Consider the following 56,001-nt stretch of genomic DNA (forward strand, 5'->3'; position numbering starts at 1 on the left):
TGTAACATGACAGACTAAAGGCTCGCCCGTTTTTAACCGGGCGAGTCTTGGTTATATTTAAGCTTTATTAACGGAAAAATATAATTTGCTAACATTAAAGCGGCCGCAGAACCACGATGCCGGGGGTGGCAATTACATAGTCGATAAAGGGTGAATCCACCACCCGGCGGTTATGTTCGCGCGAGGAGGCATTGCGCAGTACCGGACCGCTGGGGGTCATGACGTAGATACCGACGTGGCTGACGTCCAGCCCGGGCAGATTGCTGTAAATGCCGATATAGTCGCCGGTACGCAACTGACTCAGCAGATGGTCGTCAACGTAACCGCTGGGGATATAGCTGATGGCACGTGTGACGTTTGGCAAGCCGGGCAGGTATTGGCCGCCGTCGGCTTTGTGGTTCAGCGTCTTGTGCAGCGTGACCGCCTGCGGGCTGAGTTGGGTGCTAATGTCTTTGGCGCTGGCGTGCGGCGGCTGTGACCAGTCGCTGAAGAAATGTTTGCGGGTCAGGAAACCGATCTCGCCGTTGACGTAACGCGCAGTGGTCAGCTGGTGGATAAACTGCGGGTAATCCTCGGCGTTGCGCAGCGCTTCAACGTAATCCAGCAAGGTGAAGCAATCCAGCGCGCGAAAATCAATCGTCAGCCGTTCTGCGTTGCTGGCGGAGCCGATCAGCCTATCCGCCAGGTAAGGCGTGTCGAGAAACTGTTGTGAAATCAGGGCAATGCGTTGCCCATCGTTCAGCGAGGGCTGCGAATTGCGCAGGGCGAGTATGGCGTCGATCTTGGCACGCGTTAAAGGGTCAATATTCACCTGGCTGTCCGTGGATTGTGTGGGTTGCGGGGCGTGGGGGGCAAGCGGTGGCTGCCCGGCGCATCCGCCCAATAATAGCATTAACATCCATTGTGCTGCCTTGCCCATGTATCCCCCGCCGGTGGCCTGTGGTGTCGAATGATGGTAATTATCACTCCACCGTGACGGATAAAGTCTACACCATGACCAAACCACCGTGCGTTGATACCACCTGAGGCTAATATCCGACCTGATTGTTGAAGGGCAAATACCAAAATAGCGCGATTTCATGGTCGGCGATATCTGGCTGGCCGCGGTACAGCAAGCGATCGATTCCCCCCAGGGTAAAACCGTAACGCTGATAGCAGCGGCAGGCGGTCAGGTTGTTATTTTGCGTTTCCAGCATCAGGCCGGCGGTGTCGCGCTCGCGCGCCCATTGCTGCGCCGCATTCAGCAGCGCGGTACCGATGCCGCGCCGCCGTGCCTGGCGGCTGACCGCCACCTCTTCAATCAGCGTGTAATCGTTCCAGTTTTTGCTCAGCGTAATATGGCCGACTGCTACGCCGCGCTGACGGGCAAGAAAGGTATCGCCTTCGTCATTGACGAACGGCGCCAGCGGGTAGTTTTTGCGAAACGGTACCACCGGCAGCATTGGCCACTGTTCCAGCGGTGTGTCAAAGCAGGGCTGGGCGTACTGTTCGACGTAAAAGGTAAAATCGTTATCTTCCAGATAACCCATAGGCAAGTCGGTGATGCGTTCAATCACGATCTCGCTCATTACGGCAACTCCCGCAGCAGTTTGGCCGGATTGCCGGCATAGATACCCTTGCGCGTGATATTTTTTGTTACCACCGCGCCTGCGCCGATCACCGTGCCGTCGCAGATATCTACCGCTAAAATGGTCGCACCGGAACCGATAGATACCCGATTGCCAATCTGCGAGCGTCGCCAGTTCTCGGCATTGGCGTCCGGCGCGCCCTGCTTGAACAGATCGTTGGCAAACATCACGCCATGACCAACAAAACAGTCCTCGCCAAGCGTGACGTATTCGCAAATAAAACTGTGCGATTGAATTTTGCTGCGTGCGCCGACGGAGACGTTTTTTTGTATTTCGACAAACGGCCCGACAAATACGTCGTCCCCCAGATAGCAGCCGTACAAATTGCTGGGTTCAACCACCATTACGTTTTGCCCGACCTCAACGTCGGCAATACCGCTTTGGCGGGTACGAAGTTTTGGCGTCATGGTATTTCCTCCCAAAGTGCTAACAGTTTGATTATAGAGTAAACGGCCCGACGAACCCGCGCCCGCGAACGTTTTTTCAACAAAAGACTATAATATTGTCAGGGGGAGAGCCCTGTGGCCGCTGTCCTCAAGCGGATCAATGTCCGTCAGAGGTGTGTTTCTCCTCGCCGAGTGCGGCCTACGGCGAGATGAGGAGGTGTTTCATGGTTAATCATGTTTGGGGGCTGTTGACTCATCCCAACACCGAGTTCAAGGAAATTCAGCGCGAGAACGAAAGCGTCTCGCATCTTTATACCCACCACGTGCTGTTAATGGCAGCCATTCCGGTAATCTGCGCGTTTATCGGCACCACCCAACTGGGCTGGCTATCCGGTGACGGACATGCCATTCAGCTGGATATGTTTACCGCCTTGTATACCGCGGTGGCCTTTTATCTGCTGATGCTGGCGGGTGTGGCGGTGATGGGCAAGGTGATCCACTGGATGGCTCGGCGTTATGAATCCCGCCCGAGCCTGCATCGCTGCATGGTGTTTGCCGGCTATGTTGCCACGCCGATGTTCCTCAGCGGCCTGGTGGCGCTGTATCCGGTGGTATGGCTATGCCTGTTCGTCGGCGTTGTCGGCCTGTGTTATTCTGGCTATCTGCTGTATCTGGGCATTCCGCATTTCCTGGGCATCGACAGTCGGGAAGGGTTTATCTTTTCGAGTTCCACCTTCGCCATCGGCATTCTGTTGCTGGAACTGCTGCTGGGTCTGACGGTGCTGATGTGGGGCTACGGTGTCTGGCTGTTTTGACCGTTACTCCCTGCCGGTGAATCGCCGCGCATGCCGGTTTGGCATGCGCGGCTTGTTGCTTATGCCTTACGGAACACCAGCATCACGCCGCAGACAATCGCCGCCATGCCGGCCAGGCTCAGCGCTGCCAGACGGTGGCCGAGCAGCAGGTAATCCAGCAACGCGGTGACGGCGGGGATCAGATAAAACAGGCTGGTGACCTGCACCAGATTGCCACGCTGGATCAGCCGGTAAAGCAGCAGCGTGGCCAGTACCGAAATCACCACCGCCATCCACAGCAGCGCTACCAGCAACGCCGGTTGCCAGTCGATGTGTTGCGGCGTAAACGGCATTGCCGCCGTGCACACCAGCAGCCCGATGGCATACTGCAACGGCAGCACCGCCAGCGGCGGTTGATCCATCCCTTTTTGTAGCAGCGTACCGGCGGTCATGCAGCCCAGGGCGATAAACGCGCAGGCGATGCCGGCCGGCGAGAAATGCGCCACCATCACGCTCTGATATACCACCAGCGTCAATCCCCCCAGCGCCAGCAGCAGGCCAACTGCGCGCAGCCCGGCGCAGCGCCGTTCGGTAATGACCTGAGTGAGGATCGGCTGGACGCCGAGCAGGGTCGCCAGCACCCCGGGGGTGATGCCCAATTGCAGCGCCAGCAGATAGGCCGTTTGGTAACTGCCGATCATCAGCAGGCCGACAAGCGCGACCCGCCAGCGGCTGCCGGGCGCCGGTAATAACCGCCGTTGCCACAGGCCGAGCGCGATCAGCAGCGCGAGCGCAATCGCGCAGCGCAGGCTTAGAAATGCCAGAGCGGAGGCGTGCTCCAGCCCCATACGCGAGAAGATGGCACCGCTGCTCCACAGCAGCACGAACAGCGTTGCCAGGCCGGCATTGGCCGGCTGAGAGATAATTCGCATTCAATTTCACCTGTCAGGGAATAACAGACTCCGGCGCAGACGACGCGTTAGGTCATACGCAATCAGGTAACCGGAGGGATAAATTCAGTGTGGATTTAACGCACTACCACGCGGCGCGGCGGTGAAACCACGCCAGCCGTGACGGCGACCACGACAGATGAAACGGCAGGAGGGGAGACGCAAACACAGGGCACAACGGCGGCCGGGAAGGTCGCTGATGCTGGATCGGTTGCCGGTGTGAAAGCGTTCATTGAGATGCCCGTCAGGATGGATTTAACCAGGTAAACAACCGACGGTGTCTCAAGGCGAAGCGTGGAATAGCGCTAGACCCGGAACACCACCAGCGGTGATTAAAGTAAATTATGCGTTCTGGCGCTGGTTTGCAACAATAAATTAACAGCACGCTCCGCAAAGAGAGTGCTGTAGAGGGCGGTTAGTGGCGACTGACCACCACCAGTTTCTGGTTAACGAATTCCTTGATGCCCAAATCCGACAGTTCACGGCCAAAGCCGGAGCGTTTCACGCCGCCGAACGGCAATTCTGGTGCGGTATCGGTCAGCGAATTGATATACACCATACCGGTTTCAATGCGCGAGGCCAACCGTTTGGCGCGCTCGATATCGCCGCTGAATATCGCGCCACCGAGGCCGTAGTGCGAGTCGTTGGCCAGTTGCACCGCGTGGTCATCGTCTTGCACCACGTAAACCTGTGCCACCGGGCCGAAGAACTCTTCGAAATAGGCCGGATTTTCCCGGCTGATATTGGTCAGAATGGTGGGTTGAAAGAAATTGCCGTCATGCTGCGGCGCCTCGCCGCCATAATGCAGCGTTGCACCATGATCGACGGCGTTTTTCACCTGTGCGATCAGCCCGTCGAGCGCCGATGTTGACGATAACGGCCCGAGTGTGGTGGCTTCATCCAGGGGATCGCCGAGGGTGACCGCGCGGAAGCGCGCGGTAAGTTTTTGCAAAAATGCCTCGGCGACCTGCTGATGCACGATAAAACGCTTCGCTGCGGTACACACCTGTCCGGCATTGTTCAGCCGCGCCTGGGCGCCCACCGTTGCCGCTCTGTCCAGGTCGCAGTCGTCGAGTACCACAAACACGTCATTACCGCCGAGCTCCAGCGTGGCCTTCTTCAGTTTTTTCGCTGCCTGTGCGGCAACGATGCTGCCGGCCTTTTCCGAGCCGGTGAGTGCCACGCCCTGTACCCGTGGGTCGGCGATGATATTGGCCACCTGATCCGCTGAAATAAACAGATTGGTATAGGCACCCTGAGGGGCTCCGGCATCCAGCAGCAGCTGTTCAAACGCAACGGCACAGTTAGGCACGATGCTGGCATGCTTGACCATCACCGGGTTGCCGGCGGCCAGGTTCGGTGCCAGTACGCGCATCAGTTGATAATAGGGAAAGTTCCACGGCTCCACCGCCATCAGCACGCCAATCGGATGATGTTCCACCCAGGCTTCGCCGAGGCTGGAGTCATAGCGTACCGGTGCCAGGAACTGCTTGGCATGCTCCGCGTAATAACGGGCGATTTGCGCGCACAGGGCGACTTCACCGCGGCTTTGCTTAATCAGCTTGCCCATTTCCACGCTGGCGATCTTCGCCAGTGCTTCCTGCCGGCTGTCGATCAGATCGGCCAGTTTATGCAGTACCGGCAGGCGTTGCTCGATCTCGCCCTTCGCCCAGGTGGAATGGTACAGTGCGCCGGCCTGCGCCAACGCCTGTTCGATTTGTTGGTCGCTGTGCGGCGTATATGCTTTGATCAACTGATTGTTAAACGGATTGATGGTCTGGTATGCCATGAAATAGCTCCTTTCGTCGTGCAGAATGGCGCAAACGCAATGACGCAGGAATAGCTGCCGCGTCCATCATCAAGTTTAGGTCAACGGCGTAGGGGGAAACTGGCGGGCATCGGCAAATTGCTGCCGCTGCCCCGTATCACCGGGTTACAGCGGCAGACGCAGATGTTACCGGGTATTGCTGCCCCAGTTTTTCAGCTTGCTGGTTTTACCCAGACCAGGGTTGAAACTGTTGGTGGGATCGGCCTGCTGATAGAAGGTTTGTAACGCCGGTTTGGCGTAGTACAGGTGGCCGACGTTATGCTCGGCCGGATATTCCGCGCCACGCCGATCGAGGATTGCCAACATCTGCTGTTTCAGTTGGTGCGTGTCGACGCCTTTCTTCACCACGTAGTCCTGATGGAACACGTGACACATAAAATGGCCGTAATACAGTTTGTGCACCAGTTGGCTGTCGATTTCCGGCGGCAGCGTTTCGAACCATTGGTTGTCGTTGCGGCGCAGCGCGATGTCCAGCGCCAGAATATCCTCCACCTTATCGGCATGTACCGCGTGGTAACGCACCGCGGCGCCCGCGGCGGCAAAGCGATGCAGGAAGGCTTTTTTGCCTTCGTCGGCGGTACAGACAAAAAAGTCGCCGTCGGCGCTGGCAAAGTAGTGCTTCAGATAGGCATAGGCCTCTTCGGTGCCGGCGCCGGACATTTTCAACAGCAGGTGGTGTTCAAACCGCTCGCGATATGCCTTCATGCGTTTCGGCAGGTGACTGGGGGCCAGATGGCTCAACCCCTGCATCAGGCGGTCGGTCAGGTTGTGCGGCAGCAGCGGCAGTTTGTTGAACGTGGCATCGACGCGGCCCTTGAGGGTAAAAAAGCGCGGCATCTGGTCGGTGCCGAGCTTGTCGATCATCAGGAACGTGTCTTTGCCGTAGGTTTCGGCGATGTCAAAAATGTCCCGATGCATATACTCACCGGCCACCGGCAGGTTTTCGAACTGGCTCAGCATATGGCGACGCAGTTCGGTCAGTACCGCCGTGTCGTTGGTGCCGATATAAAATACCTGTTCCTGCGTTTCCTTTTCGAAGGTGTCGAGCCGCACCGCGAACACCGCCAGTTTGCCGGCGCAGCCGGAGGCTTCGTATAACCGGCGCTGGTCGGCGTTGAAGCGCGAAGGGGTGTCGGCATCCACGTCGCGCACCCGTTCGGCGTATTCGTTATCCGACGCGCGCAGCTCGCCGTACTCCACGTCCTGCGGACGGTAATCGCCCTGTTCCAGCCGGGTGAGAATTTCTTCCGGCGTATCGCCAAGCCGGATACCCAGATGGTTGACCAGCCGCAACTGGCCATCGGCGCCCAGTTGGGCGTACAGCGCCATTTCGGTGTAGGCCGGGCCGCGTTTGACCAGCGAACCGCCGGAGTTGTTGCACACGCCGCCGATCACCGACGCGCCGATACAGGACGAACCGATCACCGAATGCGGCTCGCGGCCATAGGGCTTTAGCAACTTTTCCAACTGGTTCAGCGTGCTGCCCGGAAAGCCGACCACCTGCTTGCCATTATCCAGCACCTGGACATGATCGAGCCGCAGGGTGCTGACGATCACCACATCGCGATCGTAGTCATTACCGCTCGGCGTAGAGCCTTCGGTCAAACCGGTATTTGCCGCCTGCATGATGACAATCTTGTCGGCAGCGACGCAGGCCTGGAGGATTTGCCACAGTTGCAGTAATCGGGTGGGAAACACCACCGCCAGCGCGTTGCCAACGCCGGAGCGGAACCCCTTACGGTAGCGTTCGGTACTGCGTGCGTCGGTCAGCAGCTGCGGGCCGCCGACGATGTTTTTCAACTGACTGATAAAAGCCTGCTTTTCGCTGCTGGCGGACTGCGTCATGCCGATCTCCCTGTCACGTTATCTTGGCGTTCGGATTAATAGCGTTCTGAAAACCCGTTCTGACGTTCTTCTTCACGCAGCGTCAGAATTTCCACTCCGTCGGCGGTGACCGCCACGGTGTGCTCCCATTGGGCTGACAGTTTTTTGTCGCGGGTGATCACCGTCCAGCCGTCTTTCTTCTGTTTGATACGGCGATCGCCCTGGTTAATCATCGGTTCGATGGTAAATACCATCCCTTCCTGCAACGTCATGCCGGCACCCGGTTGGCCGAAGTGCAGCACCGCCGGCTCTTCGTGCATCTCGCGACCGATGCCGTGGCCGCAATATTCACGCACGATGCTGTAGCCGGCCTGTTCGGCGTGTTGTTGTATGGCATGGCCGATATCGCCCAGCGTCGCGCCCGGCTTCACCGCGCGGATGCCGGCCCACATCGACTGATAGACATTGTTTACCAGCCGTTTGGCAACCGGCGACGGTTGGCCGATGCAATACATTTTGCTGGAGTCGGCGATATAGCCGTCGTTTTCCAGCGTGATGTCGACGTTGACAATCATGCCGCTGCGCAGGATTTTGCTGGCGGACGGGATGCCGTGGCACACTACTTCGTCGATCGAGGTGTTCAGCACATAAGGGAAATCGTACTGGCCTTTGCTGGCCGGGCGCGACTTCAGCTCATTGACGATGAACGCCTCGGCGCGGTCGTTGATCTCCATGGTGGAGATGCCTTCACGGATCGCGCCATCAAGCATAGCAAACACCTTGGCCAACAGTGCGCCAGAGTGCCGCATTTTGGCAATCTGTTCCGGCGTCTTGATCACAATCTGTTTCACCCGACAATCTCCTTCAGCGTCAGCGCGTTATCTTTCATCATTTTCTTGACCAGTTGTGGATAGGTCAGTTCCGGGTTGAATTCGGCCAGCATGCCGATCTTGATCCAGTATTCGGCCTGCGCGTTGATGGAACGCGTCATGGTCAGGCTGGCAAGGCGCAGATCGTCGTGCAGGGCGTCGGTGATTTTCACAATCCCCATCTCGGTGCTCCCTCAGTGGAAAATATACGAATTGTATACGCTTCGTATGGTGGCGGTGTGGCCGTTTGTGGCGTCGGAATTTTCTGCTCGGCGCCGATTGCCGTGGCCTGGCAATGCGTCTATTGTGTTTGTCGAGGTATTGGCATCACTTTTTTAGAAGGATTTCTGGCGTGACTAAACTGCGTGTTGGGGTAATTTTTGGCGGTAAATCGGCGGAGCATGAGGTTTCACTGCAATCGGCCAAAAACATTGTCGATGCTATCGACAAGGAAAAATTCGAGGTCACGCTGTTGGGGATCGACAAGCAGGGGCAGTGGCATATCAACGACGCGTCCAATTATCTGTTGCATGCGGAAAACCCGGCGCTGATCGCGCTTAACCATTCCAATAACAATGTGGCGCTGGTGCCCGGTCAGCAAAGCCGGCAACTGATCGCCGCCGACGGCGCCGGTGCGCTTGGTCAGCTTGACGTGGTGTTCCCGATCGTACACGGTACGCTGGGCGAAGACGGTTCGCTGCAAGGACTGCTGCGCATGGCCAACCTGCCGTTCGTCGGCGCGGGCGTGCTCGGTTCGGCGGTCAGTATGGACAAAGACGTCACCAAGCGCCTGCTGCGCGACGCCGGGCTGGCGGTAGCACCGTTTGTTACGCTGACGCGCGCCAACCGCAACAAATACGATTTTGCGCAGTTGAGCGAACGCTTGGGATTGCCGCTGTTCGTCAAGCCGGCGAATCAGGGCTCGTCGGTTGGCGTCAGCCGGGTACAGGATCGCCAGCAGTATGAGGCGGCAGTCGCGCTGGCGTTCAGCTTCGATCATAAAGTGCTGGTGGAGTCGGCGATCGTCGGGCGTGAAATCGAATGCGCGGTGCTGGGCAACGATCAACCGCAAGCCAGCGTGTGCGGCGAGATTGTGCTGAACGATGAATTCTATTCCTACGACACCAAATACATCAACGAGCAGGGCGCTCAGGTGGTGGTGCCGGCGGCCATTTCCGAGGCGGCCAGCGACAAGATCCGTCAGGTGGCGCTCAAGGCGTTCCGTGCGCTGGACTGCCTCGGTATGGCGCGTGTCGACGTGTTCCTGACGGCGGACGATAACGTTATAATTAACGAAATCAACACATTGCCTGGATTCACCAACATCAGCATGTACCCGAAACTGTGGGCCGCCAGCGGCGTGGACTACCGGCAGTTGATCACCAGGCTTATCGAACTGGCGCTGGAGCGCCATCAGCAGGATCGCGGGTTGCAAAGCTCGGTGTTTGAGCGCGCATAACGCGGCTATGTCGCCCCTCGGTCGCTGGCCGAGGGGCAAAATGCTACTTCACCGTGACGTCGATGTCGCCGAAATACTTCTTCGCCAACGCCTGCACCGTACCCTGTTGCTGCACCTGGGTAATGGCCGCATCCAACCGCTGTTTCAATTCCCGCTCGTCTTTGCGCAAACCGAAGGCGATGCCGGAACCGAAGATTTTCTCGTCCTGTACCGCGTCGCCGACAAAGGCGAAGCCCTTGCCGTCTGGGTGTGCCAGGAAGCCGCTCTGCCCAGCAGGTGCCATGATCAGCGTAGCGTCGAGGCGACCGGCGGTCAGATCCAGATAGACCTGGTTCTGATCCTGATAAGCGACGACCTCCACGCCCTGCGGCGCCCAATGAGCTTTGGCGTAGTTTTCCTGAATCGACCCTTGCAGCACGCCGACGCGTTTGCCGGCCAGTGCGGTGGCGTTTGGCGTCAGGCCGCTATCGGCTTTGGCGATCAGGCGGTTTGGCACCTGATAAATCGCCTTGGTGAAGTCGATAGCCTGCTTGCGCTGTTCAGTCACGTTCATCGCCGAGTTGATGACGTCGAACTTACGCGCCTGCAGCGCCGGGATCAGGCTGTCGAACGAGGTTTCTACCCAGCTGCACTGCAGCTTGGCGGCGGCGCACACCGCATTGCCCAGATCGATATCAAATCCTTCCAGCTGACCGCTGGCGGATTTTGACTCAAACGGCGGGTACAGCGCCTCTACGCCAAAGCGCAGGCCATGCTCGGCGGCCAGGGTAGAACCGGCGGCCAACAGGCAGCCGGCGGCGATCAGCGTTTTCAAAGTCGTTTTCATCAGTGCCCCTTTCCCATGGTGAGATACGGTCGGTTATACGCGGTGCAGGCGACGGGCGCCTTCCAGCAGGGTCTCGTTATCTTTGGAGAAACTCAGTCGAATGATGCCGGTATCGCTGCCGTCGCTATAAAACGCCGACAGCGGCAGGGTGGCGACTTTGGCTTCGCGGATCAGCCGCACCGCAAAATCGTTGTCGCTTTCCTGGCTGAAGCCGCTAAAGCGCGCCAGCATAAAGAAACTGCCGCGGCTTGGCAGCAGCTGCAGACGCGAACCCTGTAACGCGGTCGCCAGCAGATCGCGCTTTTGCTGATAAAACGCCGCCAACCCCAGGTACTGTTGCGGATCTGCCAGGGCGTTTGCAAAGGCGTATTGCATCGGCGTATCGGCGGAGAACACCATAAATTGGTGTACTTTGCGTATTTCCTCCATCAACGCTGCCGGCGCCATGCAGTAGCCGACGCGCCAGCCGGTGACGTGGTAGGTTTTACCGAAGGAGGAGACGATCACGCTGCGTTCGGCCAGCTGTGGATGGCGGGCCATGCCGTGGTGGATTTCGCCGTGGAATACCACATGTTCGTAGACTTCATCCGACAGGATGATGATATCGGTGTCACGCGTCAGCGCCATCAACCGCTCGATGTCATGCTGGTCGAACACGCTACCGGTGGGGTTATGCGGGCTGTTGACGATAATCATACGGGTTTTGCCGTTGATGGCGGCAGCCACCCGCTCCCAGTCAATCTGCAGGTTATGCAGTGACATGGCGATCGGCACCGCGGTGGCGCCCTGCAGGCGCACGATCGGCGCATAGCTGTCGAACGCCGGTTCGAAATAAATCACCTCATCGCCGGCGTGCACCAGTGCGCTGATGGCGGAGTATAAACCTTCGCTGGCGCTGGCCAATACCGTGATTTCATCGTCAGGGTGGTAACGTGCGCCATACAATCGTTCAACTTTGTCGGATAATGCAGCGCGCAATGCCGCCACGCCGCTCATGGGCGCATATTGATTATGACCTGCGCGCATGGCTTGCGTCACATCCGCGATCAACTGTGGGGCACAGGCGAAGTTGGGGGCGCCCTGTGACAGGTTAAGCGCCTGATGTTCGGCGCTCAATTGGCCGATAACGCTGAAAATGGTGGTGCCGACGTCGGGTAATTTCGAACGCGGCGAGCAGGCGCTGAGCATGGCGTCTCCTGGCAACGGTGAGAGATTGAGTGATTAAGCATCAGTCTGCATGGCGCGACAAGAGAAACTTTGTCATGCTTGCCATGCGTTTTGATCATGGCTGGAGAGGCCAATATGCGAACATCACTGCCGTCACTCGACGTTTTAAAAACCTTTGTTGTGGTAGCGCAACGGCTGAACTTCACCCATGCCGCGCAGGAGCTGCATCTGACGCAGGGGGCGGTGAGCCGCCAGGTGCTGGGACTGGAGCAACAGCTGGGCTATGCGCTGTTCAGCCGGCGTGCCCGTGGATTGACGCTGACGCCGCAGGGGGCGCAGCTGTTGGTGCCGGTACAGCAGACGCTGGAGCAACTGGCGCAGGCGCTGGAACGCGTTGCTGCGCAGCCCGGCGTACTGCGTATCAAATGCCCGACCTGCGCGATGCGCTGGGTGTTGCCGCGCATTATTCGCCTGCAGAACGACAGGCCGGAAATGCGTATCGAATTAACCGCCTCGGTGTCGCACGGGCTGGATTTCGCCAGCGAGCCGTTCGATGCCGCAGTGGTGTTCGGCGTGCCGCGCGGCAAACGCCTGAGCGTCCATCCGCTGTTTGACGAGGTGCTGACGCCGGTATGTACGCCGGATTATCTGGCCGCCGCCAGCCAGCCTTTGACTGCCGCCGATCTGGCGGAGCAAACCCTGTTGCATCCGACCCGTGACCGACGCGACTGGCTACGCTGGCTAACGGCGGCTGGGCAGGCACCGTTGCCGGATGCCAAATCACAGCATTTCGATACCCTCGATTTGGCGATGAGTGCGGCGCTGCAAGGTTTTGGTATCGCCATTGGCGATCTGTGCCTGCTGGAAGACGATCTGCAGGCGCGTCGCATCATCACGCCATTCCCGCTTAGCGTCGCCAGTGGTAGCGGCTATTATTTGGTCTATCCTGAACATGCGGTACTGCCGACGACATTAGTACAATTGGTGGATTTCTTGACCGAGGAAGCACAACACAGTCGCAATAGGCTCAATCGCTACCTGTCTACCACCTCTAACAGCTTGTAACCATTAACGTTACGAATTGTTTCTGCTGAGAAAAAGAGTGTGGCACACTGTCAGACAGCGGATAAAGCCGGCGCATGACAAGCGTCTGCGCTGGGGTTACAGCGGCATGCAGCGCCATTGCATTTGCCGGTAGCCATTGTGTGTTCCCGGTGGTTGGCCCAGGGGATGAAACGCGCTTCGTTTGTCTGCCGAGTGCGCCGGAGGCGAGCGGACAGCTCGCTTTGCCATCAACCGCATCCGTTTTCCTGTTTAATTTTCCTGCCGTGTCTGTGGCGGGAACATGCCTGAGATAACAATATGAAATGGCTTTGTGTAGTGAGTCTGTTGTCCGGTCTGGCCATCAGCCCGGCATTTGCGCAGGACACCTCCAGCGCAACGCAAGGAATCCACGCGCAACAGCGCGATGCGTTCGTTAGTAATCTGATGAAGCAAATGACGCTGCAAGAAAAAATTGGCCAGTTGCGGCTGATCAGCGTTGGACCGGACAACCCGAAAGAAGCCATTCGCGAAGGCATTCGCCAGGGGCAAATCGGCGCGATTTTCAATACCGTCACCCGGCCGGATATCCGCGTGATGCAAGATCAGGCGATGCAGCTCAGCCGCCTGAAAATCCCGTTATTCTTCGCCTATGACGTGCTGCACGGTCAGCGTACCGTATTCCCGATCAGCCTGGGGCTGGCGGCCAGTTTCGATTTGGAAGCCATCGCGCTCAGCGGCCGGGTATCGGCGCAGGAAGCCAGCGACGACGGCCTGAACATGACCTTTTCGCCGATGGTCGACATCACCCGAGATCCACGCTGGGGGCGGGTGTCGGAAGGCTATGGCGAGGATACCTGGCTGGTGTCGAAAATCGCCAGGGTGATGGTGGATGCCTACCAGAACGGCGACCCGTCCAAACCAGGCTCGGTGATGGCCAGCGTCAAGCATTTCGCGCTGTATGGCGCCACCGAAGGCGGCCGTGACTACAACTCCGTTGACATGAGTCCGCTGCGCATGCAGCAAGACTACCTGCCGCCATACAAGGCGGCGATTGACGCTGGTAGCGGCGGGGTGATGGTGTCGCTCAATGCGATTAACGGCATTCCAGCCACCGCCAACCCGTGGTTGCTGAAAGATCTGCTGCGCAACCAGTGGGGCTTTAGCGGCATTACCATCAGCGATCACGGTGCGATCAAGGAACTTATCAAGCATGGCGTGGCGCAGGATGCGCGCGATGCGGTGCGGCTGGCGATCACCTCCGGCGTCGATATGAGCATGAGTGACGAGTATTACGACAAATACCTGCCGGGGCTGATCAAGGAAGGGCTGGTGTCGGAAAGCGATATCGACCGTGCCTGCCGCAACGTGCTGAATACCAAGTACGACATGGGGCTGTTTAAAGATCCGTACACCCATCTGGGGCCGGTGGGGTCCGATCCACAGGATACCAATGCCGAAAGCCGGCTGCACCGTGCCGAAGCGCGAGTGGTGGCGCGTAAGACCATGGTACTGCTGAAGAACGAACATCAGACGCTGCCGCTGCACAAGCAGGGCACCATTGCGCTGGTGGGGCCGATGGCCGACAGTCAGCGTGACGTGATGGGCAGTTGGTCGGCGGCGGGCGTCGCCAAACAATCGGTAACGCTGCTGCAAGGCATGAAAAACGCCGTCGGCGACAAGGCGAAAATCATCTACGCCAAAGGCGCCAATATCACCCAGGACAAGAGCATCATCGATTATCTGAATCTGTACGAGCCGGCGGTGGAGTTCGACCCCCGTCCTGCGCAGCAAATGATTGATGAAGCAGTCAATGCCGCCAAACAGGCCGACGTAGTAGTGGCGGTAGTGGGGGAGTCGCAGGGCATGGCGCATGAAGCCTCCAGCCGTGCCGACATCACTATCCCGCAGAGCCAGCGCGATCTGATCGCCGCGTTGAAAGCCACCGGCAAACCGCTGGTGCTGGTGCTGATGAATGGCCGACCTCTGGCGCTGGAATGGGAAAGCCAGCGGGCGGATGCAATGCTGGAAACCTGGTTCAGCGGCACCGAAGGCGGTAACGCGGTGGCCGACGTGCTGTTTGGCGACTATAACCCGTCCGGTAAACTGCCGATGACCTTCCCGCGTTCAGTGGGGCAGATCCCGATGTATTACAACCACCTGAACACCGGTCGTCCGTTCAATAAAGAAAATCCGGGCAAGTACACCTCGCGTTACTTCGACTCGGCGAACGGCCCGCTGTATCCGTTTGGCTATGGCCTGAGTTACAGCAGCTTTGCGCTGTCGGACTTCACGCTTTCCAGCCCCACCATGGCGCGCAACGGCAAAATCACCGCCAGCGTCACGCTGAAAAATACCGGCAAGTACGACGGCGCCACCGTGGTGCAGTTGTATATTCAGGATGAAACGGCAACGGTCAGTCGCCCGGTGAAGGAGCTGCGCAACTTCAAGAAGGTGATGCTGAAAGCCGGCCAGGCGCAGACGGTGGAACTGCCGATCGTTGAAGACGATCTCAAGTTCTACAATGCCAAGCTGCAATGGGGCGCCGAGCCGGGCAAGTTCAACGTATTTGTTGGACTGGATTCCGATAACGTACAACAGCAGAGCTTTACGCTGAAGTAATCCGCCGCACGCGGGGCGCAGTCTGATCCTGCGCCCCGCGTGGCATTCCCACTGGTCGTAGGGATTCTGAAGATAACCTTTTATTTTAATCGGTTATCTTGATTTTATTAACTTATTAACTTATTAACTTGCTGATTTAATAGCTTACTTGCTTAGTAAGCTATTATCTTGATGGCTTGCTCAGTTCTTTTTCAGCAGTGCCAGCAACTGGGCTTCGGTGTTGTCGGCCAGGCCGTCGATCGCCAGCTTGATAATGTCGGAGCGGGTGATACGTACCAGACCGTTGCGCGCCGCCAGTACGATGATGTCGTCGATAGCGTCGACGTGGCTGTCGGTCAGGCTGACAGAAATGGCTTTATAGGTGCGTTTACGGCCCTGGGTTTTGGTTTCGCTGGCGGTGGCGGTAGGGATCAGCGTATGCGATGTGGCGCTGTTGATAAACTCGTCTTCCGACATGCGGTGGGTCGGCGTCCGCTTTTTCATAAGATCACCTCTTTTACCAGGCTTTCGATTTCGTGCTGCGCTTTGGGGTTATGCGCTTCATGAATGGTCTTTGCTTCGCCCCAGGCGTCACGATAAATCTTGCGATCGCACAAGCGGTTGCTCACCAGCGTGAATTGCGGGTATTCGCTTAACACCGCAGCCGCTTCATTGGCTTCGTTAATGAAGATATTGGTCGGACACATGTTCAGCACAATGTAGCCCTTCACTTTTTCATTGTATTCCTGCGCGGTGGAGAACATCTCTGACAGATAGCCGACGGTGTCGAGATCCATCTGCGACGGACGCAGCGGCGACAGGAAGAGGTCGGCGGCCAGTAGGCCGGAGCGCAGTTCGGCGCTGTCGCGGCCGGCGGTATCGACGATAACGTAATCGTAATGGCGGTTCAGCTCCAGCAAGGTCTCCTTGATTTTGCCGGACGCCGCCACCACCGGAATATGTGGCAGCCCATCGCCGTTTTGCCGATCGTTGTACCAGGTCATGATCGATTTTTGGTCGTCGGCGTCAACGATTATCGCTGTTTTGCCTTCCTTGAGGATCAGATACCCGGCGATATTTACCGCCTTGGTTGATTTCCCTACGCCGCCTTTCTGCGAGCCAATCAAAACAATCATGCTGCCATCTCTCAAGTTATTAAGCTGATAACTTATTAAGTTAGTTGCTTATTAGGTTGATAATCAAACAGGTTAACAGGATACAATATGCCCGAAGCCGCCGAGCTTGCCAAGCGGCTATCCTGCTAACTTAACGCATTATTTTGCTGGCAAGCGGCCAGGCAGGTAAGTAGGAATTCTCTGGGAATAAGCATGGGAGAGGTTGGCAGCTTACGGGGCTGGTTGGTTGTTAGGTTATTAGCTTAATAAGTAATTGCGTTATTGGCCTGGCAGCTTATGGCGAGTGTGGCGCAGCCGGCCGGTCGGGCGCCGCTGGCGCAGCGCCCGTTGCGTTACTTTTTCATCAATGCTTTCAGGTTGGCGAACGGATTGTGCGTGGCGATGCCGACGTCCTGCTGCGCATCCTCGCCGGCCACCACCGTCGAACCGTACTGGTCTGCTTCGGTGTATTTTGAATGCTCATGATCGTGGCAGTACAGGCACAGCATTTCCCAATTGCTGCCATCCTCCGGGTTGTTGCTGTGATCGTGATCGATGTGATGCACCGTTAATTCGCGCAGGTTGGAATAAACAAATTCGCGTGAGCAGCGGCCACAGACCCACGGGAACAGTTTCAGTGCCTTTTCGCGATAGCCGACTTCCAGTTTCGCGTAGTTTTTTGGGATATATGCCATGGTATGCCTGCCGATAGGAAACGATATTGGCGCAATAATACCACAAAGTTTCTGCTGACAACGGTTGGCCGTTAACTGAACCGCTCCACTGCCCACTCGATAAACACTCGCAGTTTGGCGCTTAAATGGCGGTTGGACGGATAGACCACATACAGGTGATCGGCCGGTGGCTGCCAGTCGGCCAGAATGCTGACCAGTTCGCCGCTGTCCAGCTGCGGCTGGGCCATAAAACGCAGCGTTTGTACGATGCCCAGATCGGCCAGCGCCGCTGCGATCAACGCGTTGCCTTCGTTGACGCTGATTTGATAACGATGCTGAATATCGATGGCTTTGCCGCCGTCGACAAAATGCAGTGGTTGAATGCGATCGTTCACCGCGTGGCGATAATGCGCCAGCGGAAAGCCTTGTTCCAGATCGCACGGATGGCGAGGTGTGCCGTGGCGGGCAAGATAGCTCGGCGTGGCGCAGGTGACCCACTCCAGCGCCAACAGCCGGCGGGCGATCAGACTGGAATCCGCCAGTGGCCCGCTGCGCAGCACGCAGTCGGCGCTGTCGCTGATTAAATCAATTTGCCGATCGCCAACCCCCAGATCGATCTGAATCTGCGGATAGCGAGCAAAAAAATCCGGCAGGGCAGGCAACAGTAGCTGGCGTGCAGAACCGCCGCCGACGTCGATACGCAGCACCCCCTGCGGCGCGCTTTGTGATTCCGTCATGCTGCCCTCCATCTGTTCCAGCTCTGCCAGCCATTTCACCGTACGTTGGTAATAGCATTCGCCTTCCGGCGTTACCGATACGCTGCGGGTGGTGCGCTGGAACAGCTTGGTTTGCAGGTGGTTTTCCAGATTTTGTACCAGCTTGGTGACGGTGGCTTTCGGCATGCGCAGCGAGTCTGCCGCCCGGGTAAATCCGCCGGTTTCAACCACGCGGGTAAACACGCGGATGGCAAGTAAATGATGATCCATAATGCTCCCAAGGCCCAGAACCCGGCGCTAGCCGGGGAGATTTTCACTCTGCTTCTAGGATTGTTTAGCGTCAACCATGCCGGAGCGCAAGGACAAACCGAACACCAGCGCCGCGGACAGGATCAGCGCACCGCCGAACAGCATGGCGCTGCTGACGCCTTGCCAGTCAACCACTTCACCGCCGAGCAGCGCGCCCGAGGCCAGGGCGATCTGAATGACGCACACCAGTAACGCCTGACCGGCTTCCGGTGCCTGCGGTACGGCGTTGAACATCCAGTTGGTGGCGCAAACCGGCACTGCGCCAAACGCCAGTCCCCAGATCAGTACCATCAGCGTTGCGCCAGGGATACCGCTGAGCAGTGGTGACACAATCAGAATGCCCGCCAGCATAACGGCAATCAGGATAAAGGTGGCGCGCAGGCTGTATTCAGCCAGACGCTCGCCGGCGAAGGTGCCCAGCAGACCGATCGCGCCGTAGGCCAGCAACTGCATCGAAATGGCCGATGGGCTCAGCACAAACACCTGTTGCAGCAGCGGTCGCAGATAGGTGTAGGCGGCAAAGTGACCGATAAACAGCAGTACGATGGCGATCAGGCCAATGCGCGCCAACGGCAGGCGCAGCGGCAACAACAGATCGCGCGGCGTCACCGCGCGGCTCGGCGGCACCGAGGTCAACAGGCGCGCTTGCGCGATCAGCACCGCCAGTGCCAACACGGCGCTGCCAAAGAAGGCGGCGCGCCAGCCGAACATATCGCCAATCAGCGCACCCGCCGGCACGCCGCATACTGCACCGACCGAAATACCGCTCAGGATCAGCGCCGTTGCCCGACCCTGGCTGGCTTCCGGCACCAGATGGCGGCCATAGTTGGCGGCGAATGACCAGAAGCCACCGACGCAAACGCCGAGCAGCACGCGGCCGAGCAGCATCATCGGGAAGTTGACCGCCAGCGCGGAAACCAGATTGGAGACGATCAACAGCAGCGACAGACCGAGCATCAACAGGCGACGATCTAGCCGCCCGGAGGCCAGACTCAGCGCCGGCGCGGCGACCGCAGCGACGATGCCGGGCATGGTCACCATCAGGCCGGCGGTACCGGTACTGACGTTCAGGGAAGGGGCGATATTGGTCAGCAAACCGATCGGCAGGAATTCTGTTGTCACCATAACAAAACAGGCGACCGTCAGTGAAAAAATGGCCAGCCAGGCTGATGATGCAGGTTTATCTTTATTATTCAGCATAATACCGCTCGTCTCAGGAGATATTGTGATTCGCTCGCACCGGCAGCGAGTGACAGAGATCACAATTTACGCAGCGTTGTGCGCCAGATAAATCCGTTTGCGGTAATTACACTGTTTCTGTACAGGAACAATCGTGCCGTACGGCGGCCAGACTAGAGCCCCGGCGCCTTCCACAGCGAGGTGGTCAGGCCGTGATCCACCAGCGTCAGTTGATCGGCATACACTTCCAGCCAGGTCTCCTTCTGCCGTTGATACAAGGTATGTAGGGCCATATCCGGTTGATATTGCCGCTCCCAGCGTACCAGCCGTTCACCGGTTTCCGCCAGCGAGGGATACAGCCCGACGCCAACCCCGGCGGCAATGGCGCAGCCCAGTGCGGTCGCCTCTTTCACTAGCGGCACCTGCACCGGCAAGCCGGTGACGTCGCTGAGGATCTGACTCCACAGCTTGCCTTTGGCACCGCCGCCGGCGAATACCAGCGATTGCGGCTGTACGCCGGAAAAGCGTGCAATTTGCTGCAGATTGCAGGCGGAAACGATCGCCGCATTTTCTTCCAATGCGCGAAACAGCGTCTGCTTGTTGCAACGCTCGGGATCCAGCGACATATTGATAAATGACGGCGCGGCGTGATACCAGTGGTTAAAATGCATGGCGTCGGAAAAAATCGGCATCACGCCGTAGGCGCCGGGCGGCACCCGTGCCGCCATCTCCTCCAGCAGCGCATAGGCATCGACCCCCAGCCGCTGCGCCAGCAGTTTTTCTTCTGCACAGAATGCATCGCGGAACCAGCGCATGGTCAGGCCGGTGAAGAAACTGATGGATTCCGCCTGCGCCATGCCGGGAATAACGTGCGGATTAATGCGAATGTTCATCTCGGGATCGGTCAGCGGCTGGGGCAGATTGACGATTTGCTGCCAAAAGGTTCCGCCCAGCACCGCCGTTTGCCCGGCGCGCACCACCCCCAGCCCCAGACAGCCCAACTGCACATCGCCGCCGCCCATCACCACCGGCGTGCCGGCCAGCAGCCCGCTTTGTTGTGCCGCCAGCGCGGTGACCTGGCCCAGCAGGCTGCCGGTTTCCTTTACCGGCGACAGCATATCGGCGCGCAGACCGGCCATATCCAGCAGTTCGGGACGCCAGTTACGGCTGGTCAGATCCAGCATGCCGGTGGTGCCGGCATTGGACGGATCCACCGCCAGTTCACCGCTGAGACAGTTTGCCAGCCAATCGCCGATCATAGTGACCGTCGCCGCGCGGCGATAGATGTCAGGGCGATTATGCGCCAACCACAGCAGGCGCGGCATGGCGCTCAACGCCAGCGTCTGGCCGGAATAGCGATAAACCTCGCGCTCAAAGCCGTGATTATGCAGCTCCTTGAGCTCGCTGACCTCGCGGCTGGCACGAGCGTCGACGTTGGCGCAGGCCCAGATGGCTGCGCCGTCGCTATCGTACAGCACGATACCTTCACGCATCGAACAGCATGCCAGCGCACGGATCTCCTGCGCCTCGGCGTTGGCCTGCTGCAACGCCTGTCGTATGCACTGACAGGCCAGTTGCCAGTTGTGGCTGAGCTCGAACTCCATCGAACCGGGCACGTTCGGCACCGCCAGATGGCGCCATTCCTCCTGGCCGCTGGCGATTTGCTGGCCTTCCAGATCGAAAATGACCGCTCGAATGCTGCCCGTACCTGCGTCCAATGCCATCAATAAATTGCGCATAGTTCACACTCTCTGGAAGACCAGTCTTAACTATAGATGGCGGGTGGGATTGACGAGGCAGGCGACGCGGGCGTGAGGTTTAAGAACTGTGAGGTGGGCTGCAAAAACGCCGAGCTGAGGCGGAAATCCGCCCAATAGCGCCTAGCATTGGGGGATATCCCCGTGTCAGCAAGGAGCCGTTATGCAGGTTACGTTAGTCGAAATCAACGTCAAACCCGACCAAGTGGAGCAGTTTCTCGCGGTGTTTCGCGCCAACCATCTTGGCGCCATTGCCGAGCCGGGCAACCTGCGATTTGACGTACTGCAGGATGAGAACATCCCGACGCGCTTTTATATCTATGAAGCCTATAAGGATCGGCACGCGGTGGAGGCGCATAAAAAAACGCCGCATTACCTGCAATGCGTAGAGCAACTGGAGGCGCTGATGACCGAGCCGCGCAAGAAAACCTCGTTTATCGGCGTGATGCCGGCGTAGCCTTTATCGCCGCGCGTCGTCGGCTCGCAGAAAATTTAATTGAGTTGCAGGGTACATCACCGCTAACGTTATACCTATCAACTATCCCGTTGCTCTGGAGCAAACATGGCAGTCCGCGATCGGTTATTGGCGTTGTTGGTGGTGATTATCTGGGGGGTGAATTTCGTCATTATCAAGTACGGCTTACAGAGCATGCCGCCTTTTCTGCTGGCCGGGCTGCGTTTCCTGTTGGTGGCGCTGCCGGCGATATTTTTTATTCCCCGCCCGCAACTGCCGTGGAAATGGCTGATGCTGTACGGCCTGAGCATGAGTTTTGGCCAGTTTGCGCTGTTGTTTCTGGCCATCAAGGTCGGCATGCCGGCCGGGCTGGCGTCGCTGGTGCTACAGGCGCAGGTGTTCTTTACGCTGTTATTGGCGATGCTGTTGCTGGGAGACCGGCTGCGAGCCAACCACCTGGTGGGGATCGTTATCGCCACCGCCGGCATGCTGTTGCTGGCGCAGGCCAGCCTGCAACAGCAGGGGAGCGGCGCGGTGCCGCTGGCCGGACTGTTGCTGACGCTCGGCGCGGCGTTGTCCTGGGCGCTGGGTAATGTTGCCAATAAGAAAATCATGAGCACCTTTCGCCAGCAGGGTATCCTGCCGCTGGTGGTATGGAGCGCGCTGATTCCCATATTGCCATTTTTTGCCTGTAGCTGGCTGTTCGACGATCGTCAGTTGGCGCTCGACAGCCTGCGTCATTTGCGCTTAAGCAGCGTATTGGTGATTGCCTATCTGGCGTTTGCCGCCACCCTGTTCGGCTATTCTATCTGGGGCAGCCTGCTGGCGCGTTATGAAACCTGGCGAGTGGCGCCGCTGGCGCTATTGGTTCCGTTGGTTGGGTTGCTCAGTGCCTGGTTGCTGATGGGGGAAACATTATCCACGCTGCAAATTGCCGGTGCGCTGTGCGTGTTGGCCGGCATGGCAGTCAATATGTTTGGCTTGCCGCGTTGGCGGCCGGTCGCCGCTGCCGGCAAATAACCAACGCAGACGGCGCGTGTTTACTCTTCGTTGCGCGCCATCTGCTGGCGCTGGTAGGCGTCGCTGGCGGCCTGTATTTCGTCCAGCACCGACCCCACGTCGGCGCTTTTGCTGCTTTCCTGATAGTGGCCGGTCAGCGTGCTTTCTGGCGTCAGTTTGCCTTCCTGATACAGCGCCCAGATTTCCTTGGCGTATTTGCTGCCCAGCAGCTGCGGCGCGAACTGGCCGTAATATTGCGTCATGTTGTTGATATCACGTTCAAACATGCTTTTGGCGTGATTGTTGGCGGCGGCGTCGACCACCTGCGGTAGATCGATGATCACCGGGCCGTTTTTATCCATCAGCACGTTGAATTCCGACAGATCGCCATGCACCAGCCCGGCGCACAGCATGCGCACCGCGTAGTTCATCATCAATGCATGATCGGCCAGCGCCTGCGCCGGCTCCAGCGTGATGTCGCTCAGGCGCGGGGCCACCAGGCCTTCTTCATCGGTGATAAGCTCCATCAGCAGCACGCCGTCAAGGCAGATATCCGGTTGTGGCACGCGCACGCCGGCCTTTGCCAGCAGGTGTAGCGCATCGACCTCGGTGTTTTGCCAGGCTTCTTCCTGCTGTTGGCGACCAAAGCGGGAACCTTTGCTCATCGCACGCGCATCGCGGCTGTTACGCACTTTGCGGCCTTCCTGATAATGCACCGCTTGTTTGAAGTTGCGTTTGTCCGCTTCTTTGTACACTTTGGCGCAGCGGATGTCGTTACCGCAGCGCACGATAAACACGTCGGCCTCTTTACCGCTTTTCAAACGACGAATGACGTCGTCGATTAAACCATCATCTACCAATGGCTGGAGTCGTTTTGGAATTTTCATGCAGCCTTGTACCCTATTTAGGCTCTGGTGTGAATGGTTTGCCTGGTCAGAATTGCCAATTAGACCAGAAAGCGGGTAATTAGTTTGCCCGCCGCCGGCGTTGCTGCGGCCTGTCAGACATTTTCCGCCAATACCCATACGCTGACGCTGCCGCCGTTGACCGGAAAGTCGGCGCGGCCCTCCTGGTCCGTTTCGATCGTCTCTGCGCGGTTGCCAAGGAAGTCGCGCCATTGCCGATGCGCCAGCGCATTGCCCAGCGTCACCGTTTTGCTGTTTTCTGCGCCGTTGGTCAGCACTACCACGCAGCCCGGTGCCTCTGCGGTACCGCTGCGGCTGAAGGCGACACAGTGCCTATCGTCGAAGTAATCGGTTTGTGCCCCGTTGGCAAAACGCTGGCGGGCGACGATCAGTTTTTCCAACTCGGTGATGACCGGCATGTCGATCGGGTACTCGCCGCCATCACGGCCGGTATCCTGATAGCTTGCGCCATACAGATCCGGATAAAACACGCAGGGTACGCCCTGTTCGCGCAGCAGGATCAGCGCGTAGGCCAGCGGTTTGAACCAGGGTTCAACCGGCGCTTCCAGCGATTGTAGCGGCTGTGTATCGTGGTTGGCGACAATCGTCACCGCGTGGCTGGGATGGGTGGCGGTCAGGGTATCGGTAAAGATCTGCGCCATGTCGAATTGATCGGCCTGTTTCGATGCCTGGTGGAATTTCAGATGCAGTGCCACGTCGAACAGCATCACTCTGCCGTCTACCATGTCGATGTATTGTTGCAGCGACGCCAAATCGTGCGACCAGTATTCGGCGACGACCAACAGATCGCGCTGTGCCGCTTCTCGCACGTGGTCGGCCCACTGTTTGAAGAACCAGGCCGGAATGTGTTTGGCGGCGTCGAGGCGGAATCCGTCACAGGGCAGGGTTTCCAGCAGCCAGCGCCCCCAGTATTTCAACTCTTCTGCCACCGCGCTATTGCGTAACTCCACGTCGGCGCCCATCAGATAATCGAAATTGCCTTTCTCGTCATCGACCTGCTCGTTCCAGCCGTCATCGCCGTAGTCGTTGGCGATTTTAAAGATGCCTTTTTCCTGCGGATCTTCCAGGTAATCTACGCCGCTAAAGCAGGTGTAGTCCCAAACGAAGGCGGAATATTTCCCCTGACGGCCTGGAAAGGTGAAACGGGTGTAGGCGGTGGCGTCAAAACCGCGGTCGTCAATGTCATTACGATCCTGCGTATCGGTGCGGTAAACATGCACCCGTTCGGTTTCGTCAGCCCCCATCTTGTGGTTGAACACCGTGTCGTAAATGATGCGTACCCCGTGCTCACGCAGAGTATTGGCGGCATGGATCAGCGATTCCCGGTCGCCGTATTTGGTGGCGCGGCTGCCTTTCTGATCGAACTCGCCCAAATCGAACAAATCGTAGCTGTCGTAGCCAACCGAATAGCCGCCGGATGCGCCTTTGTAGGCCGGTGGTAACCACAGGTCGGTGATGCCGATCTCGGCAATCTGCGCAGCGCGTTGCGCCGCTTCTTGCCATAGCTTGCCGCCATCGGGGTAATACCAATGGAAAAACTGCAATAAAGTGGTTTTTTTCGTCATGAGCCGGCATCCCGCTTAGCCAAAGTAAAGAGGAGGGCGTCCGCAACTGACCGTTTACCTGCCGCGGCTGGCCTCGTTTAAGCATGGGCCAAAATTGGCAAAAGGGAAAATCACCCACGGCTATCAATGCGCACCAGGTTTGGTGCATAGCGTAGCGATAGTCGAGACAACGCTAGCAAACCAGATGCGGAACCGGCCTCGCTGGCGCTGAATGTTCAGCACCATGGCGCTGGTGTTGGGGGACGGCAAGCCGGGGCGGGGCATTGGCGCGCAGCCGGATTACGGCGATGAGTTCATCACGCGACGGGGTGGCGGGGTTTTCCAGAAAACACAAAAGGCGGCCAGGGCCGCCTCTTTGCGCAATTGCCGTGTCAGCAATTGATTAATTGTAGATGATCGCAGTGCCGTGCAGTTTGTTGTCACCGGCAGTTGAAATGATCTGGAATGATTTTGCACCGGCTTCATCCGCTTTGGCTGCCAGTTTGTTTTCCAGGCTAGTCAAGTCAGAAGCACCGCTTACCGTTACCACACCGGCTTTTTGCAGATCGGCAGGTTGGCTGTTAACCAGTTCGGCAGCGAAGCTACCAAATGAAACAGAAGCAAGAGCAAGAGCAGCGATGGTCATTTTCAGGTTTTTCATAATCATATTCCTATCTTATGTTCGGTATGAAGTTTGTTCTGTTGGTCGTTAAATTAATTAACGATCGATAATTTAATGTTAGACGCCGGTTTGGCGAATTGCAAGTTATTTTTTAATGTTCGTTAATTAATTCCTGGTTTTTCGTATCTCTGCGAAGGGTAAAACGGCATTTCCCGGCGCTGGAATTAAATTAACTTACTGTTATTTATAAATAACTGCCGTTCCGTGCAGCTGGTTGTTACCACCGGCACCGATGATGCGGTATGACGAGGCGCCTTGTTGCTCGGCTTTTTTTGCCAGGCTGGCTTGCAGAGAGGTAATATCCGACGCGCCGCTGCTGCTGACGACGCCGATTTTCTGTTGGTTTGCCGGTTGACTGTTGACCTGTTCTGCGGCGAAACTGCCGAAGGAGAGGCTGGCCAGAGTCAGTGCGGTTAATACTATTTTTAAGTTTTTCATAAAGTTGGTTCCTATCCGAGAATTCGATTGAGTCATTTTGTCTTTGTCGTTACATTTAAATAACGATCGATAACTAAATGGTAATCGCTTCTCGACGCCGGCGCAATATTTTTTTATAATGATCGTTAATTTAATTGGCAAGCCCTGATTCGGGGCGCAACACGCGAGGGTCTATGACTATCAAAGAAGAGGTATGTGCGAAGAAAACGCGCGGCAGACCGAAACAGTTTGATCGCGACCAGGCGCTGGACCGTGCGCTCGATCTGTTTTGGCGCCACGGTTATGAATCAACCTCGCTGGCCGATCTGGTCGAGGTCACCGGCGCCAAAGCGCCGACGCTGTACGCCGAGTTCGGTAACAAAGAGGGGCTGTTTCGTGCCGCCGTTGAACGTTATCTGAGCAAGTACACCACCTGTACCAACCAGTTGCTGGAACAGACGTTACCGATAGCCGAAGTGGTTGAAGCCTACGTGCGCTCATCGGCGGAGGTATTTACCGATCCGCAAACGCCGTCGGGCTGCTTTATGGTGTGTGCTTCCGCGGCATTGTCTCCGGCATCCGACGACGTGGCCGAAATGCTGCGTCGCAAACATCATACGCAGGAAGCCAGCCTCAAGGCCTGTTTCGATCGCAAGGTACAGCAGGGGGAGCTGTTGGCGAAAACCGACACCGCGTTACTGGCCAAGTACATTATGTGCACCATTGAAGGCATGTCGGTTCAGGCGCGTGAAGGAGCCAGCCGTGACGATTTGCTACGCCTGGTGGAGACGCTGATGATGATTTGGCCACGCCTGAGCCAGGTGGGCAACAAGGTTTGATGCCGGCAGCGCCGGCAACTTGCAGGTCATCGAGGCCTCGCTAAGGTGTGCCACGTCTCATGTGCAGCAGCGGGAACGGCTTACCCTGACCGTCACGCTCTGAGCGGCCGATAACGCTGAAGCCGTAATGCCGATAAAACGCCATGGCCTGTGGGTTCTGTTCATTGACGTCGAGCAACAGCACATCATGTTGCTGCTCGACAAATGCCAACAGCGATTTGCCGATGCCTTTGCCGCGCTGTTCGGCGGCAACGAACAGCATCTCGACCTTGTTGGCGTTCATGCCGATGAAGCCGCCAATCCGACCGGTGTGAGCCTGAGCGACCCAAACGGCCAGCGTGGGCAGATAGTCATTGGCGATCAACGGACGCAGATCGGCAATCTGCCTTTCCGTCAGAAAATGATGGGTTGCGCGCACAGAACTCAGCCAGACCGCCAGCAATCGTGGGTAATCGTCGGGGGTGCCGGCTCTGATAATCATCTTTTCTACCTCCTGTATTAGCCCACCGGCTACTCTATAACAAAGCCGAACCACGGGGAACGCCCCGTCACCCTATACTGCGCGGCATGCTCTGAGCGGGCGGGAATTCGCCAGCGCCATGGCGTCGTTACTTGCCGTATCCGACCAGAGTGCGCAACCGGGCGGTGAAAAACGGTAAAAAATCGACTGCTTAGCGGAATTTTGAGAGTTTTACGCGTGATCCGGTTGGCGAATGCGTTTTACACTGGCAAAAAGCAGATTTCTATTTCGCGCAGGATTATTTTCCTTGTCTGCGCAGTGACCCTATTGAGGCGATATGAACCAGTCATATGTACTTGCTGAAGTCAGTAATGAAAACCAAACGCTGGTGGCGGTGGTTCAGCAAGATCACCGGGCAGCCTATTTTTATATTTATCCCGCGGAGGCGTTCAGCGAACGTTTTCAGGTACGCGCCTGCTGGCTGCGTAACCTGGCGGCTGCGCCGCAGCAGGAAGATTGCGCCGCGCTGGAACTTGGCCAGCCGCCGATGCTGGCCGCGGAATTTTGCCGCAACCTGGAGGGGGAAGCGCCGCTGAATCCGGAAGGGTTGCAGGTGGTGTGGAATGAAAGCGATGACGGCGCCGCGCTGTGGTATTACGGCCAGCTGCTGTCGGTGATCCCCGGTTGGAGCCTGTATATCGACCATTCGGTGTGTTATTCCGCCAGCTGCATCAAGGAAAGCCCGTTAGCTTATCCACTGGGCTCCGCATCGACCAATACGCAATATGCGCTGGCGGAAAACACCCGCCAGTTTTGGCGCAGTTGGCAGCGCGAAGAAGGCAACCCGTGGCCGAAAATGCAGCGCGACTATCTGGCGCAGTATGAACAGCATTTCGGTCCGTCGGTTAAATATTACGCGATCGATCAGGGCAAGTGGCCGCCGATGGCCATCAGCCAACATGAACGCGACGGCATTTACTATTTTCTGACCATGGGGATCAGCATCCGACCGATGCCGTGGGTCGAGATCCTGTTCAATGATGACGCCACGCAGTACCGGCGCATGGAGCTGGGTATCGCCATTGACGGTCAGTACATGACCGAAGACAACGCGATACAGATGGCCAGTGCGCTGGCGGGCTTTGCCCACGTGCCCTGGGCGCAGATCACCTGGATGGGAGAAGGGCACACCCTGGCGTCGGAAGTGGCACCACAGGGTTATGCAGGCTATGTGCTGTCTTCGCGGTTCTACCCTTATCAGCAGCATTTGACGTTGCCGACCCAGTACGGCGATCCGGTCAATCTTTACTGGGCCAGCCCGGTATTTGAAAACGAACGCATCCAGACTCAGGCGACGCCGAACGGCGGACATGAGCTGGTGACTGGCCTGCGTGAGCAGGGGGTTGACCATATCTTTCGTCCGCGCCAACCGCTATGCTGATGTGAAACTTATCGATGGAGACCCCAATGACCGCAGCGCTGTTGATTATTGATGTGCAGAAAGGCCTGTTTATGCCGCCACCGGCCGATGCCGATGCGGTGATTGATCGGATCAACATGCTGAGCGCCGCGGCGCGCCAGGCGCAGGTGCCGGTGATTTTCATCCAGCATCAGACCGCCGATGATGAACTGGCCCATGGCAGCGATGCCTGGCAGGTTGATCCGCGCTTACAGCAGGTCGCAGGGGATTTGCGGGTAGAAAAAACCACGCCGGACTCTTTTTTGCGTACCAATCTGCAAGCGCTGTTGCAACAGCACGGCGTTACGCAACTGGTGATTTGCGGTTACTCGACCGAATATTGCGTTGACAGCACCACTCGCCGCGCCGCCGGGCACGGTTATCCGGTGGTGTTGGCAGCCGATGCCCACACCAGCCATGACAAGGCGCACGCCAGCGGTGAGTGGATACGTCAGCACCATAACGCCGCGCTGTCGAGCATGGAGAGTTTCGGTGTGCCGATCCGCGCGGTTGCCAGCAGAGATATCCGTTTCTGATCCCTCGGAGCGCCAGACCGGCGCTCCCTGTCCCTAGCTGCCGACGCGGGCTCCACCGTTAATCGGTAACAGCGTACCGGTAATGAATGCCGCTGCCGGCGACGCCAGCCACAACGCCGCTTCGGCAACGTCCTCCACCCGACCGGTACGCGCCAGCGGCGTGTCGGCGGTAATGGCGTCAATAACGCTGGCTGGCAGACCATCGCCAAAAAAACGCGTATCGGCGATGTAACCAGGCGCAATGGCGTTAACGGTAATGCCTTGCGGCCCCAGTTCACGCGCCAGACTGACGGTCAGGCCAACCACGCCGGCCTTGGCGGCGGAATAGCCCAGCGCGCCGGGGTTGCCACTGCCGCATTGCGCAGCGATTGAACTGATATTGACGATGCGTCCGCCCGGCTTGCGCAGGTGCGGCAGCATGGCCTGGGTAAACAGAAAGGTACTCTTCAGGTTACCGTCAATCACCGCATTCCACTGCTGTTCAGCCTGCGCCAATGGCGTATCGACGCTGATAACGCGGGTAAATCCGGCGTTATTGATCAGCACATCTACCGTGCCCAAAGCCTGGATCAGACGCGGCATCAGTGCGTCAATCTCGGCGCGCTGGCTGAGATCCGCCGAAAAGTGCAGCGTGCCGCTGCCGATCCGTTGCGCCGCAGCCTGCAAACGTTGCAGGCTGCGCGCCACGATGGCGACACGGTAGCCCTGCATCGCCATTCGTTGCGCGGTGGCCAGGCCAATGCCGCTTGAGCCACCGCTAATCACGACCGTAGGTTGTGTCATGTGAAACTCCTCCAACTGCCGATGGCGCGTCTGCGCCGGTGATGTCGAGGGAAAGTATTGGTATTTACCATTGATACCGCCAATACTGTTTTTATGATTTGATAATATGAAAAAGGTATCGCGTGATTGAACTACGCCAATTGCGGCAGTTTATTGCCGTGGCTGAAGAGATGAGCTTTCACCGCGCCGCACAACGCTTGCATATGGCGCAGCCGCCGCTGACGGCGGCAATCCGTAAAATCGAGCAGGAACTGGGGGTTAGGCTGCTGGAGCGTGGCAACCGCATTACGCGTATTACCGACGCCGGGCAGGTGTTTTTGCTCGAAGCGCGGCGCACGCTGGCGCAGTTCGAGCGCACGCTGTTACATACCCAGCGTGCTGCGCAGGGGCAAACGGCGTCGCTGCGGCTGACCTTTGTCGACAGCACGGTCAATGCACTGTTGCCAGGGCTGCTGCGTCAGTTTCGTCAACGTTATCCGCAGATAGATTTTCAGCTGCAGGAAGCCGCCACGGCGGAACAGTTGGTGGCCTTGCGTGACGATCGCGCCGATGTCGGTCTGGTGGTGCTGCCGATTGCACCGCAAGAGGGCATACAGTTAACGCCGTTGCTGTTGGAGCGCATGATGCTGGCGTTGCCGGAACACCATCCGTTGGCGAACGCCGCGCAGATCGGTTTGTCAGACGTGTCGGAGGAACCTTGGGTGCTGTTCCCGGCGCATTATGGGCCGGGGATGCACGCGGCGATTCTACAGGCATGCGCGATGGCCGGTTTCACTCCGCGGGTAGTACAGCAGGCGCGGCAAATGCAAACCATTGGCGGGTTAGTGGCCGGTGGGGAGGGCGTTGCGCTGATGCCGTCGCTGTTTGCGGCGTTGCGGCCGCCCGGGGTGGTATTCCGCGAACTTAGCGGTATCGGTACGCCGGTGGCGTATTCACTGGCTCTGGCCTACCTGCAGGCATCGCCATTGATCGACGATTTCATCCAGCTTGCGGTGCGGCACGCGGCGGAGTATCAGCAACAGGTATTGCCTCTGGTGCTCTAAGGCGACAAGCGCCATTCCTGCCGCATCGGCAACGGGAATGGCAGCGGCGTTGCGGGTTAGGCCGGGCTATCGGTAATCGGGTGTTTGACCACGAAGATATACGACAGGGCGCCAATCAGGGTAAAGCAGGAACACAGCGTCAACGCCAGGCTAAACGAGTTGGTGGTATCGAGGATCCAACCGGTGATCACCGGCGCAAACGAGGCGAAGATAAAGCTGGCGAAGTTCTGGATGCTGCCCACCGAGGCGGTCATGCGCGAAGTGACCGCCACATGGATCAACCCCCAGCAGGAGGTGCCGGCAAAGTGAATGCAGAACAGCGCCATGCCGATCAGCAATACCGCGCTGTAGGTGGTGGTGGCCTGCGCCACCACCGAGGTGAAGGCGGCGGAAAGCAGCATGCCGGCAACGATGCAGATCTTGCGGCTCTTGAGCGGCACCATGCCGCGCTTGACCAGCCAGTCGGTGACGAAGCCGTTAGACAACATGCCGGCGGCGCCGAACAGGAACGGAATGGCTGACAGCATCCCGGTGCTTTTCAAATCCAGATGGTAGGTGGTTTGCAAATAGCCGGGCAACCAGGCCAGATACAGCCAGGCGGTGTAGTTGATGCCGCTAAAGCCGATCATCATGCCCCACATGGTGCGATTCTTGAACAACGCACGCCATTCCTTCAGGTTCATCGGTTCGCGGCGCGCGCTGACGCTGCCGGCGTTCAGGTAGGTTTGCTCCTGTGCGCTGAGATCGAGATCCTGACGGTTGCGATAAATCATGTACCAGCCGATCGACAGCGCGATGCCCAGCACGCCAATGGTAATGAACATGCCACGCCAGCCAAACGCGATCATCATCGCGGTGAGGATTGGCGGGCTGATGGCCAGGCCAATGGTCGAGGCGGCGTTGAAGATGCCCATCGGCATCCCGCGATCTTTAATGTTGAACCAGTCGTTAATCACTTTTACGCCACACGGGTTCATGGGCGCTTCGCCAATGCCCAGACCGATGCGTACCCAGATAAATTGGGTAAAGCTCTGGATCATGCCGGACAGGGTCTGGAACAGCGACCAGACAAACATCCCCAGTCCGAGCATGATACGCGGCCCCTTGCGGTCCAGCAGCGGGCCACAGGGCAGTTGCGCTATGCCGTAGGCCAATGAAAACGCCGAAAGCAGCAGGCCGATTTCGGTACCGCTCAGCCCCATTTCTTCGCGAATTGTCGAGTTGGCAACCGACAGTGAACTGCGATCGAGAAAGTTAATGATTGCCGCCAAGAATAATAAAATCATTGAGGTGGTCTGGATTTTTTTTATTCTGGCTGAACGAACGATGGCACCGTCAGGTGGCATAGGAATAATGGTATCCGTGTAATTTTCCTGTTTTCCATCACCGGTGCTGGCAGGGCTCACTTTTTCCATCTTTATCTCCAGATGTGTATTTTGTATGTGACTGCAAGTAATCGGTATAGAGGGCGCTGCGATTTGGTGGTGTGATTAATGCGCATTCCGTGCGCCGGATAGGCTTTTACTGTTTTTTATCGGTTTTAAATATGCCGATGGTAAATAAAAGGGAGGGCGTCAGGCGACGGACTGATTAATCGAACGAATCATCGATTGTTTGGCGGTGTCGAGATGATGGTGCAGCTCGCGGATGGCTTCCTGATCGTTACGGCAGATAAGCGCGCTGAGGATCGCCATGTGCTCCTCGATGGCAATGATGTTTCGCTGCTTGAGATCGGTTTCATCCCATTGATAATGAAAGTGGAAAATCACCGAGATAATCTCCAGCGACTGGTTGAAGAACGGGTTGTTGGCGGCAGAAAGGATCAGTCCGTGCAGATCCCGATCGAGTTGCGAAAACAGCCGGTAATTGCTGCTGATGGTTTCACGCAGCTCACGGTGACGGCTCAGCAGTTCTTTGGCCTGCAACCAGCGTTCATCATGCGACGGCAGATTCAAAAAGCGTGACAGGGCGTGGGTTTCCAGCATCTGCCGCAGTTCAAACAGTTGCTCGGCGTAGTGCCGATCGAACTGCTTCATGCGCCACTGGCCGCGTTTGACATTGTCGAGCAGATTGTAGCGGCTAAAGCGCAGCAAAAATTCCCGGACCACAACCGGGCTGACGTTGACCAGCCGCGACAGTTGCAGTTCGCTGAAACAGTCGCCGGCGCGCAGCTGTTTTTGGTTAATCATCTGATAAAACGCCTTTTCAAACAGCGTGCTTTGCGCGTCCAGGGTCTGTGCCATGCAGTCGAAACCGTCTTCCGCCTGCGGCAAACGCAGGATCGCATAATTATCCTGCACCTTTGCCAACACCCCGCAGCGCTGAAAGTGGTCCAGGGCATGGCGTACCGTGGTGCGACTGATGTTGTACATTTCGGCCAGCGCCGCCTGGGAGGGCAGCGGCGAGCGGATATGTCCGTGAATCAGGCCATCGATCATCTGGTTAATCACATTTTGTCGCAAATTTTGGCTTCGGCTCATGGCGTATCTCAGCTGTTTTTTATGAATTTAAAACCAATTTAAAACGGTTTATTTGGCGCTGAATCACAAATCATCATAATTAAAACGCCAGCCGGTTATTTTTATTTAATAACCAACTCCAGATAACTGGAGGAACCATAATGACCACAATGAATACATTGATTTGCCAGCAACCCACACAATTGGTTTATCAGCAGCGGCCGATACCGACGCCGGCGGCGGATGAGGCAGTGATTAAAATGATTACCGTGGGTATCTGCGGCACGGATATTCATGCCTGGTCGGGTCATCAGCCTTATTTCAGCTATCCCCGAGTATTGGGCCATGAAATATGTGGCGATATCGTCAGCGTGGGTAGCCAGGTCAGCGGTTTGCGTGTCGGGCAGCGCATGGCGGTGATCCCGTATCTGTCCTGTGGCCAGTGCGGGGCCTGCCACAGCGGCCGCAGCAACTGTTGTGAAAACATTTCGGTGATCGGCGTGCACCAGGACGGCGGTTTCTGCCAGTATCTTAGCGTACCGGCCAGCAATTTATTGCCGGTGGGGGATATCGCGCCGGAGGCCGCGGCGCTGATCGAACCGTTTGCCATCGCCGCCCATGCGGTGCGACGGGCAGCCATCGTCGCCGACGATCATCTGCTGGTGGTCGGAGCCGGGCCGATTGGTCTTGGCGTGGCGGCGATTGCCCTGGCGGACGGCGCCCGGGTCGTGGTGGCCGATACCAGTGAACAGCGGCGGGCGCATGTTGCGCAGGTGCTCGGCGTCGCCACGCTGGATCCGGCGCAGGCAGGGTTCGACGCGGCGCTACGCGAGCAGTTTGATGGCCGGTTGGCAGCAAAGGTGATTGATGCCACCGGCAATCAGCGGGCGATGAATAACACCGTTAACCTGATCCGCCATGGCGGTAGCATCGTGTTTGTTGGGCTGTTCAAAGGCGAATTCAGCTTCTCCGATCCGGAGTTCCATAAAAAGGAAACCACCTTGATGGGCAGCCGCAACGCCACCCATGAGGACTTCGTCAAGGTAGGCCGATTGATGGCAGCCGGCAGCATCACCGCTGACATGATGCTGTCGCATCATTTTGACTTCGACACCCTGGCACAACGTTATGAAAGCGACGTGATCAACAATAAATCATTGATTAAAGGCGTAATTCATTTCAGCTGAATAATGCCTTCCCGCTTGCCAGCGACGGGCGCAGCATACGGCACCCGTCGCTCGGCCGTCATTTTCCGGCCATAAAACCATCATCCAGATGTCATAAACTTATCCCTTAATAGGTGCCGATAACGAATAGCCAACCTAACCAATGAGAGATGGCTTATGGCTCAGGCACAGTTAAAACTTGCAACAACCGATTTCCCAGGGCAACAGCCGATCCCACTGCGCAAAGTCCTGGCGGTCAAAGGGCTGGGTAAAGCCTATAAATCCCAGCAGCGGGTATTGGACGATATCAATTTCGATTTGCACGCCGGCGAATTTGTCGCGGTGATCGGCCGCTCTGGCGCCGGCAAATCCACGCTGCTGCACACGCTCAACGGCACCATTCCTTCCAGCTGCGGTGAAATGCTGCACTTTGACGAAGCCGGCGTGGCGCAGGACATCGCGCAACTTTCCGCCCGCCAGATGCGCCAATGGCGTGCCTGTTGCGGCATGATTTTCCAGGATTTCTGCCTGGTGCCGCGTCTGGACGTGATTACCAACGTGTTGCTCGGGCGGCTCAGCCATACCTCTACGCTCAAATCCTTTTTTAAAGTATTCGACGACGCCGATCGTGCGCGCGCCATCGAACTGTTGCAGTGGCTCAATATGTTGCCGCATGCGCTGCAGCGGGCCGAAAACCTGTCCGGCGGGCAGATGCAGCGCGTGGCGATTTGCCGCGCATTGATGCAGAACCCGAAGATCCTGCTGGCCGACGAGCCGGTTGCCTCGCTGGATCCGAAGAACACCCGCCGCATTATGGACGCATTGCAGAAAGTCAGCGAGAACGACATCGCAGTGATGGTGAACCTGCACTCGGTGGAACTGGTGCAGGAATACTGCACGCGGGTGATTGGTATCGCGCAGGGGAAAATTGTTTTTGACGGTCATCCATCACAGCTGAATGACCGGATTTTGCACCAGTTGTACGGCGAAGACGTTAATCAAATACATTAATTTAAAAGGCTACAGCAATGAAAAAAGTATTCAGTCTGACCACCATGATGGCCGGCGCGATGATGGTATTTAACGCTGGCGCTGCGGACGCGCCCAAAGAGCTTAATTTAGGCATTCTCGGCGGTCAGAACGCCACCCAGCAGATTGGCGACAACCAGTGCGTAAAGCAGTTCTTTGACAAGGAGCTGAACGTTGATACCAAACTGCGTAACTCGTCCGACTATTCCGGCGTGATCCAGGGGCTGTTGGGCGGCAAGATCGATCTGGTGCTCAGCATGTCGCCAGCGTCGTTCGCCTCGGTGTATATCAAGGATCCGCAGGCGGTCGATCTGGTCGGCATTGCCGTCGACGATGTCGATCAGTCGCGGGGTTACCATTCGGTGGTGGTGGTCAAAGCCGACAGTCCTTACCAGAAACTGGAAGATCTGAAAGGCAAATCGTTCGGTTTTGCCGATCCGGATTCTACCTCCGGCTTCCTGATGCCAGATCACAGCTTCAAACAGCTGTTTGGCGGTAACTCGGACAATAAATACAACGGCTTTTTCTCTAGCGTGACCTTTTCCGGCGGCCATGAGCAGGACATTCTCGGCGTGCTGAACGGCCAGTTTGAAGGCGCCGTCACCTGGACATCGCTGATTGGCGATTACAACACCGGTTATACCAGTGGCGCGTTCACCCGCATGATTCGCATGGATCAGCCGGATCTGATGAAAAAGATCCGCATCATCTGGCAATCCCCGCTGATCCCGAACGGCCCGATCCTGGTGCGCAATGCACTGCCGGCCGACTTCAAGGCCAAGGTCGTGGCGGCGATCAAAAAGCTGGATAAGGAAGATCACGGTTGCTTTATCAAGGCGATGGGCGGTAAGCAGCACATTGGCGAAACCACGCTGGCGGAATACCAGCCGGTGATTGACCTGAAGCGCGCGTTGGCGAAAGGCGAACGTTAAACCAGCGCCGGAGGTTCAAGCACGGGGCGCGGTACGCCGCGCCCGATTGGCATCAACAGGTTAACGTGGACCGTGCGGTTCAGTCTCTGACGGTGAGTTATTTTGAATACAGATTTTGCGCATTATTACCAGCGGGTTCGCAGCAAACAAAAGCGTGAAACGCTGATATGGTCGCTGACGCTGGCGGTACTCTATCTTGGCGCCGGCAAGCTGGCCGAGTTCAATTTGCATACCGTATGGGTATCGCTACCGAATTTCTTTGATTACCTTGCCGAAACGCTGCCGATCCTGCATTGGGATCGCCTGTTCGCCGATGGCCATACCGAAGGCTCGTTGGCCTATTGGGGCTACCGCCTGCATATCCAGCTGCCGTTGCTGTGGGAGACACTGAATCTGGCGCTGGCGGCAACCCTGCTGTCGGTGCTGGTTGCCGGCGTGCTGGCGTTTCTGGCTGCCAACAACACCCATAGCCCGGCGTCGCTGCGCATGGCCATTCGCACACTGGTGGCCTTTTTGCGTACCATGCCGGAGCTGGCCTGGGCGGTGATGTTTGTGATGGCGTTTGGCATTGGCGCGATACCGGGCTTTATGGCGCTGGCGCTGCACACCATCGGCAGCCTGACCAAGCTGTTTTATGAAGCGCTGGAAACCAGTTCCAACAAACCGGTGCGTGGACTGGTCGCCTGTGGTGCGACGCCGCTGCAACGCATGCGTTTTGGCCTGTGGCCGCAGGTCAAGCCGGTGTTTCTGTCATACAGTTTCATGCGCCTGGAAATCAACTTCCGCCAGTCAACCATTCTGGGATTGGTGGGGGCGGGTGGCATCGGTCAGGAACTGATGACCAATATCAAACTGGACCGTTACGATCAGGTCAGCATGACGCTGCTGCTGATTATCGTGGTGGTATCATTGCTGGACTACATCTCCGGCGAACTGCGCAAACGCGTGGTGGAGGGGGGCAAATGATGCTCGGACAAACGGTTTCCGCAGAACGGTTACAGACCTTGCAACGGCAGCATACGGTCATTTTTTCGCAGCAGCGCCGTTACCTGCGTACCCTGGGCCTGATTGCCGCGGCGATCGGCGTATATTATCTGTTCTTCTTTCTGTTCTTCGGCATTTCCTGGCCGCAGTTGCTGAATGGCTGCCAGCAAATCGGCCGCTATTTTATGCGTATGTTCGTCTGGCATGACTTCGTCAACTGGCCGTTCGGCTATTATTTCCAGCAGATCTTCATCACCATCGGCATTGTGTTTGCCGGCACGCTGACCGCGACGCTGCTGGCATTGCCGCTGTCGTTCCTGGCGGCACGCAACGTGATGTCGACGCCGCTGTTGCGGCCGATCGCTGCGCTGGTGCGCCGCTTGCTGGATCTGCTACGTGGCATCGATATGGCGATCTGGGGGCTGATTTTCGTGCGCGCCGTCGGCATGGGGCCACTGGCCGGGGTGCTGGCGATTGTGGTGCAGGATGTCGGCTTGCTGGGCAAGCTGTATGCCGAAGGGCATGAAGCGGTGGACAAGTCGCCGGGGCGTGGCCTGACGGCAGTGGGCGCCAACGGTTTGCAGAAACATCGCTACGGCATCTTTACCCAGTCGTTTCCTACTTTTCTGGCACTCAGCCTGTATCAGATTGAATCCAATACCCGTTCTGCGGCGGTGCTGGGCTTTGTCGGCGCCGGCGGTATCGGGCTGGTGTATGCCGAAAACATGCGGCTGTGGAACTGGGACGTGGTGATGTTTATCACGCTGCTGCTGGTGGCGGTGGTGATGACCATGGACAAGGTTTCTTCGGTACTGCGCAACAAATACATTATTGGCGAAGACATTCCGCTGTATCAGCAAAAAAGCCAAATCGATTGAGAAACCCCTTACCGATCCCTATACTGCCGCACATATTCAAGGCGTGCGGCAGCCTTTCCATGTCGCGCCGCGCGTCTTCCCGCTTTACCAGCTAAAGGCAATTCCATGATTAACAATGACGTCCTGCGCAGTGTGCGCTACATGCTGAGCATTAACGACGCAAAAATGGTTGAGATCGTCAAACTGGACGGTTTTGACGTTGATGTCGCGGCGATGGGCGCTTATGTCATCAAAGAAGGCGAACCGGGCTTTGAAAAATGCCCCGACGAGGTGATGGCGCATTTCCTGAACGGCCTGGTGTTCTTTAAACGCGGCAAGGATGACAAATTCCCGGCACCGCCGGTAGAGCTGCCGATCACCAATAACCTGGTGCTGAAGAAACTGCGCGTGGCGTTTGAACTGAAAGACACCGATCTGTTCCAGATCTTCACCGCCGTTGATTTCCGTATCTCCAAGCCGGAGCTGAGCGCGCTGTTCCGCAAGCAGGGCACCAAGAACTACCGCCCATGCGGCGATCAGATGCTGCGCTACTTCCTGAAAGGGCTGGCGCAGCGCGTACGCGGCGCATAATCCGTGCCGGGCCGCTAACGCATCGGCTCGTGGCAATCTCCAGCACCTCTCTCGAGGTGCTTTTTTTTTGCACCTTTTTTGTTCGCCCCCTGCGCGCCGCTGGTGCATGCTTTTTGTCCGTTTCGTAATGAATTTTTATTTAATCATTTAAAATCATGTGGATGAAAAACTGGCACGCGGGTTGCTCAGCTGAATTCAATCTTGTGTACTAGATGGAATTCAGCCGATGACCCAGCCAGTAAAGCAACACGGTTTTACCCTCAGCGAATGGCAGCATTACTACCAGACCCAGCCGAGCGCCGAACGTATCGCCTGCGTGCGCCTGACCATCGATGCGCTGTTGCACGGCCTCGACGCGCAAGACAACGCCTGGATCTGTCTGGCTGACGCCGAGCGCCGCCAGGCGCAGTATCGCCAATTGGCACAACGGCTGGAGGCGGTGGCGGGGGATCTCAGCCGCTTGCCGCTGTTTGGCATACCGTTCGCGGTGAAAGACAATATCGACGTGGGCGGCTGGCCAACGTCGGCTGCCTGCCCGGCGTTCGCCTATCAGGCCAAGGCGGATGCAGAAGTGGTTGCCAGGCTGCGTGCCGCCGGTGCCATCGTTATCGGCAAGACCAACCTTGACCAGTTCGCTACCGGATTGGTAGGTACTCGCTCCCCGCACGGTGCGGTGGTCAACAGCATTAACCCGCTGTACGTCAGCGGCGGATCCAGCTCAGGTTCGGCGTCGGTGGTGGCGCGTGGGCTGACGCCTTTTTCGCTGGGCACCGATACCGCCGGTTCCGGACGTGTACCGGCCGGCTTCAATAACATCGTCGGGCTGAAGCCGACCAAAGGCTGGCTGTCGAATCGTGGCGTGGTGCCGGCGTGTCGACTCAATGACTGCGTATCGGTTTTTGCGCTGACGGTGGCCGATGCGGCGCTGGTCGCCGAGCTGGCCGGCGGTTATCACGCCGACGACGCCTATTCTCGCGCCAATCCGGCCACTGCCCCGGCGGACTTGCCACACGCGCCGCGCTTTGCCGTGCCGCAAACGCTGGAGTTCTTTGGCGACAAACAGGCCGAACGGGCATTCCAGGCGGCGCTGGACCAATTACAGGCCGCCGGCGTGCGGCTAGAACCACTGGATTTTACGCCGTTTCGCGTGCTGGCGGAGCAGCTCTACTACGGCCCGTGGGTGGCAGAACGCACCGTGGCGGTGGAAGGCCTGCTCAGCAGCCACCCCGACGCCATCGATCCGGTGGTGCGCGGCATCCTCGGTAACGGCCAGCAATACAGCGCCTGCGACGCCTACAAGGCGGAATACCTGCGTGCCGAACTGGCGCGCCAGATTAACCGGCAACTGGCGCAGTTTGATGCGCTGGTGGTGCCAACCTCACCGACCATCCGCACTCTGGCGGAAATGGCGCAGGAACCGGTGCTGTTTAATTCACAGTTTGGCACCTATACCAATTTCACCAATCTGGCTGACCTTTGCGCGTTGGCGCTGCCGGCGCCGATGCGCGCCGACGGTCTGCCGGCGGGTATCACGCTGATCGCACCGGCCTGGCACGATCGGGCGCTGGCGGCGTTTGGCCAGCGCTGGCAGCAAGGTCAAGACTGGCCGTTGGGGGCTACCGCTCGCGGCATGTCGCCGCAGCCGGCGCTGGCGCCTTCCCCACAGCATCTGCGGCTGGCCGTAGTGGGCGCTCACCTTAGCGGTATGCCGCTCAACGGCCAATTAACCCGGCGCCAGGCGGTGTGGGTGGAGCAAACCACCACCGCGCCGTGCTACCGGCTGTATGCGCTGGCTGACACCCAGCCACCCAAACCGGGGCTGGTGAAGGCGCAGAGCGGCGCGGCGATCGACGTTGAACTGTGGGATATCCCGCTGGCGCGCGTTGGCGAGTTTTTGGCCGAGATCCCGGCGCCGTTGGGTATCGGTACGCTGCTGCTGGCGGATGGTCGCCGGGTGAAGGGGTTTATCTGCGAGCCGGCTGCGTTGACCGCCGCCGTGGATATTACCGACTTCGGTGGCTGGAGAAATTACACCCGCCAACTGGCGAGCCGCGATGACGTGGGTGCAAGCGACGCTCCCGGTTGCTGACATCGCTGATGGCCGGATGCTCCCCGTTTGTCGACGGCGATCGGGGCCGGAAACGTTCTGGATACATAAGGATTTCATAATGTTTACCACCGTATTGATTGCCAACCGTGGCGAAATTGCCTGCCGCGCGATCCGTACCCTGAAACGTCTGGGGATCGCCAGCGTCGCAGTGTATTCCGCTGCCGATCGCCATGCACCACACGTCACCGACGCCGATTGCGCGGTAGCGCTGGGTGGCGAAAAGGCCGCAGACAGTTACCTGTGCATTGACAAGATCCTGGCTGCGGCGGCGCAGAGCGGCGCGCAGGCGATTTATCCCGGTTACGGATTCCTGTCGGAAAGCGCCGAATTTGCCGAGGCCTGCGAGGCGGCCGGCATCGCGTTTATTGGCCCGACAGCCCGGCAGATCCGCGAATTTGGCCTCAAGCACCGCGCCCGTGAACTGGCGGCGCTCGCCGGGGTGCCGATGACGCCGGGCACCGGTCTGCTGGATAGCGTAGAGGCAGCGGTTGAAGCGGCGGCACACATCGGTTACCCGGTGATGCTGAAAAGTACCGCCGGCGGTGGCGGTATTGGCCTGTCGCGCTGCGATGATCAGGCCGCGCTGCGGGAAGCCTACGACGGTGTGAAGCGTATGGGACAACAGTTCTTCCGCGACGCCGGTGCGTTTGTTGAACGTTGCGTCGAACGGGCGCGCCACGTGGAAGTGCAAATCTTTGGCGATGGTCAGGGGCGCGTGCTGGCGCTTGGTGAACGAGACTGCTCATTGCAGCGGCGCAACCAGAAAGTGGTGGAAGAAACGCCGGCGCCAAATCTGCCCGAGGCGACCCGGCAGGCGCTGCATCGCGCGGCGATTGCACTGGGTGAATCGGTCAACTATCGCAGCGCTGGCACGGTGGAGTTTATCTATGACGGCGAGCGCGACGAGTTTTACTTTCTGGAGGTGAACACCCGACTACAGGTTGAGCACCCGGTGACCGAAGCGGTAACCGGCCTGGATCTGATCGAATGTATGCTACAGGTGGCGGCGGGTGACGATTTGGACTGGGCGGCGTTGCAACGCGCTCCGCAGGGCGCGGCGATCGAGGTGCGCATTTATGCCGAAGACCCGCTGAAAAACTTCCAGCCAAGCCCCGGCGTACTGACCGAGGTCAGTTTCCCGCCTGACGTGCGGGTTGACGGCTGGGTCAGTACCGGCAGCGAAGTATCGGCGTTTTACGATCCGATGATCGCCAAGCTGATCGTGTATGGCGACGATCGGGCGCAGGCGCTGGCGAAAATGCAGCAGGCGCTGGGCGCCACGCAACTGCACGGCATTGCCACCAATCTGGATTACCTGCGCCAGATCGTGGCGACCGAGGCGTTCCGTCACGGCGACGTCTGGACGAGGATGCTCGACGACTTCAGTTACCAGGCGCACTGCATTGAAGTGCTGCAACCCGGCACTTACAGCAGTGTACAGGACTATCCCGGCCGGCTGGGGTATTGGGATATCGGCGTGCCGCCGTCCGGGCCGATGGATGATTTTGCTTTCCGTCTGGCCAACCGCATCGTCGGCAACCATCCGAGTGCCGCCGGGCTGGAGTTCACCCTGCAAGGCCCGACGCTGCGTTTTCACTGCGCGGCCACCATTGCCCTGACCGGCGCCGACTGCCCGGCAGAGCTGGACGGCGAACCATTGACCTATTGGCAACCGATCGCGGTGCGTGCCGGGCAGCGACTGACGCTCGGCCGGGCGCGCCACGGCTGTCGAACCTATCTGGCAGTGCGCAACGGCTTTGACGTGCCGATGTATCTCGGCAGCCGTTCCACCTTCGCACTCGGCCAGTTTGGCGGCCATGCCGGCCGCATTCTGCGGGTTGCCGACATGCTGGCCATCGCCCAGCCAGAGCTGTCTGCCAGCAGCACGCCGGCACCGATCGCCGCGCCGCAGGCGATGGACGACAGCCTGATCCCGCAGTATGGCGAGGTCTGGAATATTGGCGTGCTGTATGGGCCGCACGGCGCGCCGGATTTCTTCACCCCACAATCGATTGAAACCTTTTTTGCCAGCGAATGGCAGGTGCATTACAACTCCAACCGTCTTGGCGTGCGGCTATCCGGGCCAAAACCCGACTGGGCACGGCAGGACGGCGGCGAAGCGGGGCTGCATCCTTCCAACGTGCATGATTGTGAATACGCCATCGGCGCCATCAACTTCACCGGTGACTTCCCGGTGATCCTCACTCGCGACGGGCCGAGCCTCGGTGGTTTCGTCTGCCCGGTAACCATTGCCAAGGCCGAACTGTGGAAAGTCGGTCAGGTGAAACCGGGCGATCGCATCCGTTTCCATCCGATTGGCTTCAAGCAGGCGCAGTCGCTGGAGCAGGCGCAGCTCGGCAGCATTGAAGCGCTGGCGGCGATCAAGGCCATTACTCTACCGGCTCCGGCGTTGACGCCGGGCGATACGGCGTCGGCGACCATCGTTGCCGCGCTGCCCGCAGAGCAGGGGCGACCGGCGGTGGTGTATCGCCAGGCGGGGGACGGCTACCTGCTGATGGAGTACGGCGACAACGTGCTGGATCTGGCATCGCGGCTGCGTATTCATCTGCTGATGCAATCGCTGGAGCAGCAGCCGATCGCTGGTGTGGAAGAGCTGGCGCCGGGGGTTCGCTCGCTGCAGGTTCGCTACGACAGTCGGGTTATCGGTCAGCGCGATCTGGTGGCGCGCCTGCTGACGCGCGAACTGGCGTTGGCTGACGTCAGCAACCTGAAGGTGCCGACGCGCATCGTGTATTTACCGATGGCGTTTGAGGATTCCGCCACGCTGGGGGCGGTGGATCGCTATCAGCAAACCGTGCGCTCCAGCGCACCATGGCTGCCCAACAACGTCGATTTCATTCAGCGGATTAATGGGCTGAGCCAGCGTGAACGGGTGCGTGACATCATCTTCGACGCCAGTTACCTGATCCTCGGGCTTGGCGACGTCTATCTCGGCGCGCCTTGCGCGGTGCCTGTCGATCCACGTCATCGCCTGCTGAGTTCGAAATACAGCCCGGCGCGAACCCATACCGCCGAAGGGACGGTAGGCATCGGCGGTATGTATATGTGCATTTACGGCATGGATTCGCCGGGGGGCTATCAATTGGTCGGGCGCACGCTGCCGATCTGGAACAAGTACCTGAAAAACCCGCAGTTCTCCGCCGGGCAGCCGTGGCTGCTGCGCTTCTTCGACCAGGTGCGCTTTTATCCGGTCAGCGAACAGGAGTTGGAACAGCAGCGCGAGGCGTTCCGTGAGGGGCGCATGCAAATCCGCATTGAACCCGGTGAGTTCGACTTCGCCGAATACAACCGTTTCCTGGTGGATAACGCCGGGCAGATCGCCGAGTTCCAGCAGCGTCAGCAGCAGGCATTTCGCAGCGAAGTGGCGCGCTGGCAGGCTGAAGATGCCGAGCCGGAAGCGCAACTCTTGCCGCCGGTGGAGGACGATAGCCAGATCGACGGCTATCTGGTCAGCGCCGATTTGAATGGCAACGTGTGGAAAATCCTGGTCGAACCGGGCCAGTCGGTCGAAGCGGGCCAACCGCTGATTGTGGTGGAAGCGATGAAAATGGAACTGGCGGTCACCGCGCCGCGCGCCGGCGTGGTCAAGCGCATCAGTTGCCAGCCCGGTAGGCCGGTAGGCCCGGGCGATGCGTTGCTGTGGCTGGAACACGCCAGCTGAGCGACGCGCACAGGCTTTGCGGAGCCGGGCGAATACCCACGGGACAGAGAGGAAGCGTATGCAAATCGCCAATCACCACAACAAGACACGGCCGGAGGGGCTGGCGGAGCGCATCTATTTGCAGCTCAAGGACGACATCTTTGAGTTTCGGCTGCTGCCGGGCGACCGCTTCAGCGAAAGCGACGTCGCCGCACGTATGGACGTCAGCCGTACGCCGGTACGCCAGGCGCTGTTCTGGCTGGAACGGGAGGGCTATGTCGACGTGCATTTTCGCAGCGGCTGGCAGGTGCGCCCGTTCGATTTTGCCTATTTCGAGGAGCTGTACGACCTGCGCATCGTGCTGGAGCGGGAAGCGGTGAAGCGCCTGTGTGCCCGGTCAGTGGGGGAAACGCCGCCGACGCTGACGGAACTGGCGGCGTTCTGGCTGCATGACCCGCGGCTGGAAGAGGGCAAAACCGTGGCGCTGCACGATGAGCAATTTCACCTGACGCTGGTCGCTGCCGCCGGTAACGGGGAAATGGCGCGCATTCATCGTGACGTCACCGAGAAGATTCGCATCATTCGTCGGCTGGACTTTACCCAGGGGCCGCGTATCGAGGCGACCTATAACGAACACGCCGCGATTTTGCAGGCGATTTTGCAACACCGCACTGAGGAGGCACAAACGCTGCTCGCTAATCACATTGCCGTCAGCAAGGCCGAAGTACGAAAAATAACCCTGCATATGCTGCATCAGGCGCGGCGTTGACAGGGCAGGCATTCATCTCATTTCACCAGGAGTCGCACTATGCAACGTCGTCATTTTATCAAGGCTTTCGCTCTGTCCGCCAGCGTGATCGGCATGGGTATCGCCTGGAGCGTACAGGCCGCCGACACCATCAAGGTCGGTATCCTGCACTCGCTGTCCGGCACCATGGCCATTTCTGAAACGCCATTGAAAGACGTGGCGTTGATGACCATTGCGGATATCAACGCCAAGGGGGGCGTATTGGGCAAAAAGCTTGAACCAGTGGTGGTCGATCCGGCCTCCAACTGGCCGCTGTTCGCCGAAAAGGCGCGCCAGTTACTGACGCAGGATAAAGCGGCGGTGGTGTTTGGCTGCTGGACCTCGGTGTCGCGCAAATCGGTGCTGCCGGTGTTTGAAGAGCTGAACGGCCTGCTGTTCTACCCGGTGCAGTATGAAGGCGAAGAAATGTCACCCAACGTGTTTTATACCGGCGCGGCGCCAAACCAGCAGGCGATCCCGGCGGTGGAGTACCTGATGAGCGAAGACGGCGGCAGCGCCAGGCGCTTCTTCCTGCTGGGTACCGACTATGTCTACCCGCGCACCACTAACAAGATCCTGCGCGCCTTCCTGCATTCGAAGGGGGTACAGGATAAAGATATCGAGGAAGTGTATACGCCATTCGGCTATAGCGATTACCAAACCATCGTCGCCAACATCAAGAAGTTCTCCGCCGGTGGCAAAACTGCGGTGATCTCCACCATCAACGGCGATTCCAACGTGCCGTTCTATAAAGAACTGGCCAATCAGGGACTGAAAGCCACCGAGGTACCGGTGATCGCCTTCTCGGTCGGCGAGGAGGAGCTGCGTGGCATCGACGCCAAGCCGCTGGTGGGCAATCTGGCCGCGTGGAACTACTTCCAGTCGGTGGATAACCCGGTCAACCGCAAGTTCGTCGCCGAATGGCGCGCCTATGCCAAAGCGCATAACCTGCCAAATTACGCCAGTGCCGTAACCAACGATCCGATGGAAGCGACCTACGTCGGCATCCATATGTGGGCGCAGGCGGTGGAAAAAGCCGGCACCACCGACGTGGATAAAGTGCGCGCCGCGATGGCCGGGCAAAGCTTTGCCGCGCCGTCGGGCTTTACCCTGACCATGGACAGCACCAATCACCATCTGCACAAACCGGTAATGATCGGTGAAATCGAAGACAACGGGCAGTTCAACGTGGTGTGGCAGACCGACCAGCCGGTGCGTGCGCAACCGTGGAGCCCGTTTATTGCCGGCAACGACAAAAAGCCAGACAGCCCGGTGAAGGGCGGTAAGTAATGCCATTGGTCGGCAGTGGCGCGGCGTGCCGCGCCGTTTGCCGACCAGGCAAAGCCAAGGCCGGGTACGCCCGGCGCAACGGAGAGACAGCCAATGCCATTATTGAGCTTATCCAGACTGCGGCTGTGGTTATGGCTGCTGTGTTGCCTGCCGCTCTGGGCACAGGCCGGACCGGCCAGTGATTTTGCCGCCGCCAGCCGCGCTCAGCAGGCGCGATTGCTGCAGGCGTGGGCCGCCGAGCCGGACGCTGCGCGGCTGCCATTGTTACAGGCGCTGAAGCAGGAAAAGGTGGTGATTGACGGCGCCGGGCAGGCGTTCGTCCAGCAGGGCGATAAACTGCTGCCGCTGGAGGGGGATGCCGCAGCGCAGGGGACGGTGAAAAAAGTGTGGCTGAATAACCGGCTGCGCATCCTGATCGCCAATGCCCTGTCGGCGCACCGCCTGGTCAGTGACGATGCACAACTGCGATTGCAGGCGGCCACCGCGCTGCAACGCGAGGCACAAAGCGACCAGTTGCCGTTGCTAAGCCGACGGCTGGCGGTGGAGCAGAACGCGGAGGTTCACCTGGCGTTGAGCGTGGCGCTGGCCAACCTGCAACTGGCTGCCGACAGCCCGCAGGTGCGGCTGAACGCGGTGAAGTTGCTGGGCAGTTCGAGCGATGCGCAAACCCTGGCGCGTCTGCAAACGCTGACACAGGCGGCCAACGAGCCGGATGCCGCGGTGCGGGCCGCCGCGCAGCAGAGTCTGGACAGCATCAAGCACCGACTGATGATCGGCGATCTGATCGGTCAGGCGTTTGCCGGGCTGTCGCTGGGATCGATCCTGCTTTTGGCGGCGCTCGGACTGGCGATCACCTACGGTTTACTCGGGGTAATCAACATGGCTCACGGCGAGATGCTGATGCTCGGCGCCTATGCCGCCTATCTGGTTCAGGGGCTGTTTCAGCAGTTCGCACCGCAGTGGCTGGCGCTGTATCCGCTGGTGGCGCTGCCAGTGGCGTTTGCCGTGACCGCGGCGATTGGCATGGCGCTCGAGCGCACGGTGATTCGCCACTTGTATGGCCGGCCGCTGGAAACGTTGCTGGCGACCTGGGGCATCAGCCTGATGTTGATCCAACTGGTGCGGATGCTGTTTGGCACACAGAACGTGGAGGTGGCCAACCCCGCCTGGCTGTCCGGCGGGATCGCACTGTTGCCCAACCTGGTGCTGCCGTGGAACCGCATCGCGGTAATGGTGTTTGTGGCGCTGGTGCTGGTGTTTACCTGGCTGTTGCTGAATAAAACCCGGCTCGGCATGAACGTGCGTGCGGTAACGCAAAACCGCGCCATGGCCGCGTGCTGCGGCGTGCCGACCGGGCGTGTTGACATGCTGGCGTTCGGTCTCGGTTCCGGCATCGCCGGGTTGGGCGGCGTGGCGCTGTCGCAGCTCGGTAACGTTGGGCCGGAACTGGGGCAGGGATATATCATCGATTCATTTCTGGTGGTGGTGCTGGGGGGCGTTGGGCAATTGGCCGGCACGGTGGTGGCCGCGCTGGGACTCGGTATTGTCAACAAAATCCTCGAGCCGCAACTGGGCGCCGTATTGGGCAAAATCCTGATCCTGGCGCTGATCGTTCTGTTTATTCAAAAGCGTCCTCAAGGGCTGTTTGCCTTTAAGGGCAGGGTGATTGACTGATGAGCCAACCATTGACCGTGACCGGACTGCAAAAAGCGCCGCGCGTCGCCTGGAGCCTCGGCGGACTGCTGTTGCTGGCGCTGATGAGCATGCCGTTTCTGGCGCTACTGCCGGCGGAACACCCGCTGGCGATCTCCACCTATACGCTGACGCTGGTGGGCAAAATCCTGTGCTATGCGGTGGTGGCCGTCGCGCTGGATCTGGTGTGGGGCTATGCCGGACTGCTGTCGCTTGGCCATGGGCTGTTCTTTGCGCTCGGTGGCTATGCCATGGGCATGTACCTGATGCGCCAGGCGGCCGGCGACGGCCTGCCGGCGTTTATGTCCTTCCTGTCGTGGAGCGAACTGCCGTGGTTCTGGAGCGGTACGCAATACTTTGCCTGGGCGCTGTGCCTGATCGTACTGGTGCCGGGGGGGCTGGCCTGGCTGTTTGGTTACTTTGCCTTCCGCTCCAAAATCAAGGGCGTCTATTTCTCTATCATGACCCAGGCGCTGACCTATGCCGGCATGCTGTTGTTCTTTCGTAATGAAACCGGCTTTGGCGGCAACAACGGTTTTACCGGTTTCACCACGTTGCTCGGCTTCTCCATCACCGCTACCGGCACGCGCGTGGCGCTGTTTTTGGCCACGGTACTGCTGCTGGTCGCCAGTCTGGCGTTAGGCTTTGCGCTGGCGCGCAGCAAATTCGGCCGCGTGCTGACGGCGGTACGCGACGCAGAAAATCGCCTGATGTTCTGCGGCTATGATCCAAAGGGATTCAAACTGTTCGTCTGGACGCTGTCGGCGGTGCTGTGTGGGCTGGCCGGCGCGCTGTATGTCCCACAGGTCGGTATCATCAACCCGAGCGAAATGTCGCCGACCAATTCGATCGAGGCGGCGATCTGGGTGGCGTTCGGCGGGCGTGGCACGTTGGTGGGGCCGCTGCTCGGCGCGGGTATCGTCAACGGCGCTAAAAGCTGGTTCACCATGGCGATACCGGAATATTGGCAGTTATTCCTCGGGCTGATGTTTATCCTGGTGACGCTGTTTCTACCGCGCGGCGTGATGGGTTTGCTGCGCAGGAGGAAGTCCTGATGAGTTCGATGCAGATTAGCGAGCCACTGTTTACCCACCCACTGCCGGCCGACAAACGTCGCACGCAGACCGATCCGATCCTGCTGCTGGACAAGATCAACGTCAGCTTCGACGGATTTCACGCGCTGCGCGATCTGTCGTTGCAGATCGGCGTCGGCGAGTTGCGCTGTGTGATCGGGCCTAACGGCGCCGGTAAAACCACCTTGATGGACGTGATCACCGGCAAAACGCGGCCGGACAGCGGGCGGGTGTTTTACGATCAAACGCGCGATCTGACGACGATGGATCCGATCCGCATCGCGCAGAGCGGCATTGGCCGCAAGTTTCAAAAGCCGACGGTATTCGAAGCGCTGACGGTGTTTGAAAACCTGGCGATCGCGCAGAAAAACCCGAAATCGGTGTGGGCCTGCCTGCGTGCCAAACTGAACGGCGAACAGCGCGATCGCATTGACCAGATGCTGAAAACCCTCAGGCTGAGCCATGAACGACACCGCCCGGCGGGGCTGCTGTCGCACGGGCAAAAACAGTTTCTGGAAATCGGCATGCTGTTGGTGCAGGAGCCGCACCTGCTACTGCTTGATGAACCGGCTGCCGGTATGACCGATGCCGAAACCGAATATACCGCTGAACTGTTCAAATCGCTGGCCGGCAGCCATTCGCTGATGGTGGTGGAGCATGACATGGGGTTTGTCGAAAGCATTGCCGACCACGTGACGGTACTGCATCAGGGGCAGGTTCTGGCAGAGGGATCCCTGGCGCAGGTACAGGCTGACGAGCAGGTGATCGAGGTCTATCTGGGGCGCTGAGCCAATCAAAGAGGGAACATAGCCATGTTGCACGTTAGCGAACTGAATCAGTTTTACGGCGGCAGTCATATTTTGCGCGGGCTGTCTTTTGAGGTGCCGATCGGTGAAGTCACCTGCCTGCTGGGGCGTAACGGCGTGGGAAAAACGACCCTGTTGAAGTGCCTGATGGGGCTGGTGCCGGCGAAGAGCGGCGACATTGTCTGGCAGGGCAAGACCATCAATAGCCGTAAACCGCACCAGCGGGTACAGGCCGGCATCGCCTATGTGCCGCAGGGGCGCGAGATATTCCCGCGCCTGACGGTAGAGGAAAACCTGCTGATGGGGTTGGCGCGCTTTTCCGGCGGCGCGGCGAAACGGGTACCGACGCAGATCTACCAGCTGTTCCCGGTGTTGGAACAGATGAAGCAGCGGCGTGGCGGCGATCTGTCCGGTGGGCAACAACAGCAGTTGGCGATTGGCCGCGCACTGGCCTGTCGGCCACGGCTGCTGATCCTTGATGAGCCGACCGAAGGTATCCAGCCTTCGGTGATCAAAGAGATCGGCACGGTGATCACACAGTTGGCGGCGCAGGGAGACATGGCCATTTTACTGGTGGAACAATTCTATGATTTCGCCGCCGAACTGGCGGATCGCTATCTGGTGATGTCGCGCGGCCAGATTGTACAGCGCGGTAGCGGCGGCGAGATGGAGCGGGACGGCGTACGGGGACTGGTGGCGATTTGATCGCCAGCCCCCGGTGGAGGCTAGAGAGGATTGGCTACTGCGGAGCTGTCAAAAGGGGCGCTGACGTGACCGACGGCATACCACTGGGCCGCACCGCTCAACCGTGCCGGCGCCGTTCGCCACAGCCGCATGCGCAGCAACTGCCAGGCGGCGGGGTCGAACGCGCTGATGCTGGCCACGGCCTGAGGATCGGCGCGTTGCCGGCTGCGCAAGCGTGACAGGTCGCTGAAGGGAGCGATTGGCCGGCGTTCAATGCTGGCAAAGCGCGCGTGCGTCAACTGCGCGCGATCGATGTGCGCCAGCCAGGGCAGCCAATGGTCGACCTGCGGCCAGCCGAACGACTGGGTCAAGCCGACAAAACCCTGGCCGAGCAAAAACGCGCTCATGCCCTGACTGCTGTTCCACAGATAAAACGGCGCATAGCGGTTTTCCGCGCCGTGCTCCCCCTTTAGCGCATAAAGATAGGCTTTGATCATCAGCTGTGGACAGTTGTCGAGCAGCGGGCCGGCGGTAGCGATGCGTTGGCGGATAATCTCCATCGGATAGTCGGCCGGCAGGGTAAAGCGGTATTGCATGGCAAGCATGATGATTCTCCTGAAAGTCGTTGACAGCTCCAGCCTGACACGCGATGTTTGTGATTAAAATCGACATTATTTTGACTAATAGTCCATAAAATCAGGATAGTCAGCATGGGGCGTATCACCTTTGATCTCGACGACTTGCGCAGCTTCGTCACCGGCATTGAGTTGGGCAGCTTTGCCAGGGCGGCGCAACGCCTGGGGCGTTCGACTTCCGCCGTCAGCGCGCATCTGAAAAAACTGGAGCAGCAGGTGGGGGCGCCGATTTTGCGCAAATCCGGGCGTGGCATGGTGATGACCGAAGCGGGAGAAATGCTGCTCGGCTATGCCCGTCGGCTGCTGGAGTTGAACGATGAAGCCGCCTGCGCGGTGCGCGGCTGGGATCTGCACGGCACGGTACGGCTCGGGTTACAGGAGGATTTTGGCGAAACCTTCTTGCCGCAGGTGCTTGGCAGTTTTGCCCGGGCGCATCCACGGGTGCGCATTGAAGCGCGCATTGCCCGCAACGCCGAATTGCTTGATTGGGTGATCAACGGGCAGCTTGATTTGTCGCTGGCCTGGGATAGCGGCGTCAGTACCCCCTTTCAGCAGGCGCTGGGGCAACGCATGATGCGTTGGATAGCGCCGCCGGAGTTTGCCGTGGCGCCATGGCAAGCCAGTGGGCAGCCGTTGCCGCTGGTGGTGTTTGATGCACCCTGCCTGATGCGCAGCGCGGCGACGCAGGCGTTGGATCGTGCTGGCATCCCCTGGCGTATTGCCTTCACCAGCCGCAGTTTGAATGGCATATGGGCAGCCGTCAGCGCTGGCTTGGGAGTCACGGTGCGTACCGAGGCCGGCATGCCGGCAGGCGTGACGCCGTTGCCTGCCGGGCAGTTGCCGGCGCTCAGCCCGTTGGGCGTGGTGCTGCATCGCGCCGAGGATCAGCCAGATGCCGCGGTGCAGCGTCTGGCGCAGATCGTGGTTGAACGGCTGGCGCTTTAGCGGGTGGCTATCGGCTGGTTGCCGTCCAGCGCTCCCCACTCGGTCCAGGAGCCGTCGTACAGCCGTACCTGCGGCGCTTGCAGTGAAAGCAGCGCAAACGCCAGCACCGCAGCGGTAACCCCGGAGCCACAGCTGGTGATAATCGGGCCGTTGAGATCGACCCCCTTATCGCTAAACAGTTGTCTCATCGCCTCCAACGACTTGAAACGGCCATTTTCCAGCAGCTCCGGATAGGGAATATTGATGCTGCCGGGAATGTGGCCACGGTGCAGGCCCGGGCGTGGTTCCGGCGCGTCGCCATAAAAACGCGGCGCGGCGCGGGCGTCGAGTATTTGCGTCGAGCCGCCCAGCGCCTGTTCAACCTGACGCAGATTTACCCGCGCATCGGCGTTGAAGCGGGCGTTGAACTGGGTCGGCGCGCGAGCGCCATCACCGGTTGCCAACGCGTTGCCGCGCGCTTGCCAGCCGTCCAGCCCCTCGTCCAGCACATAAACCTGTTTCGCGCCGAAGCTGCGAAAGGTCCACCAGCCGCGCGGTGCGGAAAACTGATTGCCCTGGTCGTAAAACACAATGGTGCTGTTTTCGCTGATGCCCAATTGACCGGCGGCGGCGGCAAAGGTCTCGGCATCAGGCAGCATATGCGGCAGGGTAGTGGCGGTGTCGGCGACCGCGTCGATGTCGAAATACACTGCGCCCGGGATGTGGCCGGCGGCAAATTCTGCCCGCATGTCTTTTTTCGGCACCAGCCCGACTGGCGACATGCGCACGTCGACCACCCGCAGATCGCTGTCGTTAAGGTGTTGTTCAAGCCATTGAGGAGTCACTAAAAAAGGAGAGTTCATCGATCCTGTTCGCCTGTAGAAAAACCGTTTTTTACTATACCCTAAATTATTCGGCTTGCATCAGGGCTGTATGGCTTGAAATGCCATCGAGGTTTATTTCTAGCGGCTGACTATCATCGACGGCGCGGGGCGTCAGGGGGAGCAGGCATGCAAGCGCAGAGTTTCGGTGGGGCAAAAATTGCCTTGCTGCATCAGGATCGGCTACTGGTTTATTTACGCGATGAGCGCTCAGACATCCCCTGGCCTGGCCTGTGGGATCTTCCCGGTGGTGGACGCGAAGGCAACGAAACGCCGTTGCAGTGCGTACAGCGAGAAACGCTGGAAGAGTTCGGGCTGCTGTTACCGCCACAGCAAGTGCTGTGGCAGCGCCGTTATCACGGCATTCAAGCCGGCTCTCCCGCCACCTGGTTTATGGTCGGCACCATCACGGCACAGCAAATTGCCGCAGTGCAATTTGGTGAGGAAGGTCAATACTGGCAGATGATGGCGGTTGAGCAATTCGTGCACCATCCGCAAGGGATCCCCCACCTGCGCCAGCGGCTGTCGAGTTATCTTGCCGGGCGCTGAGCCCGTTCATGCTGTTCGACGCGCCGGATCAGCGCCGCTATCTGACGGTGCGAGAACACCTCAATACCGTGTTGACGCAGCAATGCGCTGGTGACGCCGTTGCCGGGCTTGCTGCGCCCGGCGAAGGCGCCGTCATAAATCAACTGGCTGCCGCAGGACGGGCTGCCGTCGGTGAGCAGCGCGAAACGACAGCCTTGTCGACGGGCCGTTTCCAGCGCCAGATGTGCGCCAAGCAGATATTGCGCCGTGACGTCGTTGCCGGTGGCTTCGATCACCTGTGCCCGTTGTGCGAGCACCGCTTCGCCGTCGGCCGTCGGGCTGATTTCCGCCGGCGGGCGCGGTGTGGCAAAGCCGGCGGCCAGTTCCGGGCAACATACCACCAGACGGCCTTCCTGCTGCCAGCGAGCCAGCGTAGCATCGACCATCGGCTTGTCAGAACCGTTATAACGTACTTTAAAACCTGCCAGGCAGGCGCTGATGAGTATTTTGGCTGACATGGTTAACGTCTCTAATCGCGAGGGCGGAAGTGCAGGGCATGGCCGCTGCACGCGCGACATTATGCTAGCAAAATCGCGCAGGCAACACACCTGTCATCCCCTTCAGCACGCCAGAGATGGCCATGATGACGGCACAAAATGAAATTTCCAATTCATTATATTCAATTGCGTTTCATCTTGGATAGATGCAATACCCTGCTAAAAATCCAATTTCCTTCTGATAATCGGCGAATCATGAACGCTATCACGAATAGCAACGTTTGTTTTCCATTTAACTTGATGTTGGATTATTAATTCCATATAAATCTTTAATAAATTAAATGTTCCATTTAATGGCCGACTGGCGACAGGCTGGCCCAACGCTGAGGAAACAACGATGAAGCAGGTTCGCGTCGGATTAATTGGCACCGGTTATATCGGCCGCTGCCATGCCATTGCTTATGCACAGGCAAGCACGGTTTTTCCACTGAAAGGTGAGTTGGTGTTGGAAATGCTGGCGGAAGTCACGCCGGAACTGGCCAGCCAGCGCGCCGTGGAGTTTGGTTTTGCACGTTCTACCGGCGATTGGCGGCAGTTGGTGGCCGATCCTGCCATTGACGTGGTGGATATCTGTGCGCCCAATTTCCTGCACAAGGAAATGGCGCTGGAAGCGATTCGTCATGGCAAGCATGTCTATTCGGAAAAACCGCTGGCGCTGGATGCCGATGATGCGGCGATTATGGTGCAGGCGGCGCGCGAACGGGGCGTTAAGACGCTGGTGGGGTTCAACTATATGAAGAACCCGACCAGCCAGCTGGCGCGTGAAATTATCGCCAACGGTGAAATCGGCGAGGTGGTGCATTTTTACGGCACCCATAATGAAGACTATCTGGCCGATCCGCGCACGCCGATTGACTGGCATTGCCGCAAGGCCAGCGCCGGCCTTGGGGCATTGGGCGATTTGGCGGCTCATATCGTCAATATGGCGCATTATCTGGTGGGTGACATCGTGGCGGTCTCTGGCGACATGCAAACCCTGATCAAACAGCGGCCTGACCCGCAGCATCCGACCCGGTTGTGCGAGGTGGAAAACGAGGATCAGGCCAGCGCACTGGTTCGTTTTGCCAGTGGCGCCATGGGGACCATTGAA

At 58.6% G+C, this 56,001-nt stretch carries 56 protein-coding genes (2 of these 56 cut by a window edge); 29 read left to right on the top strand and 27 right to left on the bottom strand.

Annotation, left to right across the window (positions count from 1 at the left end):
* Positions 1-5, top strand: partial view of a hypothetical protein gene (locus AC2AXP_RS02260; protein ID WP_484381392.1) — the final stretch only. 1,831 nt of this gene lie to the left of the window's left edge; only the last 5 of its 1,836 coding nucleotides appear in the window; its start codon lies beyond the left edge, outside the window; it ends in the stop codon at positions 3-5.
* Positions 6-94: 89 nt separating this feature from the next.
* Here AC2AXP_RS02260 and AC2AXP_RS02265 read toward each other — a convergent pair whose 3' ends face one another.
* The 3 genes from AC2AXP_RS02265 to AC2AXP_RS02275 form a co-directional block, all read right to left on the bottom strand.
* Positions 95-919 carry a DUF1460 domain-containing protein gene (locus tag AC2AXP_RS02265; protein ID WP_198772841.1) on the bottom strand — a complete coding sequence of 275 codons (825 nt, stop codon included), beginning with the start codon at positions 917-919 and terminating at the stop codon, positions 95-97.
* Positions 920-1,028: 109 nt separating this feature from the next.
* Complete coding sequence (locus AC2AXP_RS02270) at positions 1,029-1,568, bottom strand: GNAT family N-acetyltransferase (RefSeq protein WP_004965644.1); 540 nt, start codon at positions 1,566-1,568, stop codon at positions 1,029-1,031.
* Positions 1,568-2,035 carry an acyltransferase gene (locus AC2AXP_RS02275; RefSeq protein WP_004965641.1) on the bottom strand — a complete coding sequence of 156 codons (468 nt, stop codon included), beginning with the start codon at positions 2,033-2,035 and terminating at the stop codon, positions 1,568-1,570. Before AC2AXP_RS02275 ends, AC2AXP_RS02270 begins: the two co-directional genes overlap by 1 nt.
* Positions 2,036-2,238: 203 nt before the next feature.
* On the opposite strand from AC2AXP_RS02275, the gene AC2AXP_RS02280 reads away from it, so the two are divergent.
* Positions 2,239-2,829: a Yip1 family protein gene (locus tag AC2AXP_RS02280; RefSeq protein WP_004965639.1), complete on the top strand. Its 591-nt coding sequence runs from the start codon at positions 2,239-2,241 to the stop codon at positions 2,827-2,829.
* A 59-nt stretch (positions 2,830-2,888) separates the two neighbouring features.
* Here the strand turns inward: AC2AXP_RS02280 and AC2AXP_RS02285 are convergent, their stop codons facing one another.
* From AC2AXP_RS02285 to AC2AXP_RS02305, 5 genes are all read right to left on the bottom strand, one after another.
* Positions 2,889-3,740, bottom strand: coding sequence for a DMT family transporter (locus AC2AXP_RS02285; RefSeq protein ID WP_004965637.1), 852 nt, complete (start codon positions 3,738-3,740; stop codon positions 2,889-2,891).
* Positions 3,741-4,173: 433 nt separating this feature from the next.
* A complete protein-coding gene (locus tag AC2AXP_RS02290; RefSeq protein ID WP_484381393.1) occupies positions 4,174-5,547 on the bottom strand; it encodes an NAD-dependent succinate-semialdehyde dehydrogenase in 1,374 nt (457 codons plus the stop codon).
* Positions 5,548-5,712: 165 nt separating this feature from the next.
* Positions 5,713-7,431, bottom strand: coding sequence for a D-lactate dehydrogenase (dld, locus tag AC2AXP_RS02295; RefSeq protein ID WP_198772839.1), 1,719 nt, complete (start codon positions 7,429-7,431; stop codon positions 5,713-5,715).
* Between the two features lie 35 nt (positions 7,432-7,466).
* Positions 7,467-8,261 carry a type I methionyl aminopeptidase gene (gene map / locus AC2AXP_RS02300; protein WP_004965631.1) on the bottom strand — a complete coding sequence of 265 codons (795 nt, stop codon included), beginning with the start codon at positions 8,259-8,261 and terminating at the stop codon, positions 7,467-7,469.
* Positions 8,258-8,461 carry a ParD-like family protein gene (locus AC2AXP_RS02305; RefSeq protein WP_004965629.1) on the bottom strand — a complete coding sequence of 68 codons (204 nt, stop codon included), beginning with the start codon at positions 8,459-8,461 and terminating at the stop codon, positions 8,258-8,260. Before AC2AXP_RS02305 ends, map begins: the two co-directional genes overlap by 4 nt.
* Positions 8,462-8,631: 170 nt before the next feature.
* On the opposite strand from AC2AXP_RS02305, the gene ddlA reads away from it, so the two are divergent.
* Positions 8,632-9,738, top strand: a complete 1,107-nt coding sequence (ddlA, locus tag AC2AXP_RS02310) for a D-alanine--D-alanine ligase (protein WP_004965627.1) — start codon at positions 8,632-8,634, stop codon at positions 9,736-9,738.
* Positions 9,739-9,781: 43 nt separating this feature from the next.
* On the opposite strand, the gene AC2AXP_RS02315 is transcribed toward ddlA, so the two are convergent.
* Both AC2AXP_RS02315 and AC2AXP_RS02320 read right to left on the bottom strand, forming a co-directional pair.
* Positions 9,782-10,564, bottom strand: a complete 783-nt coding sequence (locus tag AC2AXP_RS02315) for a transporter substrate-binding domain-containing protein (protein WP_004965626.1) — start codon at positions 10,562-10,564, stop codon at positions 9,782-9,784.
* A 33-nt stretch (positions 10,565-10,597) separates the two neighbouring features.
* Positions 10,598-11,752, bottom strand: coding sequence for a methionine aminotransferase (locus AC2AXP_RS02320; protein ID WP_484381394.1), 1,155 nt, complete (start codon positions 11,750-11,752; stop codon positions 10,598-10,600).
* Between the two features lie 114 nt (positions 11,753-11,866).
* On the opposite strand from AC2AXP_RS02320, the gene AC2AXP_RS02325 reads away from it, so the two are divergent.
* Together AC2AXP_RS02325 and bglX are read left to right on the top strand one after the other, a co-directional pair.
* Positions 11,867-12,796 (top strand): LysR substrate-binding domain-containing protein, encoded by a 930-nt coding sequence (locus tag AC2AXP_RS02325; RefSeq protein ID WP_039992341.1) that lies wholly within the window; start codon positions 11,867-11,869, stop codon positions 12,794-12,796.
* Between the two features lie 297 nt (positions 12,797-13,093).
* Positions 13,094-15,394: a beta-glucosidase BglX gene (gene bglX, locus AC2AXP_RS02330; RefSeq protein ID WP_484381395.1), complete on the top strand. Its 2,301-nt coding sequence runs from the start codon at positions 13,094-13,096 to the stop codon at positions 15,392-15,394.
* Between the two features lie 180 nt (positions 15,395-15,574).
* Here the strand turns inward: bglX and AC2AXP_RS02335 are convergent, their stop codons facing one another.
* The 6 genes from AC2AXP_RS02335 to lsrK form a co-directional block, all read right to left on the bottom strand.
* Positions 15,575-15,877 carry a hypothetical protein gene (locus AC2AXP_RS02335; protein WP_004965617.1) on the bottom strand — a complete coding sequence of 101 codons (303 nt, stop codon included), beginning with the start codon at positions 15,875-15,877 and terminating at the stop codon, positions 15,575-15,577.
* Positions 15,874-16,509, bottom strand: a complete 636-nt coding sequence (locus AC2AXP_RS02340) for an AAA family ATPase (RefSeq protein ID WP_004965616.1) — start codon at positions 16,507-16,509, stop codon at positions 15,874-15,876. Before AC2AXP_RS02340 ends, AC2AXP_RS02335 begins: the two co-directional genes overlap by 4 nt.
* A 332-nt stretch (positions 16,510-16,841) precedes the next feature.
* Positions 16,842-17,183 carry an HNH nuclease YajD gene (gene yajD, locus AC2AXP_RS02345; RefSeq protein ID WP_004965614.1) on the bottom strand — a complete coding sequence of 114 codons (342 nt, stop codon included), beginning with the start codon at positions 17,181-17,183 and terminating at the stop codon, positions 16,842-16,844.
* Between the two features lie 71 nt (positions 17,184-17,254).
* Entirely contained in the window at positions 17,255-18,148 is an 894-nt protein-coding gene (locus AC2AXP_RS02350) for a LysR family transcriptional regulator (protein ID WP_088499624.1), read from the bottom strand.
* Between the two features lie 54 nt (positions 18,149-18,202).
* The gene (locus AC2AXP_RS02355; protein WP_039992339.1) at positions 18,203-19,387 is read right to left on the bottom strand and encodes an MFS transporter; all 1,185 of its coding nucleotides are present in this window, start codon (positions 19,385-19,387) and stop codon (positions 18,203-18,205) included.
* Between the two features lie 152 nt (positions 19,388-19,539).
* Positions 19,540-21,105, bottom strand: coding sequence for an autoinducer-2 kinase (gene lsrK, locus AC2AXP_RS02360; RefSeq protein ID WP_484381396.1), 1,566 nt, complete (start codon positions 21,103-21,105; stop codon positions 19,540-19,542).
* A 181-nt stretch (positions 21,106-21,286) separates the two neighbouring features.
* On the opposite strand from lsrK, the gene lsrG reads away from it, so the two are divergent.
* Positions 21,287-21,580: a (4S)-4-hydroxy-5-phosphonooxypentane-2,3-dione isomerase gene (lsrG, locus tag AC2AXP_RS02365; RefSeq protein WP_004965604.1), complete on the top strand. Its 294-nt coding sequence runs from the start codon at positions 21,287-21,289 to the stop codon at positions 21,578-21,580.
* A 105-nt stretch (positions 21,581-21,685) separates the two neighbouring features.
* The gene (locus AC2AXP_RS02370; RefSeq protein WP_484381397.1) at positions 21,686-22,597 is read left to right on the top strand and encodes an EamA family transporter; all 912 of its coding nucleotides are present in this window, start codon (positions 21,686-21,688) and stop codon (positions 22,595-22,597) included.
* Between the two features lie 20 nt (positions 22,598-22,617).
* Here AC2AXP_RS02370 and AC2AXP_RS02375 read toward each other — a convergent pair whose 3' ends face one another.
* Complete coding sequence (locus AC2AXP_RS02375; RefSeq protein WP_004965600.1) at positions 22,618-23,463, bottom strand: PA4780 family RIO1-like protein kinase; 846 nt, start codon at positions 23,461-23,463, stop codon at positions 22,618-22,620.
* Between the two features lie 113 nt (positions 23,464-23,576).
* On the bottom strand, positions 23,577-25,067 hold the full coding sequence (gene amyA / locus AC2AXP_RS02380) for an alpha-amylase (protein ID WP_484381398.1): 1,491 nt from the start codon (positions 25,065-25,067) through the stop codon (positions 23,577-23,579).
* A gap of 211 nt (positions 25,068-25,278) precedes the next feature.
* Here amyA and AC2AXP_RS02385 point away from each other — a divergent pair, with 211 nt between their 5' ends.
* Positions 25,279-25,449, top strand: coding sequence for a hypothetical protein (locus AC2AXP_RS02385; protein WP_004965597.1), 171 nt, complete (start codon positions 25,279-25,281; stop codon positions 25,447-25,449).
* Here the strand turns inward: AC2AXP_RS02385 and bhsA (AC2AXP_RS02390) are convergent, their stop codons facing one another.
* Positions 25,450-25,707, bottom strand: a complete 258-nt coding sequence (bhsA, locus tag AC2AXP_RS02390; protein ID WP_039992337.1) for a multiple stress resistance protein BhsA — start codon at positions 25,705-25,707, stop codon at positions 25,450-25,452.
* A gap of 201 nt (positions 25,708-25,908) precedes the next feature.
* Positions 25,909-26,166: a multiple stress resistance protein BhsA gene (gene bhsA, locus AC2AXP_RS02395; RefSeq protein ID WP_273867030.1), complete on the bottom strand. Its 258-nt coding sequence runs from the start codon at positions 26,164-26,166 to the stop codon at positions 25,909-25,911.
* Positions 26,167-26,339: 173 nt separating this feature from the next.
* Between bhsA (AC2AXP_RS02395) and AC2AXP_RS02400 the strand changes: the two genes are divergently transcribed.
* Positions 26,340-26,984 carry a TetR/AcrR family transcriptional regulator gene (locus tag AC2AXP_RS02400; RefSeq protein WP_004965590.1) on the top strand — a complete coding sequence of 215 codons (645 nt, stop codon included), beginning with the start codon at positions 26,340-26,342 and terminating at the stop codon, positions 26,982-26,984.
* Between the two features lie 40 nt (positions 26,985-27,024).
* On the opposite strand, the gene AC2AXP_RS02405 is transcribed toward AC2AXP_RS02400, so the two are convergent.
* Positions 27,025-27,465 (bottom strand): GNAT family N-acetyltransferase, encoded by a 441-nt coding sequence (locus AC2AXP_RS02405; RefSeq protein WP_484381399.1) that lies wholly within the window; start codon positions 27,463-27,465, stop codon positions 27,025-27,027.
* Between the two features lie 316 nt (positions 27,466-27,781).
* Here AC2AXP_RS02405 and AC2AXP_RS02410 point away from each other — a divergent pair, with 316 nt between their 5' ends.
* Complete coding sequence (locus tag AC2AXP_RS02410) at positions 27,782-28,885, top strand: suppressor of fused domain protein (protein WP_484381400.1); 1,104 nt, start codon at positions 27,782-27,784, stop codon at positions 28,883-28,885.
* A 26-nt stretch (positions 28,886-28,911) separates the two neighbouring features.
* Positions 28,912-29,439 carry a cysteine hydrolase family protein gene (locus AC2AXP_RS02415; RefSeq protein WP_039992336.1) on the top strand — a complete coding sequence of 176 codons (528 nt, stop codon included), beginning with the start codon at positions 28,912-28,914 and terminating at the stop codon, positions 29,437-29,439.
* Positions 29,440-29,472: 33 nt separating this feature from the next.
* Here the strand turns inward: AC2AXP_RS02415 and AC2AXP_RS02420 are convergent, their stop codons facing one another.
* Positions 29,473-30,222 (bottom strand): SDR family NAD(P)-dependent oxidoreductase, encoded by a 750-nt coding sequence (locus AC2AXP_RS02420; protein WP_004965581.1) that lies wholly within the window; start codon positions 30,220-30,222, stop codon positions 29,473-29,475.
* A 122-nt stretch (positions 30,223-30,344) separates the two neighbouring features.
* Here AC2AXP_RS02420 and AC2AXP_RS02425 point away from each other — a divergent pair, with 122 nt between their 5' ends.
* Positions 30,345-31,265 carry a LysR family transcriptional regulator gene (locus AC2AXP_RS02425; RefSeq protein WP_484381401.1) on the top strand — a complete coding sequence of 307 codons (921 nt, stop codon included), beginning with the start codon at positions 30,345-30,347 and terminating at the stop codon, positions 31,263-31,265.
* A gap of 56 nt (positions 31,266-31,321) precedes the next feature.
* Here the strand turns inward: AC2AXP_RS02425 and AC2AXP_RS02430 are convergent, their stop codons facing one another.
* Positions 31,322-32,611, bottom strand: coding sequence for an MFS transporter (locus tag AC2AXP_RS02430; protein ID WP_164844338.1), 1,290 nt, complete (start codon positions 32,609-32,611; stop codon positions 31,322-31,324).
* A 228-nt stretch (positions 32,612-32,839) separates the two neighbouring features.
* Positions 32,840-33,745: a GntR family transcriptional regulator gene (locus AC2AXP_RS02435; protein WP_004965574.1), complete on the bottom strand. Its 906-nt coding sequence runs from the start codon at positions 33,743-33,745 to the stop codon at positions 32,840-32,842.
* 140 nt (positions 33,746-33,885) lie between these two features.
* Between AC2AXP_RS02435 and AC2AXP_RS02440 the strand changes: the two genes are divergently transcribed.
* From AC2AXP_RS02440 to urtE, 14 genes are all read left to right on the top strand, one after another.
* Positions 33,886-34,911, top strand: a complete 1,026-nt coding sequence (locus AC2AXP_RS02440; protein WP_273867037.1) for a zinc-binding alcohol dehydrogenase family protein — start codon at positions 33,886-33,888, stop codon at positions 34,909-34,911.
* Between the two features lie 156 nt (positions 34,912-35,067).
* The gene (phnC, locus tag AC2AXP_RS02445) at positions 35,068-35,901 is read left to right on the top strand and encodes a phosphonate ABC transporter ATP-binding protein (RefSeq protein ID WP_004965570.1); all 834 of its coding nucleotides are present in this window, start codon (positions 35,068-35,070) and stop codon (positions 35,899-35,901) included.
* Positions 35,902-35,918: 17 nt separating this feature from the next.
* The gene (gene phnD / locus AC2AXP_RS02450) at positions 35,919-36,851 is read left to right on the top strand and encodes a phosphonate ABC transporter substrate-binding protein (protein WP_198772831.1); all 933 of its coding nucleotides are present in this window, start codon (positions 35,919-35,921) and stop codon (positions 36,849-36,851) included.
* A 102-nt stretch (positions 36,852-36,953) separates the two neighbouring features.
* Positions 36,954-37,817: a phosphonate ABC transporter, permease protein PhnE gene (gene phnE / locus AC2AXP_RS02455; protein WP_004965566.1), complete on the top strand. Its 864-nt coding sequence runs from the start codon at positions 36,954-36,956 to the stop codon at positions 37,815-37,817.
* Positions 37,817-38,713 carry a phosphonate ABC transporter, permease protein PhnE gene (gene phnE / locus AC2AXP_RS02460; protein WP_088499916.1) on the top strand — a complete coding sequence of 299 codons (897 nt, stop codon included), beginning with the start codon at positions 37,817-37,819 and terminating at the stop codon, positions 38,711-38,713. The genes phnE (AC2AXP_RS02455) and phnE (AC2AXP_RS02460) overlap by 1 nt, the downstream gene beginning before the upstream one ends.
* Positions 38,714-38,818: 105 nt before the next feature.
* On the top strand, positions 38,819-39,283 hold the full coding sequence (locus AC2AXP_RS02465) for a YehS family protein (protein WP_004965561.1): 465 nt from the start codon (positions 38,819-38,821) through the stop codon (positions 39,281-39,283).
* A gap of 226 nt (positions 39,284-39,509) precedes the next feature.
* Positions 39,510-41,372 carry an allophanate hydrolase gene (gene atzF, locus AC2AXP_RS02470; protein WP_004965560.1) on the top strand — a complete coding sequence of 621 codons (1,863 nt, stop codon included), beginning with the start codon at positions 39,510-39,512 and terminating at the stop codon, positions 41,370-41,372.
* 79 nt (positions 41,373-41,451) lie between these two features.
* Positions 41,452-45,075 (top strand): urea carboxylase, encoded by a 3,624-nt coding sequence (gene uca, locus AC2AXP_RS02475; RefSeq protein WP_430298955.1) that lies wholly within the window; start codon positions 41,452-41,454, stop codon positions 45,073-45,075.
* Positions 45,076-45,133: 58 nt separating this feature from the next.
* Positions 45,134-45,823 (top strand): GntR family transcriptional regulator, encoded by a 690-nt coding sequence (locus AC2AXP_RS02480; protein ID WP_004965556.1) that lies wholly within the window; start codon positions 45,134-45,136, stop codon positions 45,821-45,823.
* Positions 45,824-45,862: 39 nt separating this feature from the next.
* Complete coding sequence (urtA, locus tag AC2AXP_RS02485) at positions 45,863-47,131, top strand: urea ABC transporter substrate-binding protein (RefSeq protein WP_004965553.1); 1,269 nt, start codon at positions 45,863-45,865, stop codon at positions 47,129-47,131.
* A gap of 93 nt (positions 47,132-47,224) precedes the next feature.
* Complete coding sequence (gene urtB, locus AC2AXP_RS02490) at positions 47,225-48,805, top strand: urea ABC transporter permease subunit UrtB (RefSeq protein ID WP_198772829.1); 1,581 nt, start codon at positions 47,225-47,227, stop codon at positions 48,803-48,805.
* A complete protein-coding gene (urtC, locus tag AC2AXP_RS02495; protein WP_004965547.1) occupies positions 48,805-49,878 on the top strand; it encodes an urea ABC transporter permease subunit UrtC in 1,074 nt (357 codons plus the stop codon). The genes urtB and urtC overlap by 1 nt, the downstream gene beginning before the upstream one ends.
* A gap of 8 nt (positions 49,879-49,886) precedes the next feature.
* Positions 49,887-50,684, top strand: coding sequence for an urea ABC transporter ATP-binding protein UrtD (urtD, locus tag AC2AXP_RS02500; RefSeq protein ID WP_371901655.1), 798 nt, complete (start codon positions 49,887-49,889; stop codon positions 50,682-50,684).
* 24 nt (positions 50,685-50,708) lie between these two features.
* On the top strand, positions 50,709-51,407 hold the full coding sequence (gene urtE, locus AC2AXP_RS02505) for an urea ABC transporter ATP-binding subunit UrtE (RefSeq protein ID WP_004965542.1): 699 nt from the start codon (positions 50,709-50,711) through the stop codon (positions 51,405-51,407).
* Positions 51,408-51,427: 20 nt separating this feature from the next.
* On the opposite strand, the gene AC2AXP_RS02510 is transcribed toward urtE, so the two are convergent.
* On the bottom strand, positions 51,428-51,991 hold the full coding sequence (locus tag AC2AXP_RS02510; RefSeq protein ID WP_004965540.1) for a DUF4865 family protein: 564 nt from the start codon (positions 51,989-51,991) through the stop codon (positions 51,428-51,430).
* 105 nt (positions 51,992-52,096) lie between these two features.
* On the opposite strand from AC2AXP_RS02510, the gene AC2AXP_RS02515 reads away from it, so the two are divergent.
* Complete coding sequence (locus AC2AXP_RS02515) at positions 52,097-52,966, top strand: LysR substrate-binding domain-containing protein (protein ID WP_198772828.1); 870 nt, start codon at positions 52,097-52,099, stop codon at positions 52,964-52,966.
* Here the strand turns inward: AC2AXP_RS02515 and sseA are convergent.
* Positions 52,963-53,808 carry a 3-mercaptopyruvate sulfurtransferase gene (gene sseA / locus AC2AXP_RS02520; RefSeq protein WP_004965537.1) on the bottom strand — a complete coding sequence of 282 codons (846 nt, stop codon included), beginning with the start codon at positions 53,806-53,808 and terminating at the stop codon, positions 52,963-52,965. The two genes, AC2AXP_RS02515 and sseA, sit on opposite strands and share 4 nt — an antisense overlap.
* 147 nt (positions 53,809-53,955) lie before the next feature.
* Between sseA and AC2AXP_RS02525 the strand changes: the two genes are divergently transcribed.
* Positions 53,956-54,375, top strand: a complete 420-nt coding sequence (locus tag AC2AXP_RS02525; RefSeq protein WP_004965535.1) for an NUDIX hydrolase — start codon at positions 53,956-53,958, stop codon at positions 54,373-54,375.
* Here the strand turns inward: AC2AXP_RS02525 and AC2AXP_RS02530 are convergent.
* Positions 54,357-54,872 (bottom strand): 2-thiouracil desulfurase family protein, encoded by a 516-nt coding sequence (locus AC2AXP_RS02530; RefSeq protein WP_449145076.1) that lies wholly within the window; start codon positions 54,870-54,872, stop codon positions 54,357-54,359. The two genes, AC2AXP_RS02525 and AC2AXP_RS02530, sit on opposite strands and share 19 nt — an antisense overlap.
* Before the next feature lie 376 nt (positions 54,873-55,248).
* Here AC2AXP_RS02530 and AC2AXP_RS02535 point away from each other — a divergent pair, with 376 nt between their 5' ends.
* Positions 55,249-56,001 carry the 5' portion of a Gfo/Idh/MocA family protein gene (locus tag AC2AXP_RS02535; protein ID WP_004965532.1) on the top strand. Its footprint extends 378 nt past the window's final position, so only the first 753 of its 1,131 coding nucleotides appear in the window; it begins with the start codon at positions 55,249-55,251; its stop codon lies beyond the right edge, outside the window.

It is taken from the genome of Serratia sp. Sp408 (assembly GCF_057180665.1).

Bases quoted from the DNA above. Each gene is read 5' to 3' on its own strand.
- AC2AXP_RS02265 (WP_198772841.1), bottom strand. From the start codon at position 919: ATGGGCAAGGCAGCACAATGGATGTTAATGCTATTATTGGGCGGATGC.
- AC2AXP_RS02270 (WP_004965644.1), bottom strand. From the start codon at position 1,568: ATGAGCGAGATCGTGATTGAACGCATCACCGACTTGCCTATGGGTTAT.
- AC2AXP_RS02275 (WP_004965641.1), bottom strand. From the start codon at position 2,035: ATGACGCCAAAACTTCGTACCCGCCAAAGCGGTATTGCCGACGTTGAG.
- AC2AXP_RS02280 (WP_004965639.1), top strand. From the start codon at position 2,239: ATGGTTAATCATGTTTGGGGGCTGTTGACTCATCCCAACACCGAGTTC.
- AC2AXP_RS02285 (WP_004965637.1), bottom strand. From the start codon at position 3,740: ATGCGAATTATCTCTCAGCCGGCCAATGCCGGCCTGGCAACGCTGTTC.
- AC2AXP_RS02290 (WP_484381393.1), bottom strand. From the start codon at position 5,547: ATGGCATACCAGACCATCAATCCGTTTAACAATCAGTTGATCAAAGCA.
- dld (WP_198772839.1), bottom strand. From the start codon at position 7,431: ATGACGCAGTCCGCCAGCAGCGAAAAGCAGGCTTTTATCAGTCAGTTG.
- AC2AXP_RS02305 (WP_004965629.1), bottom strand. From the start codon at position 8,461: ATGGGGATTGTGAAAATCACCGACGCCCTGCACGACGATCTGCGCCTT.
- AC2AXP_RS02315 (WP_004965626.1), bottom strand. From the start codon at position 10,564: ATGAAAACGACTTTGAAAACGCTGATCGCCGCCGGCTGCCTGTTGGCC.
- AC2AXP_RS02320 (WP_484381394.1), bottom strand. From the start codon at position 11,752: ATGCTCAGCGCCTGCTCGCCGCGTTCGAAATTACCCGACGTCGGCACC.
- AC2AXP_RS02325 (WP_039992341.1), top strand. From the start codon at position 11,867: ATGCGAACATCACTGCCGTCACTCGACGTTTTAAAAACCTTTGTTGTG.
- bglX (WP_484381395.1), top strand. From the start codon at position 13,094: ATGAAATGGCTTTGTGTAGTGAGTCTGTTGTCCGGTCTGGCCATCAGC.
- AC2AXP_RS02335 (WP_004965617.1), bottom strand. From the start codon at position 15,877: ATGAAAAAGCGGACGCCGACCCACCGCATGTCGGAAGACGAGTTTATC.
- AC2AXP_RS02340 (WP_004965616.1), bottom strand. From the start codon at position 16,509: ATGATTGTTTTGATTGGCTCGCAGAAAGGCGGCGTAGGGAAATCAACC.
- yajD (WP_004965614.1), bottom strand. From the start codon at position 17,183: ATGGCATATATCCCAAAAAACTACGCGAAACTGGAAGTCGGCTATCGC.
- AC2AXP_RS02350 (WP_088499624.1), bottom strand. From the start codon at position 18,148: ATGGATCATCATTTACTTGCCATCCGCGTGTTTACCCGCGTGGTTGAA.
- AC2AXP_RS02355 (WP_039992339.1), bottom strand. From the start codon at position 19,387: ATGCTGAATAATAAAGATAAACCTGCATCATCAGCCTGGCTGGCCATT.
- lsrK (WP_484381396.1), bottom strand. From the start codon at position 21,105: ATGCGCAATTTATTGATGGCATTGGACGCAGGTACGGGCAGCATTCGA.
- lsrG (WP_004965604.1), top strand. From the start codon at position 21,287: ATGCAGGTTACGTTAGTCGAAATCAACGTCAAACCCGACCAAGTGGAG.
- AC2AXP_RS02370 (WP_484381397.1), top strand. From the start codon at position 21,686: ATGGCAGTCCGCGATCGGTTATTGGCGTTGTTGGTGGTGATTATCTGG.
- AC2AXP_RS02375 (WP_004965600.1), bottom strand. From the start codon at position 23,463: ATGAAAATTCCAAAACGACTCCAGCCATTGGTAGATGATGGTTTAATC.
- amyA (WP_484381398.1), bottom strand. From the start codon at position 25,067: ATGACGAAAAAAACCACTTTATTGCAGTTTTTCCATTGGTATTACCCC.
- AC2AXP_RS02385 (WP_004965597.1), top strand. From the start codon at position 25,279: ATGTTCAGCACCATGGCGCTGGTGTTGGGGGACGGCAAGCCGGGGCGG.
- bhsA (WP_039992337.1), bottom strand. From the start codon at position 25,707: ATGAAAAACCTGAAAATGACCATCGCTGCTCTTGCTCTTGCTTCTGTT.
- bhsA (WP_273867030.1), bottom strand. From the start codon at position 26,166: ATGAAAAACTTAAAAATAGTATTAACCGCACTGACTCTGGCCAGCCTC.
- AC2AXP_RS02400 (WP_004965590.1), top strand. From the start codon at position 26,340: ATGACTATCAAAGAAGAGGTATGTGCGAAGAAAACGCGCGGCAGACCG.
- AC2AXP_RS02405 (WP_484381399.1), bottom strand. From the start codon at position 27,465: ATGATTATCAGAGCCGGCACCCCCGACGATTACCCACGATTGCTGGCG.
- AC2AXP_RS02410 (WP_484381400.1), top strand. From the start codon at position 27,782: ATGAACCAGTCATATGTACTTGCTGAAGTCAGTAATGAAAACCAAACG.
- AC2AXP_RS02415 (WP_039992336.1), top strand. From the start codon at position 28,912: ATGACCGCAGCGCTGTTGATTATTGATGTGCAGAAAGGCCTGTTTATG.
- AC2AXP_RS02420 (WP_004965581.1), bottom strand. From the start codon at position 30,222: ATGACACAACCTACGGTCGTGATTAGCGGTGGCTCAAGCGGCATTGGC.
- AC2AXP_RS02430 (WP_164844338.1), bottom strand. From the start codon at position 32,611: ATGCCACCTGACGGTGCCATCGTTCGTTCAGCCAGAATAAAAAAAATC.
- AC2AXP_RS02435 (WP_004965574.1), bottom strand. From the start codon at position 33,745: ATGAGCCGAAGCCAAAATTTGCGACAAAATGTGATTAACCAGATGATC.
- AC2AXP_RS02440 (WP_273867037.1), top strand. From the start codon at position 33,886: ATGACCACAATGAATACATTGATTTGCCAGCAACCCACACAATTGGTT.
- phnC (WP_004965570.1), top strand. From the start codon at position 35,068: ATGGCTCAGGCACAGTTAAAACTTGCAACAACCGATTTCCCAGGGCAA.
- phnD (WP_198772831.1), top strand. From the start codon at position 35,919: ATGAAAAAAGTATTCAGTCTGACCACCATGATGGCCGGCGCGATGATG.
- phnE (WP_088499916.1), top strand. From the start codon at position 37,817: ATGCTCGGACAAACGGTTTCCGCAGAACGGTTACAGACCTTGCAACGG.
- AC2AXP_RS02465 (WP_004965561.1), top strand. From the start codon at position 38,819: ATGATTAACAATGACGTCCTGCGCAGTGTGCGCTACATGCTGAGCATT.
- atzF (WP_004965560.1), top strand. From the start codon at position 39,510: ATGACCCAGCCAGTAAAGCAACACGGTTTTACCCTCAGCGAATGGCAG.
- uca (WP_430298955.1), top strand. From the start codon at position 41,452: ATGTTTACCACCGTATTGATTGCCAACCGTGGCGAAATTGCCTGCCGC.
- AC2AXP_RS02480 (WP_004965556.1), top strand. From the start codon at position 45,134: ATGCAAATCGCCAATCACCACAACAAGACACGGCCGGAGGGGCTGGCG.
- urtA (WP_004965553.1), top strand. From the start codon at position 45,863: ATGCAACGTCGTCATTTTATCAAGGCTTTCGCTCTGTCCGCCAGCGTG.
- urtB (WP_198772829.1), top strand. From the start codon at position 47,225: ATGCCATTATTGAGCTTATCCAGACTGCGGCTGTGGTTATGGCTGCTG.
- urtC (WP_004965547.1), top strand. From the start codon at position 48,805: ATGAGCCAACCATTGACCGTGACCGGACTGCAAAAAGCGCCGCGCGTC.
- urtD (WP_371901655.1), top strand. From the start codon at position 49,887: ATGCAGATTAGCGAGCCACTGTTTACCCACCCACTGCCGGCCGACAAA.
- urtE (WP_004965542.1), top strand. From the start codon at position 50,709: ATGTTGCACGTTAGCGAACTGAATCAGTTTTACGGCGGCAGTCATATT.
- AC2AXP_RS02510 (WP_004965540.1), bottom strand. From the start codon at position 51,991: ATGCTTGCCATGCAATACCGCTTTACCCTGCCGGCCGACTATCCGATG.
- AC2AXP_RS02515 (WP_198772828.1), top strand. From the start codon at position 52,097: ATGGGGCGTATCACCTTTGATCTCGACGACTTGCGCAGCTTCGTCACC.
- sseA (WP_004965537.1), bottom strand. From the start codon at position 53,808: ATGAACTCTCCTTTTTTAGTGACTCCTCAATGGCTTGAACAACACCTT.
- AC2AXP_RS02525 (WP_004965535.1), top strand. From the start codon at position 53,956: ATGCAAGCGCAGAGTTTCGGTGGGGCAAAAATTGCCTTGCTGCATCAG.
- AC2AXP_RS02530 (WP_449145076.1), bottom strand. From the start codon at position 54,872: ATGTCAGCCAAAATACTCATCAGCGCCTGCCTGGCAGGTTTTAAAGTA.